The sequence below is a fragment of the Streptomyces sp. JHA26 genome (assembly GCF_002005565.1).
Lineage (GTDB): Bacteria > Actinomycetota > Actinomycetes > Streptomycetales > Streptomycetaceae > Streptomyces.
Map to the genome: position 1 here is coordinate 1 of NZ_BDJC01000027.1, position 53,490 is coordinate 53,490.

Sequence of the window (53,490 nt, forward strand, 5' to 3'; positions counted from 1 at the left end):
CCCGCTCGACGCCGCCGGCGCCCGGAGCCCGCTGCCCGTGGCGCCCCTGACCCCGCCCCCGGCGGCCCCGCACCTTCCGCTCGACCGCGCCGCGGCCCCGACGACGAACCCGGCGACGACCCCGGGCACCGCACCGGCGCGCACGGTGCAGCGCGCTCCCGGTCGCACGGTCGGCGCCCTCGCCGCGGCGGCGTCGGCCACCGTCGCCGCCACCATGGAGCAGTTCCGCACGCCCTCGTCCCGGCAGTCACAGGCGGGCTCCCCGCCACCGCCCTCCGAGCCGCCCCCGCCGTACGACGCGACCGCGGCCGCGGCACCGGGCGGCGGCCGCCCGCTCTCCGCGTCGGCGCATCCGCAGGCGGACCCGCCCCCCGCGTACACGGCGGTCCCCGAGGGCGGGTTCGACCCGCGCGAGCTCACCGACTTCCAGCTCGACGAGCTGGTGCACCGGATCATCGGCCGCGTCACCCGCCTGGTCCGCACCGAACTGCGCATGGACCGCGAGCGGATCGGCAGACTCCGCGATCCCCGCGCCTGACCGGCGCCCCCTCGCGCTCCCACGGCTCACCCGACAGAAAGGCCACCCCGATGCCCCGCCAGGACCCGGGCTCCACGATCTGGTTCACCCTCACCATCGACGGCGAGAGCCTCGGTTACTTCAACGGGTGCGAAGGCCTGTCGTCCCAGGTGGAGATCGAACAGCGCCAGGAGGGCGGCAACAACGGGTTCGTCTGGCAGCTGCCGACCCGCGTCACCTTCTCCACCATCCGGCTGACCCGCCCCCTCACCCCGGACACGGCCAAGGTCGCCAAGTGGATCTCCTCCGTCCAGACCGGGATCAAGCGGCCCACCGCGCAGATCTCGGCGCTGCGCGCGGACGGCTCGCTGGTCGCCCGCTGGGGGCTGATCGAGGTCCTGCCCGTCAGCTGGCAGGGCCCCAGCCTCGACCCCGCGAACCCGGCCGTGGCCACGGAGGTCCTGGAGATCGCCCACCACGGATTCACGGACTGACGGCGCCGCGGAAACAGAGAGGAAGACCCATGGCCCAGAGCAGGGGCGCCGGCAAGAGCCTCGTACGCGCCAGCCTCGCCATCCACGAACCGCCCACCGGCACGACCACCACGCCCGGCGCGCTGATGCGGACGTTCGGCTTCGAGTTCAACCCGGCCCAGCTGACCCTCACCCAGCGCGCCCAGTGGAAGGCGACGCCGACCATGGCCGTGCGGGACGGCTCCACACCGGAGTTCATGGGCGCCGACCCGCGGGAGATGACCCTGGAGATCTTCCTGGACTCCTCCACCAAGCCCAACGGCAACACCGTGATGAAGAAGGTCGAGTCCCTGCTGCTCTGCTGCGAGGTGACCGCCAAGAGCATCGGCGCCAAGCAGCCGTCGCCGCCCTGGGTGGTCTTCGAGTGGGGTTCGTTCTCCACGGCGCGGTTCACCGCGTACGTCTCGTCCGTCGAGGCGCGCTACACCCTCTTCGGCACCACCGGTGTCCCCATCCGCGCCACCTGCCAGGTGTCCCTGGTGGAGATCCCCGGCCCGACCCAGGGACAGAACCCGACCTCCGGCGCGCTCACCGCCCAGCGCGTGCACCGGGTCGTCGCGGGGGACTCGCTCCAGTCGCTGGCCTGGAGCGAGTACGGCAGTGCGCACGCGTGGCGGGCGATCGCCGAGGCCAACGGCATCGACGACCCGTCCCACCTGCCGCCCGGCACCGAACTCGTGCTGCCCGCCGCCGAGGAGGTGCCCCACTGATGGTCCGGCACGCGTTCTCCAGCATCGTCGAGGTCAGGATCGGCGGGGCGAAGCTGCCCGCCGACATCGCCCCGATGCTCGTGGAGGGTTGGGTCGACCAGGGCGTCGGCGTGCCCGCGGCGTTCCGCCTCACCTTCCGCGACCCCTACCGTCTGGTCCTCGGCAAGCTGAACGTGCAGTTCGGCACCGGGATCGTCATCACCCCGGTGGCCGACGGACAGGGCGTCGGCAACCCCCTGCTGACCGGCGAGGTCACCGGCCTGGAGGCCGACTACGACGGCACCGGCAGCTTCACCGTCATCCGCGGTTACGACTACGGGCACCGCATGATGCGCCAGCGCCGCGTGGCCGCGTACCGCAACCAGAAGGCCTCCGACATCGCCCGCAAGCTCGCCGCCATGGACGGCGTGCCCATCGGCCGCATCCAGCCGACGAAGGGCATGTACGGGTTCATCAGCCAGTCCAACGTCACCGACTGGGACTTCCTCTCCCGGCTCGCCGACGAGAACAACATGGTGATGTCCCTGGACGCCCGGGGGAAGTTCCGGTTCGTCACGCCGACCCCGTCGGCCGGCGCGCCCTCCCCGCAGACGGACGGCGACAAGAGCGCCTTCGTGCTCCAGGCCGGCCACGACATCCTGCGGCTGCGGGCCGCCGTCACCGCCGCCGACCAGGTCGGCAAGGTCGAGTCGCGCGGCTGGAACGTCACCACCAAGAAGAAGATCACCGAGATCGCGCCCGCCACCACCGACCCGGGCATCAGCATCGGCTCGACGCCCGGGGAGGCCGCCGGAAAGTTCAAGGCCGCCAAGCTCGTCGAGACCGCCACCCCCTACGACCGGCAGGACGAGGTCCAGCACGCCGCCAAGGCCCTCGCCGCCGACATCACCTCCTCCTTCGCCGAACTCGAGGTCGCCGTCTACGGCAACCCGGACCTGCGGCCCGGCGTCCCCGTGGCCCTCTCCGACGTCGGCAGGCCCTTCGAGGGCAAGTACACCGTCACCTCGGTGCGCCACGTCTTCGGCGACGGCAAGCACTACGAGTCCTGGATCACGGTCAGCGGCCGCCAGTGGCGCTCCCTGTACGGCCTCGCCTCGGGCGGCAGCGGCGGCGTGGACACCGCGAGCGCCGCCCGGCTGCCCAGTGTCGCCAACGCCATCGTCACCGACGTCCAGGACCCGCTCAAACAGGGCAGGGTCAAGCTCCAGTTCCCCTGGCTCGACGACACCTACGTCAGTGACTGGGCGCGCAGCGTGCAGCTCGGCGGCGTCGGGGGCGGCGGCGTCTTCCCCATGGACGTCGGCGACGAGGTGCTGGTCGCCTTCGACCGGGGGGCGCTGGACCACCCGTTCGTGATCGGCGGCCTCTACAACGGCCGGGACCTGCCGACGAAGGTCGCCGACGTGCCCCTGCACGACGGTCTGAAGAAGCAGGCCACCCGGCACACCCTGTCCGACCGCCAGGGCAACCGCGTCGACCTGCTCAGTCAGCGCACCGGCGGACGCAAGCAGGGCGTCCGGATCGCCAGCGGGAACGACAAGCTGACGATCAACCTGGACCGCACCCGGACCGAGATCACCGTCGACAGCAAGGGCTCGGTCAGCATCACCGGCAGCCGCTCGGTGTCGGTGGAGGCGGGCACCAGCCTCACGCTGCGCGGACGCCGGTCGGTGACGATCGACAGCGGCGGCCCGCTCACCCTCAAGGGCAAGGGCCTCGTCGGCCTCACGTCGCTGGCCGGGGCCGTCAACGTCAACGCGATGGGCGGCGCCATGAACCTGTCGTCGACCGGCATGACGTCGATCAACGCCGTCGGCATGGTCTCGGTCAACTCCGTGGCCAACGTGAACATCAAGGCCGTCAAGGTCGACCTCTTCGGCGCCGTGTTCGTCAACACCATCAAGTACCCCCTCCCGGCATGAGCGGACGCCCGCAGCGGCCCACCGGGCCCGCCGGACCCACCGGAACAGGAACAGGAACAGGAAGGCAGGTGGCTCCCTGATGGCCGAACAGTTCGTCGGCTCCGGCTGGGCGTTCCCCATGCGCATCGGACCCACCGGCGGCATCGCCCTGGTCAGCGGCGAGCGGGAGGTCGAGGAGGCCATCCGGCTCGTCCTCGCCACCGCGCCCGGCGAACGGCCGATGCGCCCCGAGTTCGGCTGCGCCATCCACGACCTCGTCTTCGCCCCGGTCAACGAGCAGACCGCCGGGCGCATCCAGCACGAGGTCCACGTCAGCCTGGACCGCTGGGAGCCCCGCATCGAGGTGCACGACGTCGACGTCACCACCGGCACCGAACAGGGCGTCCTCTACATCGACGTCCGCTACTCGATCCGCGGCACCAACAACCCGCGCAGCCTCGTCTTCCCGTTCTACGTCATCCCCTCCCACGACGAGCCGGACCTCCCCGACGGTCCGGCCGGCCCCGCCGGCCTCCCGGGCTCTCCCGAAAGCGACCACTGATGTCCCTGCCCTCCCCCAACCTCGACGACCGCCGCTTCCAGCAGTTCGTCGACGACGCCAAGCGCTACATCCAGCAGCGCGCCCCGGAGTGGACCGACCACAACGTCTCCGACCCCGGCGTCACCCTCGTCGAGACGGTCGCCCACATGGCCGACCAGATCGTCTACCGCCTCAACCGGGTCCCGGAGAAGAACCACCTCGCCTTCCTCGACCTGGTCGGCATCACCCTCTTCCCGCCCTCCGCCGCCCGCACGGACGTCACCTTCTGGCTGTCCGCGCCGCAGGAGGACGCGATCCTGGTCCCGGCCGGCACCGAGGTCGCCACCCTGCGGACCGAGCGCGACGACGCCGTCGTCTTCGCCACCGAACAGGACCTGACCGTCGTGTCGTGCGCGCTCGGCCGCCTCGTGGTGCAGCACCGCGGCGAGCCCGTCGCGGACCGCACCACGGACCTCGCCGAGGGCAAGGACCTCCTGTGCTTCGCCGAGGCCCCGAATCCCGGTGACTGCATGCTCATCGGCCTCACCGCCGCCGTCCCCGACTGCGCCCTCGCCCTCGAACTCGACAGCCGCGTCGACGGCGTCGGCGTCGACCCCCGTCAGCCGCCCCTCGCCTGGGAGGCCTGGACCGAGGACGGCTGGCAGCCCTGCGAGGTCGACCGCGACGGCACCGGCGGCCTCAACCGCCCCGGCGACGTCGTGCTCCACGTCCCCGGCGGCCACGTCCTCTCCCGCAACGGCGGCCACGAGGCGGGCTGGATCCGCTGCCGGGTCACCGACCCGCGGCCCGGCCAGCCCTTCTACACCACCTCCCCCACCATCCGCTCCGTCGAGGCGTACACCATCGGCGGCACCACCCGCGCCGTCCACGCCGAGACCGTCCACGACGAGGCGCTCGGCGAGTCCACCGGCCTGCCCGGCCAGCGACTGCGCCTCGCCCACGCCCCCGTCGTCGCCGACGACCCGCCGCTCCTCCTGCAGACCGCCGCCGACGCCGGCTGGCAGGACTGGCAGGTCGTCCCGCACTTCGCGGCCTCCCGCCCCGACGACCACCACATCACCCTCGACGCCGCCACCGGCGAGATCGCCTTCGGCCCCGCCGTCCGCCAACCCGACGGCACCCTGCGCCAGTACGGCACCGTCCCGCCCAAGGGCGCCGTCGTCCGCGCCCGCCGCTACCGCACCGGCGGGGGCAGGGCCGGCAACGTGGCGCGCGGCGCGGTACAGGTGCTGCGCACCTCCATCCCGTACGTCTCCGAGGTCGTCAACCGCGAGGCCGCCCGCGGCGGCGTGGACGGCGAGACCGTCGAGGAGGCCAAGCTCCGCGCGCCGATCACGCTGCGCGCCCAGGAACGCGCCGTCACCCTGCGCGACTACGAGGAACTCGCCCGCCGCGCCGCCCCCGAGACCGCCCGCATCACCTGTCTGGAGGGCGAGGAGGGCGACCACGGGGCCTACGCGGTCCGCGTCCTGGTCGTCCCGCAGGCCGTCCCCGACCCGGGCGGGCGGCTCCGCTTCGAGCAACTCGTGCCCGGCGACGCCCTCCTGGCCCGCATCACCCGCCACCTCGACGAACGCCGCCTGATCGGCACCCGCCTCGCCGTCGGCCCGCCCTACTACCAGGGCGTCACCGTCGTCGCCACCGTCCACGCCTTCCGCGGCGTCGACACCGACCGCGTGCGCCGCCAGGCCCACGACGCCCTCTACCGCCACCTCGACCCGCTCACCGGCGGCGCCGACGGCAGGGGATGGCCCTTCGGCCGCCCCGTGCAGACCGGGGAGCTCTTCGCCGTGCTGCAGCGCGTCCCCGGCGTCGAACTCGTCGACGAGGTCGTCCTGCACCCCGCCGACCCCCTCACCGGCAAGCGCGGCGACCCCACCGACCGCATCGACCTCCGGCCGTCCTCACTGGTCTTCTCCTTCGACCACCGCGTCCGCGTGATCGGAGACGGCTCGTGACCACCACGCCGTACCGGGGGTCCGTCGACGGGCTCGGCTCCTCGATGCCCATCGGCATGATGCTCCCGGCCGTCTTCGCCGACGACGACCTCGCCCAGCGCTTCGTCGGCGGCCTCGACGACGTCCTCGCCCCCATCCTCAACGTCCTCGACTGCCTGGACGCCTACTTCGACCCGGCGCTCACCCCGGTCGACTTCGCCCAGTGGCTCGGCACCTGGGTCGGCGCCGAGACCGACGGCACCGAACCGGAACCCCGGCTGCGGGCCGCCGTCGCCGCGGCGGCCCGCCTGCACCGCGTACGCGGCACCCGGCAGGGCCTGGCCGAGGCCGTACGGCTCGCGTTCGGCGTCGAGCCGGAGATCACCGAGAGCGGCGGCGCCGCGTGGAACGCCCGGCCCCTCGGCCCGTTCCCCGGCGCCCCGCGCCCCCACCTGCACGTCGCCCTGCGGCTGCCCGACCCGTCCCCGGCCGACACCCACCGCCTGGACACCCTCGTCGCGGCGGCCCGCCCCGCCCACATGCCCTACACCGTCGAAGTGACCGCCTCCGAAAGGACCCCGGAGAGATGACCACGCAGAACTGCGCCGAGTGCGGAACGCGCGCGGAACCGGGCCAGTCCTTCTGCGACGGGTGCGGCGCCGTGCTCCGCTGGGAACAGGGCACGGCCCGCCCCGCCCGGCCCGCCACCTCCCCGTCCGACCAGGCCCCCGGCTGGGACGCCTTCGACCGCTCCGGCCCCGGCGGCACGGGCGTGGCCCCCGCCCGACCGGGCCTCCCGGACCGGACGCCCACCGGATCCGGACCGGACACCGGTGACAGTGACGGGAACGGGAACGGCCGGGGGAACGCGGCCCCCGTCCCCGCGCAGCGGGACGCCCACGACCCCGTGCCGGACCCGGGACCCGCCGACACCGCGGAGGTCCACGGCACCGCCGCGGGGTCCGCGGAAGCCGCCGACACCATGCGTGCCGCACGGGTGGCGAGGGCCGCGAGGGCCGCCAGGAACGCGCGGACGGCGGCAGGAGCCGCAGGGGCCACCACGGCCACCGCGTCCGCCGGCACCGCCCACACCGGCGGACCCGCCGGCCCGGCCACGCCCTCCGGCACCACCGGACCGACCGACCCGGCCGCGCCCTTCGGAACCGACCGGCCCGACGCCGCCACCGACCCCGACGCCGACACCGCCCCCATGGCCCCCGTGGATCCCACGGCCCCCGCGGCCGCCCCCGACGCGGCGGACACCACCCCCGTGGCCCCCGGCCCCGGCCCCGGCGCCCCGAACGCGCTCAGCGACACCATGAACCACCGCGCGCGCTCCCTCCTCGTCCCCGTCGCCGACCCGGAGACCCCCGCTCCCGCCCCGCCGCCCTCCGTCGCCCCGGTGCTGCCCGGCCGCCCCGAAGCCGACCGGCCGCAGGTGCGCGCCCCCGGCCACCGGCCGGACGTCGCGGACGGCCCGCCCTGCCCGTGGTGCTCCACCCCCAACCGACCCGACCGCCACTACTGCGCGCGCTGCGCGATGCCCCTGGCCGCCACCGGCGAGAACACGGCGGGACCGGCCCCGTGGTGGCGCCGCCTCTTCGGCGGCCGACGCCGCGAGACCCCCTGGGCGGGCGAGCGGCCCCGCCTGCGCCGCGTGTTCGACCGCATCGGCACCTGGATCACCCTCGCCGTCGTCGTCACCCTGGCGGTCCTCGGCTTCGTCTACGTCCCCGACGGCATCCAGGCCGCCCGCGACCACTTCGCCAAGCGCGCCCCGGTCTCCCCGGACCGGATCACGGCCTCCCGCTCGTACGCCGGGCACGCGCCGCAGCTCCTCCTCGACAAGCGCAGCAACACCTGGTGGGGCCCGGGCGTCGCGCAGTCCGGCCAGGGCCAGTGGATCGAGGTCAGCTTCGCCGAGCCCACCCGGCTGCTGGACCTGATCATCACCCCCGGGGTCTCCACCCAGCCCGACAAGCTCACCGAGTCGGCTCTGCCGCACCGCATCAAGGCGACGGTCACCAGGAAGGACGGCAGCACCACGACCCGCGACCTCGTCCTGGACCAGGGCGCCGGCGGCCAGCGCCGTCCCTTCCGGGTCGGTGAGGTCACCAAGGTCCGCTTCACCCTCGAGTCGGCCCACGCGGCCTCCGACAACAAGCAGGTCGCCATCGCGGAGATCGAGTTCTTCGGCCCCTCCAGCGCGAACCGCACCTGACCCGCCCCCTGCCGCACCGAAGGCCCCGCCGTCCACTGGACGGCGGGGCCTTCGGTCTTCCCTCCGAGCCCCCTGTCGGATTCGAACCGACGACCTTCGCTTTACAAGAGCGGTGCTCTGACCAGCTGAGCTAAGGAGGCGTCGCGCGGCGGTGCGCGCGCGGGTTGCTCCACTGTACACAGAGCCGGTGAACGACGGGATTCGAAAATTTCGGCGAAGTTCACAGGCCCGCAGGTACTGACAGATCAGGTGAACTCCCGGTACCGTCCTGAGCCAGTTCACTCGCGTGGACCACACCAACCACCTTCCTACAACGGATCGTCCGGCACGTTCCTGCCGGTAGAAGGGGGCCCCTCACCATGGCCACAGTCCAGTTCGACAAGGCGACCCGCGTGTACCCGGGTTCCGACAAGCCCGCCGTCGACGGCCTCGACATCGACATCGCGGACGGCGAGTTCCTCGTCCTGGTCGGCCCCTCCGGCTGCGGCAAGTCCACCTCGCTGCGCATGCTCGCGGGACTCGAGGACGTCAACGGCGGCGCCATCCGCATCGGCGACCGCGACGTCACCCACCTGCCGCCGAAGGACCGGGACATCGCCATGGTGTTCCAGAACTACGCGCTCTACCCGCACATGACGGTCGCCGACAACATGGGCTTCGCCCTCAAGATCGCCGGCGTCAACAAGGCGGAGATCCGGCAGAAGGTCGAGGAGGCCGCGAAGATCCTCGACCTCACCGAGTACCTGGACCGCAAGCCGAAGGCGCTCTCCGGTGGTCAGCGCCAGCGTGTCGCGATGGGCCGCGCGATCGTGCGCGAGCCGCAGGTGTTCCTCATGGACGAGCCGCTGTCCAACCTGGACGCCAAGCTCCGCGTCTCCACCCGCACCCAGATCGCCTCGCTCCAGCGGCGCCTGGGCATCACCACCGTCTACGTCACCCACGACCAGGTCGAGGCCATGACGATGGGCGACCGCGTGGCGGTGCTGAAGGACGGTCTGCTCCAGCAGGTCGACTCGCCGCGCAACATGTACGACAAGCCCGCGAACCTCTTCGTCGCCGGCTTCATCGGCTCCCCGGCCATGAACCTGGTCGAGGTGCCGATCACCGACGGCGGCGTGAAGTTCGGCAACAGCGTGGTCCCGGTCAACCGCGAGGCCCTGAAGGCCGCCGCCGACAAGGGCGACCGCACGGTCACCGTCGGCGTCCGCCCCGAGCACTTCGACGTGGTCGAGCTGAACGGCGGCGTCTCCGCGTCCCTGACCAAGGACTCCGCCGACGCCCCGGCCGGCCTCGCCGTCACCGTCAACGTCGTCGAGGAGACCGGCGCCGACGGCTACATCTACGGCACGGTCGAGGTCGGCGGCGAGACGAAGGACCTCGTGGTCCGCGTCAGCAGCCGCGCGGTGCCGGAGAAGGGCGCGACCGTGCACGTCGTGCCGCGGCCGGGCGAGACCCACGTGTTCTCGTCCTCCTCGGGCCAGCGCCTCTCCGACTGACGACCGGTGCGTGCCGGGGACGCCCGTCCCCGGCACGGGTGAATTCCCCCCGCATCGACGAGAAGGGCCCCGCAACCTGCTGCGGGGCCCTTCTCGTTGTCGACAAATACACCGACACAACGGACATTTCGAGCGACGCGCGTCAACCCACTACCCATTTCCACGCCCTTCCATGTCACCCGAACCGGTGACTAAATGTCGCCAAATCATCACCTGGCGCTACTCTCGCTCGCGTGAAGCACTCCGTGAAGCACTCCGCCACCCAGCAGACGCGTAGCGGCCGGGGCCCCGCCCGCCGGATCGGCCGCTCCCTCGCCTTCGTCCTGCCCGTCGTCCTGGTGCTCTCCGGGACCCTCGCGGTCACCCGGGTCAACTGGTCGGGGGACCCCTCGAACTCGGTGCTCACCGCGTCGGACGCCTCCGCCGCCGGGGCCTCCACGCGCGCCGGGGCCCGCGCTCCGCACGAAGTGCTGCGCGACCGGCTCCTGATCGAGCTTCAGGAGGAGGACCCGGGCGTCGCCCTCACCCACCTCCAGCAGGCCGTCGACGAGCGCCCGTCGCTCGCCAGGCACTGCGCGTCCCTCGCCCGCGCCCTCGGCCGCGCCGCGGTCAAGGTCTACGGCCCGACGCGCGCCCAGTCGTACGCGCGCCCCGTCTGCGACACCGCCTTCGCCTCGGGCGTGCTGGCCGAGCACCGCTGAGCGCCCGCCGACCGGGCACCCCCGCCGGGGCGGCGGGACGCCACGTACAGTTCGGGGCATGAGCGATCCGAACGCCGCGTCCCGCCGCCCCGTTCAAGCCGTCGTCCTGGCCGGCGGGCAGGGTTCCCGCCTGCGTCCGTACACCGACGACCGGCCCAAGCCGATGGTCGAGATCCCGGGCACCGGAACCCCGATCATCGGCCACCAGCTCGCCTGGCTCGCCGAGGAGGGCGTGACCGACGTGGTGGTCTCCTGCGGCCACCTCGCCGAGGTGCTCCAGAAGTGGCTGGAGACCGCCGACCTGCCGCTGTCCGTCACCACCGTGGTGGAGACCGAGCCCCTCGGCCGCGGCGGCGGCCTGAGGTACGCCGCCGCGCACCTCCCCCACCCGGACCGGCCCTGGTACGCCACGAACGGCGACATCTGGACGCGTTTCTCGCTGCGCGACATGGCCGACTTCCACGCCGAGCGGGACGCCGTCGCGACCCTCGCCCTGGCCCGCCCGCGGCTGCCCTGGGGCGCCGTGCAGACGGACGGCTTCGGGCACATCACGGACTTCATCGAGGCACCCCCGTCGACCTTCGAGATCAACGCGGGCGTCTACGTCTTCTCGCCCGCCTTCGCGGCGATGCTCCCGGAGCGCGGCGACCACGAGCGGACGACGTTCCCGCGGCTGGCCCGTGAGCACCGGCTGGCCGGCTTCCCGATCCCGCAGGGCTCCTACTGGCGGGCGATCGACACCGCGAAGGACCTGACGGAGGCGGCCCGCGAACTGGCGGCGCTGAACCGCTGAGCCCCTGAGCCCCTACGACGACGGGTCCCGCACGTCCTTCGTGCGGGACCCGTCGTCGTGCGCCCTGTGCCGGTTGCGGCGGGGCTCCCCCTCAGCCCAGGAGGCCGCCCACCAGGCGGCCGCCCGGCTGCCCCGTGGAGGAGGAACCGCCGTCGTCGTCCCCGCTTCCGGTGGAGCCGGTGGAGCCGTCGCCGCTGCCCCCGGTGGCGGTGCCGCCGGAGGAGGGACCGGCGGTGGTGCTCGGGGCCTGTCCGGCCGGGGGGGTCCGCTGCGGCGGGGCCTGGCCCGTGGTGCCCTGGGTCTGGCTGGGGGTACCGCCGGGGGTGGTGCCGCTGCCGCCGGTCGCGCCCGGGGTGGTCGTCCCGCCGTCCTCGGAGGGAGTGGCCGCACCGGACGTGGTGCCGCCCTCGGCGGGTGCGGAGGAGGAGGCCTCCGGCGTCTCCCGCGTCCGCTCGCCGGGCTCCTGGGGGAGCGGGGAGCCGGGGAGTTCGTTGCGCGGCCCCTCGCCGGGGCCGGGGACGACCACGCGGTCGGCGTCCCGTACGGCACCGCCGAGCAGCGAGCCGACGAGGAGGGTGATGCCGGTGACGAGGAAGGTGACGAGGGCGCCGCGGCGCAGCACGTAGCGGCGCAGGTCCCAGATGTCGGCGCGGGGGCCGAGGCGGCGCCAGGCACCGCCGGCGAGGCGGCCGTCCACGGAGTAGACGGGGGCGCCGGCGATGATCAGCGGGGACCAGGCGGCGAGGTAGATGATGTCGGGCGCCTCGTAGACCGGGGTGCTCTTCCAGCTGACGGTGACCAGCAGCGCGGCGGACAGGACCGCCCCGATGGCGGCGGCGACGCGCTGCCAGCAGCCCAGGACGGTCAGGACGCCGACGATGACCTGGAGGAAGGCGATGACCAGGCCGGAGCCGACGGGGTGCGCGAGGGCGAACTGGCGCAGCGGTTCGGCGACGTCCCAGGGGTGCAGGGTGTTGAGCCACTTGACCATGGAGCCGCGCTCGCCGCCGTCGAAGTAGACGGGGTCGCAGAGCTTGCCCATGCCGGCGTAGGCGGAGATGGAGCCGAGGAGGACGCGCAGCGGCAGCAGCACGACGCCGAGGTTGATGCGGCGGCCGGGGTAGTAGGCGTGCCGTGCCGGGTCGTCGGTGTGGCGCCGGGTGCGCGACCGTGCGCCGGTGCCGTCGCCGGGGTCGTGACCGGCGGGGTACGGGCCGAAGCCGTCGTCGTAGGCGGACTCGTCGTAGGCGGACCCCTCATAAGCGGGGTCGTCGTAGGCGGGTTCGTCGTAGGCGCTGCCGACGGTGCGCATCGCGGGCAGCAGCCGGGTGCCCTCGTGGACGGTGCCGGGCCGGCCGCCGACGGGGGTCCCCAGGGGCTGGGTGTCGGGGCCGTCGCCGAAGTCGTCGTACGGGTCGCGGCCGGGGTGGCCGCCCCCGCCGACGCGCGGGATGACCTGGGTGGCGCCGACGTCGACGGAGGGGGCGGCGAGCGCGTCGTCGGTGTGACGGCCCGCCCCGGCGCGCACCGCCTGGAGCAGCCGGTGCGCGCCGGTGTCGTCCGGGGCGGACCGGCCGCTCCAGACGACGGGACGGCGCCGGGCGGGGGCGGGGACCGCGGCGCCGGCGACCGGCGTGCGGGCGGTGTCCTGGGTGGCGCTCAGGTGCCGCGCGATCCGCGGGGACCGGGTCCGCCGCGCGGAGGCACCGAGCTGCACGCGGAAGCTCGCGTGGTTGACGATGACCTGGGCCGGATCGCTCGGCACCTTCACCATGCTCAGCGCGGGAGCGTCGTCGTATCCCGACGAGCGGTCCCCCGTGGGTGTGCGGGGTGTTCTGGTGTCCACGCTCATCTAACCGAGTGACGTGTCGTTAGGACACTGCCTTGACCCGCCGGATCTGTCCGGACCGCGTCAAGCTTGCCCGAACCATCCGGAACACCCCGTTCGAGGGACCGGGCCGGACGCCCGTTCCCCCGTCGGCACCGCCCGGCTCAGCCCCGTCGACGCGCCGCCTCGTACAGCACGATCCCCGCCGCCACACCGGCGTTGAGCGACTCCGCGCCACCGGGCATCGGGATCCGCACCCGGAAGTCGCAGGTCTCGCCGACCAGGCGCGACAGGCCCTTGCCCTCGCTGCCGACCACGACGACCACGGGGCCGTCCAGAGCCTCCAGCTCGCCGAGTTCGACCTCGCCGTCGGCGGCGAGGCCCACGACCGTGATGCCGGCCTTCTGGTACTGCTCGAGCGCGCGGGTGAGGTTGGTGGCGCGGGCCACCGGCGTCCGGGCGGCCGTGCCCGCCGACGTCTTCCAGGCGCCCGCCGTCATGCCGGCCGCGCGCCGCTCGGGCACGACGACGCCGTGGCCGCCGAAGGCGGAGACGGAGCGGACGACCGCACCGAGGTTGCGCGGGTCGGTCACGCCGTCGAGGGCGACGATCAGCGGGTCCGCTCCCTCGTCGTGGGCGGCGGCGACCAGGTCCTCGGGGTGCGCGTACTCGTACGGCGGGACCTGCAGGACGAGACCCTGGTGGTTGAGCCCGTTGGTCATCCGGTCCAGTTCGGGCCGCGGCGCCTCCATGAGGTTGATGTTGCCGCGCTCGGCCGCGAGCTGGAGCGCCTCGCGGACCCGCTCGTCGTTGTCGATGAACTGCTGGACGTAGAGCGTCGAGGCGGGCACGCCCTCGCGCAGCGCCTCGTAGACGGGGTTGCGGCCGACGACGAGCTCGGACGTCGACCGGCCGCCCCCGCGACGCTGCTGCGGGCGTCCCGCGGCACGGCGGGCCTTCGCGTTCGCGGCGCGCTGCTTGGCGTGCCCCTTGCGCATCTCGGCGGGAGGCGTCGGCCCCTTGCCTTCCAGGCCCCGGCGTCGCTTGCCGCCGCTGCCGACCTGCGCGCCCTTCTTGCCGGACATGCGGCGGTTGTTCGCGGCCATGAGTTACCTGTCTCCGCTCTCTGCGTCTTCACGCGGGTGTGCGTGGTGCTTGCGTCTTATGCAGTGTGCCGCCCGGGAGGCCGGGCGGCACAGTCGATCTTCCGGGACCGGGGAGGTCAGCGGGAGCCGAGGCTCCAGCGGGGTCCCTGCGGGCTGTCCTCGATGACCAGCCCCGACTCCTTCAGCTGGTCGCGGATGGCGTCCGCGGTGGACCAGTCCTTCCGCGCCCGGGCCGCCTCCCGCTGGTCGAGGACGAGGCGTACGAGGCCGTCGACGACGTCGTGCAGGTCCTCGCCCCTCTCCCCCTCACCGGCCCAGTGCGGCGCCTGCGGGTCGAGACCGAGCACCCCGAGCATCGCACGGACCTCGGCGAGGCGGGCGACGGCGGCCTCCTTGTCGTCGGCGGCCAGCGCGCTGTTGCCCTGCCGGACGGTGGTGTGCACGACGGCGAGCGCCTGCGGGACGCCCAGGTCGTCGTCCATCGCCTCGGCGAAGGCGGGCGGCACCTCGGCGGCGGGCTCGACGGCCCCGCCGGTCAGCTCGGTGACGCGCTGCACGAAGCCCTCGATCCGCGCGTACGCCGACTCGGCCTCGCGCAGGGACTCCTCGCTGTACTCGATGGTGGAGCGGTAGTGCGGCGTGCCGAGGTAGTAGCGCAGCACGACCGGCCGCCACTTCTTCACCATCTCGCTGACGAGCACGCTGTTGCCGAGCGACTTGGACATCTTCTCGCCGCTCATGGTGACCCAGGCGTTGTGCACCCAGTACCGCGCGAAGGCGTCGCCGAAGCCCCTGGCCTGGGCGATCTCGTTCTCGTGGTGCGGGAAGATCAGGTCGATCCCGCCGCCGTGGACGTCGAACTCGGTGCCCAGGTACTTGTGCGCCATGGCGGAGCACTCTAGGTGCCAGCCGGGCCGCCCGCGTCCCCACGGCGTCTCCCAGCTCGGCTCCCCGGGCCTGGCCGCCTTCCACATGGCGAAGTCCCGCGGGTCGCGCTTGCCGGTCTCGCCCTCGCCCGCGGGCTGGCGCAGTTCGTCGATGTCCTGGTTGGACAGCGACAGGTAGCCGGGCAGGGACCGCACGTCGAAGTAGACGTTGCCCTCGGCCTCGTAGGCGTGGCCGCGCTCGATGAGGCCGCGCATCATCTCGACCATCTCGGTGATGTGGCCGGTGGCACGGGGCTCGTAGGTGGGCGGCAGGCAACCGAGGACGGTGTAGGCGTCGTTGAACGCCCGCTCGTTCTCGTACCCGATGGACCACCAGGGGCGGTTCTGTTCGGCCGCCTTCCGGATGATCTTGTCGTCGATGTCGGTGACGTTGCGGACGAACGTGACGTCGTAGCCGCGGTACGCGAACCAGCGGCGCATGATGTCGAAGTTCAGGCCCGAGCGGATGTGCCCGATGTGCGGGGCGGCCTGCACGGTGGCACCGCACAGGTAGATCGAGACACACCCGGGCGTGAGGGGGGCGAAGTCACGGATCTGCCGGGCGCTGGTGTCGTACAGGCGAATAGTCACGAGTCCAGGGTAGTGGTCCCCGGGCAGTGCCACGGGCGTACGGCCCGCCCGTCCACCGCGCCGGATCCTCGAACCCGGCCCCGGCCCCTCGTCCGGCCGAACGCGGGGGCCACCGCTCGGCCGGCCGGCCGGGTCGGGTGGCGGGCGGGCGCGGGCCGGGGCCCGAGGGCTCCGCTCCCGCGCCCCGGCCACCGGGCGAGGGCCGCGTCCGTCACCCCGTCCGCACCACCAGTGCCGTGGCCACCGCCATCAGCCCTTCCTCCCGCCCGGGGAACCCGAGCCCGTCCGTCGTGGCACCCGACACCGACACCGGCGCCCCCGCCGCCTCGGACAGCACCTTCTCCGCTTCCGCCCGCCGCTTGCCGATCTTCGGGCGCGCCCCCACCACCTGCACCGCGACGTTCCCGATCCGGAAACCGGCCGCCCGCACGATCCGCGCGGCCTCCGTCAGCAGCGTCACCCCCGACGCCCCGGACCACTCCGGCCGCCCGGTGCCGAAGTGCTGCCCCAGGTCACCGAGGCCCGCCGCGGAGAACAGCGCGTTGCACGCCGCGTGCGCGACGACGTCCGCGTCGGAGTGCCCGGCCAGCCCGGTTCCCTCGCCCTCCCACTTCAGCCCGGCGCACCACAGCTCGCGCCCCTCCTCGAAGGCGTGGATGTCGGTACCGATCCCGACCTGCGGCAGCACCGGGGGAACGTCCGTCTCAGAACCCATCGTTCAGCCTCCTGCGCGCCAGCACCGCCTCCGCGAGCACCAGGTCGAGGGGTCGCGTCACCTTGAACGCCTCCTCGTGCCCCGGCACGACCACCACCGTCGGCCCCAGCCGCTCGACCATGCTCGCGTCGTCGGTGACGTCGCCGGTCACCGTCTCGTGGGCCCGCACCAGCGTGGCCCGGTCGAAGCCCTGCGGCGTCTGCACCGCCCGCAGCCGCGCCCGCTCCGGCGTCGCCACCACGGGTTCGGGCCCACCCGGCACCGCGGCGGGTGCGACCTGCTTGACGGTGTCGGCGAGCGGCAGCGCCGGCACCACGGCGGGCGCGCCCTCCCGCACGGCCTCGATCACGGCGTCCACCGTGTCCACCGGCACCAGCGGCCGGGCCGCGTCGTGCACGAGGACGATGTCGTACTCGGGCGGCAGCGCGTCCAGGCCGAGCCGTACGGACTCCTGCCGCGACGCGCCGCCGGGGACGACGAGGAAGTCGGTCCTCTCGGGCAGGGCGTGCACGTCGAGGAGGTTCTTGACCTCGGCGGCGCCGTCGGGCGGGGCCACGACGACGACCAGGGAGACCGCGCGGGACGCGGCCATCGCGCGCACCGCGTGGATGAGCATGGGCGTGCCGCCCAGCGCACGGAGGGCCTTGGGGGCACCCGGGCCGAGGCGTACGCCGCGGCCGGCGGCCGGGATCACGGCCGCGGTCCGGGCGCCCGTACGGGCCTCGGCGGGCGGCTGCGCGGGCGAGGGGCGCGATTCGTCAGACATCGGTTCCTGTCAGGTTTGTGTGCTCGACCTAGTTGGGTATGGCCTCACCGTGCCGGGCGCGACGCCTTGACCGGACCCTTCCGTGACCCCGGTCGAGCCTGCTGCCCGGGCCCGGCACGCCAGGACCGGGGGAAGCCTCCCGGGATGAGCGTACGAAGGCGTACGGCGTCGGGGTACGAAGATGCCGCAGCGCCCGGCGACAGCAAAGATGTCATCGGGCACCGCGGCATATGTGCGCTGAACCGGGTGGGCCTGAGTCGAGCGGCCGGAGGGCCATCCTCTCGCGTCAGGTCCCGCACGGGTCTCGCCTCAGGAGGCGAGCACCTCGTCGAGCAGGGCCTCCGCCTTGTCCTCGTTGGTGTTCTCCGCGAGGGCCAGCTCGCTCACCAGGATCTGGCGGGCCTTGGCGAGCATGCGCTTCTCACCTGCGGAGAGTCCGCGCTCGCGCTCGCGGCGCCACAGGTCGCGCACGACTTCCGCGACCTTGATGACGTCGCCGGAGGCGAGCTTCTCCAGGTTTGCCTTGTAACGACGCGACCAGTTCGTGGGCTCCTCGGCGTACGGCGCGCGCAGCACCTCGAAGACCCGGTCCAGCCCGTCCTGACCGACCACATCACGCACGCCGACGAACTCCGCATTGTCCGCTGGCACACGTACCGTCAGGTCACCCTGGGCGACCTTCAGCACCAAGTAGGTCTTGTCCACGCCTTTGATCTGGCGAGTTTCGATAGCCTCGATCAGCGCGGCCCCGTGATGGGGATAGACCACGGTGTCGCCAACCTTGAACGTCATGTGACAGGTACCCCTTCCGTGGCTATCCAGGGTAACACGGATACGGCGTCTTCTGAATGGCGTTTTCGCAGGTCAGGGCATATCTCGGGGCTTGACAACAGCGACAGGAACGTGCTGCGCGGGGCGAGCGGAAGAAAGTATTCGCAGGTCGGAGCGGCTCTTCGGGCCGGGCGAAACATGCACGTCACACACACCGGGAGAGCCCCTCGAGCACCCGAAGAGACCCATATGTCCGGTTCCGTGTGTGCGCCTTCCGCTACTCCGTTCGGTGCCCGGCGCGTGCTTCCGGACGAATCCGGAATTGATCACCGGCGCTCCCGGCCCGCCCCGCCGGTGATCAATTTCCGAGGCCGTCCGCACATTCCTTCACACAGAATTCGCGTGCCGCAGGACACCGGTATGACGGCGCTTCTTATCCGAATGGCGGATGGGTGCGCGTTGACTCTGTGCACCAATGTGACTGCTGATGCCGGTGGGCTCGGCGCCCCTCCCGACGCGGTCCGGGGCCCCGGTTCCACCGCCTGGCGGGCGAAGCCTGATCCCTCCGGGGGAGGGTCGGGTGAGACGCCCCGGGAACGGCTCGGTAACCTAAGGCCGCTGACAGTCACTTAGGGCGGCTTTATCCGTTGCCGCCGCCTCGCTCGAGTCCAAGGAGTTGCCGCCGCCGTGAGCAGCAGCCTTCGACGCGGCGCCCTCGCCGCCGCCGCCATCGCGTTCTCGATCGCCTCGCTCGCCGCGTGCGGTGCCGGTCACAACGCCCAGACGCTGGAGATCAAGCCGGACAACGCAGCGATCTCGGTCGGTGACATCAAGATCCAGAACGCGACCGTCATCACCCAGCCCGACCTGGAGTCGACCGGCCCGGCCGTGATCTCCGCCACCCTGTTCAACGGCGGTTCCACCGACCAGACGCTGGACTCCATCACCGTGGCCGGCAAGTCCGCCGAACTGAAGCCCGCCAAGGGCGGCAAGGACCTGACCGTCCCGGCCGGCGGTTCCCTGGTCCTGGGCGGCAAGGACAACGCCTCCGCGGTGCTGCCCAGCAGCCGCGAGGCCATCCAGGACGGCGACGCGCAGAAGGTCACCTTCTCCCTCAGCAAGACCGGTGACGTGAGCCTGCGCGCCTTCGTCGTCCCGGCCGAGAGCTACTTCTCCTCGTGGGGCCCGACCGACGTCCCGGCGACGCCCAGCGCGTCGGCGACGCCGGGCGGGGAGGCCTCCGGGGAGCAGGCCGACGGCGAGACGCCGGGCGCCCCGGCCGAGGGTGCGTCCGCCGACGCCTCCGGGAGCGCCTCGGCGGACGTCTCCGGTGCGGCGGCCGGCTCCGAGGAGCACGAGGAGACGGACGGCCACTGAGGCCCGTACGCCTCGTAAGGCCTAGTACCGCCGGAACAGCACGCGGTACGGCGAAGGGCGGGACCCCTCAGCGGGGTCCCGCCCTTCGCCGTACCTCCTGCTCCGGTGGCCGGGGCCGGTCCGGTCAGGGCTCGAACTTGTAACCGAGCCCGCGCACCGTCACCAGGTACCGCGGCGCGCCCGGGTCGGGCTCGATCTTGGCGCGCAGCCGCTTGACGTGGACGTCGAGGGTCTTGGTGTCACCGACGTAGTCGGCGCCCCACACCCGGTCGATCAGCTGCATGCGGGTCAGGACGCGGCCGGCGTTGCGCAGCAGCATCTCCAGCAGGTCGAACTCCTTCAGCGGCAGGTCGACCTTGGTGCCGCCGACGGTCACCACGTGCCGGTCCACGTCCATGCGGACGGGCCCGGCCTCCAGGGCGGCCGGGGCGACCTCCTCCGGCTCGCCGCGCCGCCGCAGCACGGCGCGGATGCGGGCGACCAGCTCGCGGGAGGAGAAGGGCTTGGTGACGTAGTCGTCGGCGCCTATCTCCAGCCCGACGACCTTGTCGATCTCGCTGTCCTTGGCGGTCACCATGATCACGGGGACGTTCGAGCGGCCGCGCAGCTGACGGCACACCTCGGTGCCCGGCAGTCCGGGCAGCATCAGGTCGAGGAGGACGAGGTCGGCGCCGTTGCGCTCGAACTCGTCGAGTCCGTCGGGCCCGGTGGTCGCGACGGCGACCTCGAAGCCCTCCTTGCGGAGCATGTAGGACAGGGCGTCGGAGAAGGACTCCTCGTCCTCGACGACGAGCACACGGGTCACGGAAGGACCTCCGGGGCGGGAAACGTTTCGTACGGGGATGTAGGGGGGGTGGCGGGGGACCGTCCGTCGCCGGCGATCTCGCCGTGCTCCACGTGTCCCAGGTCCAGCTGCTCCACCTGGTCGGCGTGGTCGGCGTGGTCGGCGTCGTGGGCGGTCCGTCGTGCTGCGCGGTCACGGGCGGTGCCCGACTCCGGCAGTCGCAGGGTGAACGTGGAGCCCTGGCCTTCGGCGCTCCACACCGTGACCTCCCCGCCGTGCGAGGCGACCACGTGTTTGACGATCGCGAGACCCAGCCCGGTTCCCCCGGTGGCCCGGGAGCGGGCCGGGTCGACGCGGTAGAAGCGCTCGAAGACGCGCTCCTTGTCCTTCTCGGAGATGCCGATGCCCTGGTCGGTCACGGCGATCTCGATCAGGTCGCCGCCGGGAGCGCTGACGCGCCGGGCGGCTATGCCGACGCGGGTGCGGGCGGGCGAGTAGTTGACGGCGTTCTCGACGAGGTTGCCGAGGGCGGCGGCGAGCTGGCCGCGGTTGCCGCGGACGCGGAGGCCCTCGGTCCCGCCGGCGGCCATCGTGATCTGTTTCGTCCCGGCCGCCTGCCGGCAGCGGTCGATGGCCTCGGCGACCAGTTCGTCCACCCGGACGGGCTCGGCGTCGTCCAGCGGATCGTCGTTCTGGACCCGGGACAGGTCGATGAGCTCCTGCACGAGGTTGGTGAGCCGGGTCGCCTCGATCTGCATGCGTCCGGCGAAGCGCTCCACGGCCTCGGGGTCGTCGGAGGCGTCCATGACGGCCTCGGAGAGCAGGGAGAGGGCGCCGACCGGGGTCTTCAGCTCGTGACTCACGTTGGCGACGAAGTCGCGCCGTACGGCCTCGATGCGGCGGGCCTCGGTCAGGTCCTCGACCAGCAGCAGCACCAGCCGCGACCCGAGGGGCGCGACGCGCGCGGAGACGGCGAGCGCCTCGCCGCGCCCGGTGCCCCGCCTCGGCAGGTCGAGCTCGACCTGCCGTATCTCCCCGTCCCGCCGCGTGTCCCGGGCCATCTGCAGCATCGGGTCGACGGCGAGCTTGCCGCCCCGGACCAGGCCGAGGGCGTACGCCGCCGAACTGGCCTTGACGACGCCGTCGGCCTCGTCGAGGACGACGGCGGAGGAGCGCAGCACCGACAGGACGGTGTCCACGCCGGGCGGGAGCACCGGGTCGGTGTGCAGGGAGGTGCGGGTGGGCCGCTTCTGGTCGCGCTCGCTCCAGCGGAACGCCAGCATGGCGATGACACCGGTGAGCACTCCGGCGATCGCTGCCGATGCGGCGACCGCCGCGTTCACGTCCATGCACCCAGGTTAGGCATGGTGAACCGCCCCGCATCAGCCATCGAGGTGCGACCTCGAACACTCGTCGCCCAGAGTTCACCTTGGAGCCAGGGACGGTTCACTCGGGGTGCCGGAAACGGACGCGTACAGGCCGGAACGTGTAGGCGTGGGGGTGCGGCGAGGGGTTCGAGCCCCCTCCTAGGACGTACGAGAGGGAACCTGATGCGGGACGCGTACCACGAGGAACTGGACTCGATCGGCGACAGTCTGGTGGAGATGGCCCGGCTGGTCGGGTCGGCGATCGGGCGCGCCACGACCGCCATCCTCGACTCCGACCTGAAGCTGGCCGAGCACGTGATCGAGGGCGACCAGAAAGTCGACGAGCTCCAGCACGACCTGGAGGCGAAGGCGATAGCTCTGCTGGCCCGGCAGCAGCCGGTGGCGACGGACCTGCGCATCGTCGTCACCTCGCTGCGGATGTCGGCCGACCTGGAGCGCTCGGGCGACCTGGCCCAGCACGTGGCCAAGCTGGCCCGGCTGCGCTACCCGGCGCGTGCGGTCCCGCACGACCTGCACGCCACGATCCTGGAGATGGGCCAGCTCGCGCAGCGCCTGATGGCGAAGGCGGCCGAGGTGATCATCACCAAGGACGTGGACCTGGCGCTCCAGCTGGAGCAGGACGACGACGCGATGGACCTCCTGCACCGCACCCTCTTCCAGCACCTGATGGACGACCGCTGGAAGCACGGCATCGAGACGGCCGTGGACGTGACCCTGCTCGGCCGCTACTACGAGCGCTACGCCGACCACGCGGTCGCGGTCGCCAAGCGGGTGGTCTACCTGGTCACGGGCGAGCACGCGGACGAGCTCCAGACGGACGTCCAGCCGGTGACGGGGGTGGAGGGGGCCTGACGGGGGCCTGACGGGGGCCTGACGGGGGCCTGACGGGGGCGCGGCGGGGGCCCGGGCGGGGGGGGCGCGCGGGACCGCGCCAGTGCGCCGTTGATGCGACCGGGGTTCCGGGCTTCCAATGGGCTCAGGCACCAGCCTCGAGGAGGGACCCATGGCCGAATCCCCCAGCACGACTCCCGACCCCGCACAGGAACGGCAGACCGAGCAGCCCGCCGACCTCCGCAGCCTGCCCCTGATCGCCGCCTGCGGCTGCGGTTCGGGCTGCGGCTGCGGCTGCCAGTCGGGCAACCCGTGCCAGTGCGGCTGACGGGACGATGACGCGGTGACGCGTGCGGTGACCGGGCTCGCCCCGGCCACCGTACGGGCGCATCCTGGAGGGGAGAGACCCTGAAGGGGGTGCGAGGCCATGGCTCACTTCATGGACGTGCACCGAGGGATGCGCGGCATCACGCCGGACCAGTTCCACCAGGCGCACCAGGCCGACCTGGAGCGGGAGAAGGAAGAGGGCGTGCACTTCGAGCACGCGTGGGCGGACCCGGAGTCCGGCACCATCTACTGCCTCTCCGAGGGCCCGTCGGCCGAGGCGGTCCAACGCGTCCACGAACGCTCGGGCCACAAGGCGGACGAGATCCACGAGGTCTCGATGTTCGTCTGACGACGCCCGGCTCCCGGAGGACCATGGTCCTTCTGCAGGCCGTCGCGCATACGGAGGGCTGAATCCGTCCGGGATCTCATCGGTGCAAGTCGTAGGGGTACGGCTCATAAAACCGCACCCCTGTCATTTCGAGGCGCGGATGTCCGTCCCCTCGACCACCGCCCGGCGGCGGAGTTCTGGGGCATCGGAGATCCACGTCTCGCCCTGCAGGTCCACGCGATCGTCGGCTGGGCCGGGGACCGGTGAGCGCAGGGCGGGCGGGTGCCCGGAGGGCGAGCGCTGCCGGGGCACACCGCCGGACTCCCCCGGCGATGCGGATCGGACCGGAGCGGACCACGCGCCCCGGGAACGGGCCTCGGTTCACCGCCCGTCCCTTCGAGAGCGGGTGCGACGCCGGTAGTAGTGCACGGTGACCACGGCCAACAGCGGTCCCCACGCCACGATCGGCACGTAGCAGACGGTCATCACCCACTCCCCCCACTGCGTGATCGCCATGTCGGCGTGCAGCGTCGTCCACACGAAGAGCACCCCGTAGACCGTGCAGGCGAGGGCACCCGACGCCGCGGGGATCGTGGCCGCGAGCACGGGGACGCGCCGTCCGCGGAGCCACGGAACCCACCGCGGCCACACCTCACCCCACGGCTGCACAAGACCCAGCGTCAGTAACGCCAACGCCTCCTGCAGCACGGACAACAACGGCACGACGAGATACCCCCAGCCGGGGATGAGCATCGCGTCGTACTCGGAGTCGGCGAGCCCCAGCGGAACCCCGATCACGACGGCGAACCGCCACAGCGCCGAGGGCATGGAAGTCCACAGGACCGCCTCCGCCGCGCGCCGTGCCCACAGGGGGACGGATGCGGTGGTCAAGGGAGGTGCAGGGGTGGGCGGCAGCGCACTGGTGGCCATGAGAACGACTCCGTTTCCGAGGGCTGGTTGCGACCTCTCGGAGGCTGTCACGCACCCTCCCCCGGCCACATCGGACCGCAGGACGGCCGTGCGTGCCCCTGTCGGCGCATGCGCCTGCGGAAGAGCCCGCCACGAGGCCGAAGCCCCTCGTCCTCTGGTCGGAGCGGCACGACCACCTCGCGGTGGAACCGGCCTGCGGCACGGACCCGTCGGCGACCGCACCCGGCCGTCCGTGCGGGTACGGAGGACCTCGCCGCCGCCTTCCGGAGCCATGACGGACGACGTGTACGTGTACGTGGACGAGGGCGTCGATCGCGTACGTGGGCCCGTGCAGTCCCCCTTGCCTCCTGCAGCAGCCTCCCCTTACTTGCCCCACCGGAAACTGAAGTGTTTCCATGCAGGAAACAGACTGCTACAGTTTCCTGCATGGAAACCAACGGGGTATCACTGACGCCGGAGCAGGCCCGTGCCGCGCTGGCCGACACCGAGCACGTCCGGGTCTCGACGACGGCACTGTCCGCCACGCCATGGCCGACCTGGTTCTTCATCACGTTGACGCTCTATGTCGCCGCGCTTCCGCTCGTCCTCGGAGGCATCGTGGCCGACCGGGACTGGCTGCTGCCGCGGCCCGCCTGGACGGGCATCATGCTGACGATCACCGCGCTCCACGGGGCGCTGCTCGCCGTCGCGGCGAAGACCTGGCGCGAGAAGACCGGCGTGGCGCTGCGGGTCGACGTACTGCCGAAGCGGGCGACCGTACCGCTCGTGATCGGCCTGCCCCTGCTGATGGTGGGGGCGCCGTTCGCCTTCCGCGCCACGGGCCGGCCGGCGTGGCTGATCGCGGCCTCGCTGCTCGGCGCGGCGGCCTCCGTCGGCTTCCACCTCGCCTTCGTGCGCCTGCACCGGAGGTCCACGTGAGCGCCGAGCCCCGCGACCCGCTGGCGGGCTTCGACACCACCATCCACGCCCCGCAACGACTGCGCATCTGCGCCCTCCTCGACGCGGCGGCCGAGGCGGAGTTCAGCCTGGTCCAGCAGAAACTCGCCCTCTCCGCCTCCGCGTTGAGCAAGCACGTCACCGTCCTGATGGACGCCGGCTACGCCGAGCAGCGCAAGGCCGTCCGCGACACCCGGCAACGGGTCTGGCTCCGGCTGACCCCCCGGGGCCGGGCCGCGTACCAGGGCCACCTGGCAGCACTACGGGCGATCGTGGACCCGTCGGACCCGGCTTCCTGACCGGCCTCACGCGTCGAAGTCGTACTCGCCCCGCCGGGTCCCGCGCGAACGGCATGCACGCCCTCCGCCACTTCTCCGCCTCGGTGCTCCTGGACGCGGGGGGAAGAGAAAACATCAAGGCCCTCGCCCAGTACCCGGGCCGTTCCGGCCCCGGCCTGACTCCGCGGTGTACGCCCACCTCGTGCCGAGCAACCGCCGACGCACCCGAAAAGCCGTGGCTGTCGCCTTCGAGGGCGCATACGCTCCCGTTCGCTGAGGCAGGGGGGGCGAGATGTCCGACGAAGAGTCCACCGAGTACTACACGCTGCTCTGCGACGACCCGTCCCACGAGGTGGTGCTCGTCGACCCTGGGCCTCGTGAGAGGGACGTGATCCTGGCAGTGCGCAAGGTGACCGGGCAGAGCTTGTGGCACAGCCGGGTCCTGGCGCGCCGAGCGCCCGTCGCCCTCCTCGGGGGACTGTCCGCGTCCAGGGCCCAGTCCGCTGTCGCCGTGCTCCACAGCGCCGGGGCCAGAGCGGAGTGGAGACAGGAGCCGGAGCCCGGAGAGCGCACGGCCCCCTCGTCCTGACGGCCCGGAGACGGCCCGGCGGCAGCGAAAAGCCCCCTGCCGGCGGAGGACCCGCGGGCAGGGGGCTCACGCGTGGGCGCCTACTTCTTCTTGCCCTGGTTCTTCACGGCCTCGATCGCGGCCGCGGCCGCGTCCGGGTCCAGGTACGTGCCGCCCGGGTTGACCGGCTTGAAGTCGGCGTCCAGCTCGTAGGAGAGCGGGATGCCCGTCGGGATGTTCAGGCCCGCGATGTCGGCGTCGGAGATGCCGTCCAGGTGCTTGACCAGGGCGCGCAGCGAGTTGCCGTGGGCCGCGACCAGGACCGTGCGGCCGGTCAGGAGGTCGGGGACGATGCTGTCGAACCAGTACGGCAGCATGCGGGCGACGACGTCCTTCAGGCACTCCGTCTGCGGGCGCAGCTCCGGCGGGAGCATCGCGTAGCGCGGGTCGGAGAACTGGGAGTACTCGGCGTCGCGGTCCAGCGGCGGCGGCGGGGTGTCGTAGGAGCGGCGCCACAGCATGAACTGCTCCTCGCCGAACTCGGCGAGGGTCTGGGCCTTGTCCTTGCCCTGGAGGGCGCCGTAGTGGCGCTCGTTCAGGCGCCAGTGGCGGTGGACGGGGATCCAGTGGCGGTCGGCGGCCTCCAGCGCGAGCTGGGCCGTGCGGATCGCGCGCTTCTGGACGGACGTGTGGACCACGTCGGGCAGCAGGCCGGCGTCCTTGAGCAGCTCGCCGCCGCGCGTCGCCTCCTTCTCGCCCTTCGGGGTGAGGTTGACGTCCACCCAGCCGGTGAACAGGTTCTTCTCGTTCCACTCGCTCTCGCCGTGGCGGAGGAGGATCAGCTTGTACGGTGCGTCGGCCATGGTTCCGAGCGTAATCGACCCCCGTGACCGACCGCGCGCCGCGCCCGATGGGCGGACGGTTGACGGGAAGTGTTAATCGAGTGGCCTGCGGTGATCGACCGCTCGTAAGTTGTGATCGCTAAGTGAGCCGCTTACATGCCATTCGGGGGTTCCCAATGTCCGTCGCCGGGCTGAGACATGCCGTGCGCCAGTCCGTCTCCGGGCTGCCGCGTGAGTTCTGGTGGCTGTGGACCAGCACCCTGGTCAACCGGCTCGGCGCCTTCGTCGCCACCTTCATGGCGCTGTACCTGACCCTCGACCGCGGCTACTCCGCCTCGTACGCCGGTCTGGTCGCCGCCCTGCACGGGCTCGGCGGGGTCGTGTCCTCGCTGGGCGCCGGGGTGATGACGGACCGGCTCGGGCGGCGGCCCACGCTGCTCGTGGCGCAGACCTCCACCGCGCTGTCCGTCGCGCTGCTCGGCTTCGTGCGCGACCCGGTCGCCATCGCGGCCGTCGCCTTCCTGGTCGGCATGGCGAGCAACGCCTCGCGGCCGGCCGTGCAGGCGATGATGGCGGACATCGTGCGGCCCGAGGACCGCATCCGGGCCTTCTCGCTGAACTACTGGGCCATCAACCTCGGCTTCGCGATCTCCTCGATGGGCGCCGGGTTCGTCGCCGAGGTCAGCTACCTCGCCGGTTTCCTGATCGAGGCGGGCATGACCCTGGTCTGCGCGGTCCTCGTCTTCGTGAAGCTGCCCGAGTCGCGGCCCGAGAAGCCCGCGCGGGGCGCCGCCGCGGCGGACGAGCCGCCCGTCTCCCTGATGACCGTCCTGCGCGACGGGCGCTACATGAGCGTCGTCGGACTGTCCTTCCTCGTCGCCCTGGTCTTCCAGCAGGGCTACCTGGGTCTGCCGGTCGCCATGGGCGAGGCCGGGTTCACGCCGGCGGACTTCGGCGCGGCCATCGCCGTCAACGGCGTGCTGATCGTCGTCCTCCAGCTCCCGGTCACCCGGTTCATCGAGCACCGGGACCCCCGGCGGCTGCTCGTCGTCTCGTCGCTGCTCGCCGGGTACGGCTTCGGGCTCACCGCCTTCGCCGGGTCGGTGGGCGTGTTCGCCCTGACCGTGTGCGTGTGGACGCTGGCCGAGATCGTCAACGCGCCGACGCAGACGGGGCTGGTCGTGCGCCTCTCCCCCGTGCACGGGCGCGGGCGCTACCAGGGGATGTACACGATGTCCTGGGCCGTCGCCTCGCTCGTCGCCCCGCTGATGTCGGGCTTCGTCATCGACCACTGGGGCGCCGGGTGGCTGTGGGGCATGTGCGCGGTCGTCGGCACGGTGGCCGCCGTCGGGTACGGGGCGCTGATGCGCCGGCTGCCGGCCGAGGAGCCGGCGACCGCCGAGGCGACCGTCGCCGGGAAGCCCGCGAAGCCCGAGGAGATCACAGAGCCCGCGGAGCCCGAGGTCGGCGCCGCCTGACGCCGCGCCGGGCGCCGGGGGCTCGTCGGCCCTCGGCCCCCGCCCGTCACGGGTGCATCCGGGCCCCCTTCAGCACCTTGTCCACCGCGTTCCTCGGTCCGTACACGGCCAGTCCGACCAGGTCCAGGTCCGCGGTGGACACGGCACGGACCGCGGCCCGGTTGTCGCGGTCGTTGCCGGTGGTGAAGAGGTCCGAGGTGAACACCGCTCGGGGCAGGGCGCGGGACAGCGCCCGCCTGTGGGCGTCGGCCAGCGTCTCCTTCGTGCCCTCGAAGACCAGGACCGGCTGCCGGAACATCGGCAGGTACGCGGTCGCGTCGGCGTCCTCGTAGGGCTCGCCGATCACCTCGGGGACCTGGATGCCCAGGCCGCTGACCAGGAAGGCGGTGACGTTGAGGCGCTGCCAGGTCTCCAGGTCCTCGCGCAGCAGGACGGCGATCTTGGTGTCGAAGCGGACGGGGCTGTCGGTGTCGTGCGTGCTCATACCGTGAGACTGCCGGTCGCCGCCCGGTGCGGTCTTGTACGTTTTTTGCATGGCCGACCAGCGGAACGTCGCCGCCTGGCGGCCCCGGGTCCCGGGTGTCGTCGAGGTCTTCCACGCGCACTACACCGAGTACAGCTACCCGATGCACGTCCACGACGCCTGGACGCTGCTCATCGTGGACGACGGGGCCGTGCGCTACGACCTGGACCGGCACGAGCACGGCACGCCGCACGACACGGTGTCGCTGCTGCCGCCGCACGTGCCGCACAACGGCTCCCCCGCCACCCCGGACGGTTTCCGCAAACGCGTCCTGTACCTGGACACCTCCCTGCTCGGCGAGGAGCTGATCGGGCGCGCGGTCGACGCCCCCGACCTGCGGGACCCGGTGCTGCGGCGGCGGGTCGGGCAGGTGCACGCGGCGCTGGCCCGGCCCGGTGACGAGCTGGAGGCGGAGAGCAGGCTGACGCTGATCGGGGAGCGGCTCCACACCCACCTGCGGCCCGGGGGCGCGCCCCGTTCCCCGCGCCCCGACCCCGTCCTCGCCCGTCGGCTGCGCGAGTTGCTGGACGAACGGGTCGTCGAGGGCGTCGGCCTGGAGGAGGCGGGCGGCCTCGTGTCCGCCCATCCCGCCCATCTGGTGCGGGCGTTCGGCACGGCGTACGGGATCGCCCCGCACCAGTACCTGATGTCGCGTCGCGTGGACCTGGCCCGGCGGCTGCTGCTCGCGGGGCGCACCCCGGCCGACGTGGCGGGCGCGACCGGTTTCTACGACCAGGCCCATCTGACCCGGCACTTCAAGAGGCTGGTGGGGGTGACGCCGGGGCGCTACCGCACCGGCGTGCGGCGGGGCTGACCGGGCGTCAGTCGTCGGAGCGGCGCTCGATCAGGTGCTGGAACGCCTCCAGGTTCCGCGTCGACTCCCCGCGCGAGGTCCGCCACTCGTACTCCTTGCGGATGGCGGAGGCGAAGCCCAGTTCCAGCAGGGTGTTGAAGGCGCCGTCGGCGGCCTCCAGGACCTGCCCGAGGAGGCGGTCGATCTCGTCGGCGGTGACGGCGGCCAGCGGGAGCTTGGCGGTGACGTAGACGTCGCCGAGGCGGTCGACGGCGTAACTCACCCCGTACAGCTTGAGGTTGCGCTCCAGCAGCCAGCGGTGGACGGCTGGTTCGTTCTCGTCGGGGTGGCGGACGACGAAGGCGTTCAGGGACAGGGAGTGCCGGCCCACGAGGAGGGAGACCGTGGTCGACAGTTTGCGGGTGCCGGGGAGCTTCACGACGTAGGTGCCGGGCTCGGGGCTCTCCCACTCCAGCTCGGCGTCCTTCAGGGCGTCCTCGAGGACCCGTGCTGCCTTCTGTGCTGCCTCAGCCATGGTGGGAGCGTACGCGACGGCGGTGGGAGTGGGTCGCGGCCGTGTAGACGTCGGCGGTCGCCGCGGCGGCGCTGTCCCAGCCGAAGGACCGGGCGTGCCGGGCGGCGGCGTCGCCCATGCGGGAGACGAGTTCCGGCCGGTCGGCGAAGTCGCGCAGGACGCGCGCGTAGGCGGCGGGGTCGTGACCCTGGACCAGCCGGCCGGTCTCCCCGTCGCGCACCGCGACCGGGAGTCCGCCGACGGCCGCGGCGAGCACGGGCGTGCCGGCCGCCTGGGCCTCGATGGCGACCAGCCCGAAGGACTCGCTGTAGGACGGCATGACGAGCACGGACGCGGCCCGGAACCAGTCGGCGAGCTGTTCCTGGCCGACCGGCGGACGGAACCGTACGACGTCGGCGATGCCGAGCCGGGCGGCGAGTTTCTGCAGGCCCTCGGGCTTGGTGAGGCCGCTGCCGCTGGGGCCGCCGACGACGGGGACGACGATGCGGGAACGCAGCTCGGGGCGCTCGTCGAGGAGGACGGCGACGGCGCGCAGCAGGATGTCGGGGGCCTTCAGGGGCTGTATGCGGCCGGCGAAGAGCGGGATCAGGGCGTCCTGCGGCAGCCCGAGGCGGGCGCGGGCGGCGGCGCGGCCGTCGGCGGGGCGGAACCGGTCGAGGTTGACGCCGGGGTGGACGACGGCGACCTTGGCGCGGTCGGCGGCGTAGTGCCGGACGAGTTCGTCGGCCTCCTCGTCCGTGTTGGCGATCAGCCGGTCGGAGGCGGCGACGATCTGGGTCTCGCCGATGACGCGGGCGGCCGGTTCGGGGGTGTCGCCGTCGGCCAGGTTGGCGTTCTTGACCTTGGCCATGGTGTGCATGGCGTGCACCAGGGGGGCGCCCCAGCGCTGGGCGGCGAGCCAGCCGACGTGGCCGGAGAGCCAGTAGTGGGAGTGCACGAGGTCGTAGTAGCCGGGGCGGTGCCCGGCCCAGGCCTGCATGACGCCGTGGGTGAAGGCGCACAGCTGGGCCGGCAGCTCCTCCTTGGCGAGCCCCTCGTACGGGCCGGCGTCGACGTGCCGGACGAGGACGCCGGGGGCGAGTTCGACGGAGGGCGGGAGGGCGGCGGTCGTCGCCCGCGTGAAGATCTCGACCTCGATGTTGATCGCGGCGAGGCGCTGGGCGAGTTCCACGATGTAGACGTTCATGCCGCCGGCGTCGCCGGTGCCGGGCTGGTGGAGCGGTGAGGTGTGCACGGAGAGCATGGCGACGCGGCGGGGCCTGCGGTGCAGCCGCAGCCGCGGGGAGGCCGCCGGTGAACGGCGCCCGAGCCTGCTGACGTACTGGCTCACGAGCCGTTCCTCCTCGCTGCGGGCATGCCGGTCGGAGGACACGCTCGCCCTCCAAGGGGAGGGAACACCGCACGGCGGTGCTCCATTTCCGGATCCCCGCCCTTTACCGAATCATTACCGGTCATCGCTCAACCGTTCGACGACCCGGTGCGCGCGAGGTCCTCCGTCCCTCCCTCCGGGCCGGGCCGCATACCCTCGTACGCATGACAGCCCGCGCCACGACCGCCCGCCCGGTGGGCACGGTCACGCGCGGGACGACGAACCCGAACCGGCTGCGCCGCATGGACCGCTGGATCGCGGCCGTGCACGGCGCCGAACTGCGCCGCGCCGCCGACCCCGTCGCCGTCGACCTCGGCTACGGCGCGGCCCCCTGGACCGCCGTCGAGCTGCTGCACCGCCTGCGCACGGTCGCGCCGCGCACCCGCGTGGTGGGCGTCGAGATCGACCCGGCGCGGGTGGCGGCCGCCGAGCCGTACGCGCGCGAGGGGCTCGTCTTCCGGCACGGCGGCTTCGAGGTCCCGGTCTCCCGGCCCCCGCTGCTGATCCGGGCGGCGAACGTGCTGCGCCAGTACGACGAGGCCGAGGTCGCCGCCGTCTGGCGGCGGCTGTGCGCACGACTCGCGCCGGCGTCGGGGAACTCCCGCGGCGGCCTCCTGGTCGAGGGCACCTGTGACGAGGTCGGACGCCGGCACGTGTGGGTGGCGCTCGGACCGGAGGGGCCGCGCACGGTCACCTTCGCGACCCGGCTGGGCTCCCTCGACCGCCCCTCCGACCTGGCCGAACGACTGCCCAAGGCGCTCATCCACCGCAACGTCCCCGGCGAGCCGGTGCACGCCTTCCTGCGCGACTTCGACCGCGCCTGGGCCGCCGCCGCCCCCTACGCCTCCTACGGCGCCCGCCAGCGCTGGATGCGGACGGTGCGGGACCTGGGAGCCGACTGGCCGGTGACGGACGGACCGGCGCGGTGGCGGCAGGGCGAGGTGACGGTGCGCTGGCAGGCGCTGGCCCCGCGCGGCTGAGCGCCGAGCCGAGCTGAGCCACGCCGCGCCGCGCCGCGGGAACGATCTCCGTGCGACGTTCGTCACACACCGCGGGAAGCATCGCGCCGGGAGGTGGCGGGGGAAGAGAAGAGACGGGGGGAACGGCGGGGAAGGGGCGGCCACGCAGCCGCGGCGAACGGGAGGAAGCCCGCCACAGCCCCTGGAAGCGCCCCTCTGTCGGTTTCCGCGCCGACGTGGCACGATCCCTCGAGCGACCGAAGTTACTGACGGTAAATCAGGTATGGGGGCGAGGTATGCGTACGGGGAAGCGTGGCTTGACGACCGCCGCCGTGACCGTGGTCTGCGCGGTCACCGTGCTGGCCGCTCCGGGCACGGCGTTCGCGGCCCCGGACCCCACCCCGTCACCGACGGCCTCCGCCACGGCACCGCCCGCCGCACCTCCCGGCAAGGACCTGGAGGCCGTGCGCGAGAAGCTCGACGCGCTCTACCGCGCGGCGGCCTCCGCCACGGAGGACTACAACGCCGCCGAGGAGAAGGCGCGGCAGCAGTCCGCCGAGATCGTCGCCCTGGCCAAGAAGATCGTCGAGGGACGGCAGAAGCTGGACCGCCTCAAGGACCGCGCGGGTGCCGCGGCCCGCGCCCAGTACCGCACCGGCGGGCTGCCCGACGAGGCCAAGCTGGTGCTGAGCGAGGACCCCGAGGAGTTCCTCGACGGCACCGGCCGGGTGGTGCAGGGCCAGCGCGCCACCAAGGGCCTGCTCGGCGAGCTGACCCGCGCGCAGGAGGACCTGGAGGCCTACCAGGCGGACGCCTCCGCCCAGTGGAAGAAGCTGGAGACCAACCGCAGGGCCAAGGCCAAGGCCCAGAAGGAGATCGAGAAGCAGATCGCGGCGGCCGAGAAGCTCGAGTCCGAGCTGGAGCAGGAGGAGAAGGAGCGCCTCGCCCGGCTGGAACGGCAGGCCCAGGAGAAGGCCCAGGCCGCGTGGCTCGGCTCCGGCACCGTCGAGGACCTCGACGCCTCCACGACCGAACAGGGCAGGAAGGCCGTGGAGTACGCCACCGCCCAGATCGGCAAGCCGTACCAGTGGGGCGCCGAGGGCCCGGACGCGTACGACTGCTCCGGCCTGACCTCGCAGGCGTGGGGGGCGGCCGGGCGGGCGGTCCCGCGCACCTCGCAGCAGCAGTGGCAGCAGCTCAGGCACGTCGACGTCAAGGACATGCGCCCCGGCGACCTGATCATCTACTTCGACGACGCCAGCCACGTCGGGATGTACGTCGGCGACGGCAAGGTCGTCCACGCCCCGCGCCCCGGGCGCACGGTGACGATCACGGGGGCGGGCACGATGCCGATCCTCGGCGTGGTGCGGCCGGACACGACGGCCGCGCCCGCCCCGTGACACGGGCCCCGCGGGTCACACGGGCCACGGACGCCACACGGGTCACACGGCCCGCGCCCGGGGCGTGACGCCGCCCACGTGACCCGGCGCACGCCGCACACCCGCCCCGCGTGACGTTCGTCATCCCCGCACCGGGGCCGACGTGTCCAACTGCGGTACGGAAAGCGGCATATGACAGCGGCCGTCGGCGGCCCGACGTGTCGTGGACCATTCCGCAGCGCCGCCGCCACCCGCTATGGTCCCCGTCGGTGGGTCGAGGTCCCTCGCCCCACCGTGCCCTCGGGGGGAGGGAAGGAACCCAGACGATGCCCGTACCCGTACCGCGGCAGAGGGCGATCCCGGCCGCGGAGTGTGGTCAGGCGCCCGCCGCGCCCCCGCCGAGCGGCCGTTCCCAGGAACAGGTCCCGCGCGGGACGAACCCGGCCGAGAACCCCACCGGTCAGTGGCAGGACCCGACGGAGAAGCGCGAGAAGACCACGGACCAGCGAGAGAGCACCACCCCCACGAACCTGACGCTGCTGCTGATCGAGGACGATCCGGGCGGCTCGCCGATCGTGCCGGACCTGCTCGACCAGGCCGGCAAGCCGATCCGCGTCCGCACGGCCCGCAACCTCACCGAGGCCGAGCGGCTGCTGACCGACGACGTCCACTGCATCCTGCTGGACCTCGCGCTGTCGGCGCCGGGGCCGGTCCGCAGGGACGAGGACGAGCAGGCCGACGAGCTGGCGGTGCTCAAGCACGTGCTGGAGCTCGCGCCCCGGCACGCCGTGCTCGCGCTCACCTCCTCCAGCGACGCCGAGCGCGGCGCGGAGGCGGTGGCGGTCGGCGCCCAGGACTACCTGTTCCGCGACGAGCTGGACGGCCGGCTGCTGAGCCGCGCGATCCGCTACGCCGTCGAGCGCAAGCGCTCCGACTCGGCGGAGCGGCGCCTGGCCGAGGGCAGGCTGCGCGCCCAGGAGAACCGCCGTCTGGAGCGCGGCCTGCTGCCGACCCCCCTGCTGGCCGGCTCCCCGCTGCGGTTCGCCGCCCGCTACCGTCCGGGCCGTTCGCGCGCCCTGCTCGGCGGCGACTTCTACGACGTGGTCCGCACCCCGGACGGCACCGTGCACGCCATGATCGGCGACGTCTGCGGGCACGGCCCGGACGAGGCGGCGCTCGGCGTGGAGCTGCGGATCGCCTGGCGTGCGCTGACGCTGGCGGGACTGTGCGGGGACCAGCTGCTCGGCACGCTCCAGCAGGTGCTGGAGCACGAGCGCTCGGACGACGAGATCTTCGCGACCCTGTGCACCGTGGACATCGCGCCGGACGGCCGCCGCGCCGGCCTGTGCCTGGCCGGGCACCCGGCGCCGCTGATCGCCGGCCCCGGCGTGCCCGCCCGCCTGCTGCCGTACGACAACAACGGCCCGGCGCTCGGGCTGCTGCCGCACGCCCGCTGGCCGCGCATGCAGGTGGAGCTGGGCGCCGAGTGGAGCCTGATGCTCTACACCGACGGCCTGATCGAGGGCCACGTCGGCGAGGGCCGCGAACGGCTCGGCCAGGACGGCATGGTGGAGATGGTCCGCCGCCGCTTCGCCGACGGCCTGCGCGGCGAGGACCTGCTGGAGACGGCGGTGAACGAGGTCCGCGAGCTCAACGGCGGCGAGCTGGCGGACGACGTGGCGGTCCTGCTGCTGGACCGGATCCCCTGACCGTCCCGGAGGACGGCCGGGGGGTCAGCGTCCGCCGTTGTACGGTCCGTACGGGCCGTCGCTGCTGGAGCCGCGGCGGCTGTTGCGGCCGCCGCCCGGCAGACCGCGCAGCGCGGGCCGTACGTCGACCATGTACACGATCGTCGCGACGAGACCGATGATCGGCAGGAACGACAGCAGGGGAAAGATCAGGCTCACCACGAAGGCGAGCGCCAGGATGATCAGCCAGAACGGCTTGGTCTTCTTGTCCGCCGCGCGGTAGGCGTCCTCCCGGCGCACGGCGGCATCGATCAGCGCGAAGCCGCTGAAAACGGTCAGGGCGATGCTCAGAAGCCCCATGAAGTTCATGAACCCCTGCATCAGCACAACGTCCACCACCAGACTCGGGTCGTCCCTACGCGGTCACCGTACCCGGAGAACGGGCCGGGCACCCCGAGGGTGCCCGGCCCGCGTGTGCTCCCGCTCTCCCTCACTTGGCGGGCGGCGTCGTCTTCTTGGCGACGGTGGCGGGGGTGGCGGGGGTGGCGGTGGCGGGGGTGGCGGTGCTCTTCTTCGCCGCCGGGGCCTTGCGGGCGGCCGGGGCCTTCTTCGCCGCGGCCGGCTTGTCGTCCGCGACCGTGACGGGCTCGGGCTTCGGCTCCACGGCCACGGCCACCTCCTCCACGCCCTCGGCGATGTCCTCGATGCCCTCGGCGGCCTGGCCGCGCCAGGTGCGCACGGCCTGCTCGCCGTGCTCGGCGACCTTCTCGTAGGTCTCCCGGGCCTTGACGGCGTACTCGGCGGCGACGCCGACACCGCGCAGCGCGAGGTCCTGGGCGGTCTCGCCGAGCTTCTTGAGGTCGGCGTCGAGGAACCCGAGGAACTCGTTGACCTTGGTCTGCAGGGTGCCCTGCGTCTCCTTGACGCGGGCCGTCGCCTTCTCCTGGACGGCCTTCGGGTCGGTGTTGCGCACGGCCTCGATGCGCGCCGGCGCCTCGGTGCGCAGCTGCTCCACCAGCACCGGCACCTTCTTGGCCTGCTGGAAGGCGAGGTCGGCGGTGCCGGCGGCGAAGTAGAGCGGGGTGGGGTCGCTGAAGGTCTTGCGCAGGTCGTCGGTGATGGCCATGGTGCTGGTCCTCCCGGAATGCGTTCGGCTGAGGGTGGGCTGATGGTCCCGCGCCCGGCCGGCCGGCTGCTCGTTCCCGCTCATCCGGCCGTCTGCCGCGGGTCGGCGTCGCCGCCGCCACTCGTACGGAGGCGGCGGCCGGGTATGGAACCGCCGCCACCGGGGCCGCTCTCGGCGGCGTCGTCGACGGCTTCGCCCCGGGCGTCGTGCGTCCCGAACCCGTTCTCCTTGCGGAAGGATTCGTAGATCTGGAGCAGCACCTGCTTCTGCCGCTCGTTCAACGTGGGATCGGCGAGGAGGACCGCGCGCGTCGCGTCCTCCCGCCGGCGCTCCTCCCCGTCCCGTTCCGCGTCGAGGATCCCGGCGCGCACGTACAGCGTCTCGGCGGAGATCCGCAGCGCCTTGGCGACCTGCTGGAGCACCTCCGCGCTCGGCTTGCGCAGCCCGCGCTCGATCTGGCTCAGGTACGGGTTCGACACCCCCGCGGCGTCGGCGAGCTGCCGCAGCGACAGCTGCGCGTTGCGCCGCTGCTCGCGCAGGTACTCACCGAGATTGCCGACGTTGAGCGAAGCCATGACCCCACCATGCACCAGCGTGCTAACTATTGCAAGCAGCTGCTTGCAGAAGTACATCTGCCCCGGCGGTGCCGGGGCGGGCGGCTCACACCAGCTCGGGCTGGGGTCGTGCCGGTGGCGCCTCCACCGGCGCGGCCTCGGGGTCCCACAGCCTGACGGTCCGCGTGTACCCGTACACGACCGAGGCCATGACCAGCAGCAGGAGCGGGCCGGCCACCCACGGGTGCGCGGCCATCTCCACGGGCAGGAAGCGGTAGGCGACCAGGAGCGCGGCGAAGACCGTCGTGCCGTAGGCGACCAGGAGGACGCCCGTCCGGTCCGCACCGCGGTCGAAGGTGCGCAGCGCCGCCTCGACCGTGTACGCGAACACCACGCCGGCCACCAGGTCCGCGCCGTAGTGGTAGCCGAATCCCAGTGTCGCGGTGAGCGTGGCGACCAGCCAGGCCGCGCCCGCCCACCGCAGGACGCGCGGGGCGGTGCGGGAGTGGATGAAGATCGTGACGGCCCAGGCCGTGTGCAGGCTGGGCATGCAGTTGCGCGGGGTGAACTCGTCGTAGGGCATGTGCTGCGGGGCGTCGGCCGGCGGCAGCGTGTGCGGCCACAGGTGGGCCACCGCCCACTGCCCGCCGCCGGTGCCCCAGGCGCCGTCGCCGTAGGCGAAGACCGGCCCGACCACCGGGAAGATCATGTAGACGGCCGGTCCGAGCAGGCCGATGACCAGGAAGGTCCGCACCAGGTGGTGGCGCGGGAAGCGGCGCTCGGCCGCCACCTTGCGCAGCTGCCAGGCGGCGACGACGACCGCGGCCACGGGGAGCATGGTGTAGACGAAGTCGAGGACGTGGTGGCCGACCGGGCCGGTGGCCTCGATGATCCGGCCGGCCACCCAGGACGGGTTGCCCAGCGCGTGGTCGGCGCTCGCCAGGTACCGGTCGAGCACCGTCGGGCGGGTCTTCGACGTGATGAGCAGCCAGGCGTCACCGGTCTTGCGGCCGGCCACCAGCAGCAGCCCGAGCCCGACGCCCTTCAGCAGCAGGACGCGCTCGCGGCCGGTGCGGCGCGTGAGGGCGACGACCGCGCACCCCAGGATCACCCACAACGCGCCGTTGCCGAAGCCCGTTTCGGCTCCGGCCGCCCACCGCACCAGGTTGAGGACGAGGTCGGCGCCGACCGCGGCACCGAACGCGACGAACCGCTCCCGCCAGGTGAGCACCACCATCGTCAGGGCCAGGCTGGCGTAGAGCAGCGGGCCGGAGGCGGGGGCGAAGACCACCTCCCGCGCCTGGTTGGCGATCGGCCCCGGCGCGCCGTAGTGGCGCGCGGCGACCTCCAGCGCGACGAGGAACCCGAGGACCGTCACACCCGCCGCGGTCCACAGCAGCACCCGTGGCCGACGCCACGCGGCGAACGTTGTTCCGACGCTTATTCGCGACAACAGGCGCGACGCTGCAGATATCAATTTTTGGCCGATTTGTGAGGAATAGTCGGTTAACAGAACTCGAACGAGTGATGGGAGATCACCGCAAGTTCGGACATGCTAGCGAATCCCGCGCAGGGGGCGTCGGCAGGCCGGGCCCGCTCACGGCGCGGGCCCGCGCACCGCTCCCGTCCGGCGCGGACGGCGGCTCCAGGGCGTTCGCCGCGCCCCCCGGAGCGCCGGAGGACGCCCGCCCGCGAGCGACCACGTCACGCCCCCCGTCGGCACACCAGTTCCCATGAGCCCACCCATGGTGCCCCGTACCGGTGCCGGCGGGAAGAGGGCGGCGCGGGTCTACGCGGGCCGTCGGGGCGGGTGCGCGGAGGCGTCGTCCGGCCGGCCGTGCGCGGCGTGCCAGGACCGCAGCGCGTCCAGGACCTGTTCCCGGTCCGGCACGTCGACCAGCCGGAGCGGCTCACGGGCCCGCCGCACCGCACGTCCGACGCGGTCGGCGGCGAGTCCGAAGTGCTCCGGGGCCGCGTCGGCGGGCAGGTCGATCGCCGCGCGCATGACGTCGGGGAAGACGGACTGCGCGTGCTCGAACGCGAGGTAGATGGCGAGGTCGTCGTCCAGCCCGGCGGTCAGCTCGGTGAGCCCGGCCCCTTCCATCGCCTCGGCCCACAGCTCCGTCATGCGGACCTGGTCGTGCTTGTCGTACCCCATGCGGACGAGGTGCGTCGCGAGGTCGTGCAGGGGGTCACCGAGTATGGCCAGCTCCCAGTCGATCACCGTGATCCGCCTGCCCCGCAGCACCGCGTTGGCGCGGTGGACATCGGTGTGCAGCAGCCGGAACGGCCTGGCCGTCCGGCAGCGGTGGTGCGCCGCGAACCGTGCCGTCGCGTCCCGCGGGACACCGACCGCGTCGAGGAGCGCGCCGAAGCGGTCCCGGTGGGGGCGGTGCACCCGCTCCTCGGTGAAGCGGACGAGCCAGTCCAGGAAGCCCTGGCTGTCACCGTCCTCGGGCCAGTCGCCGGGGAGGGCCGGCAGTTCCGCGACGGGGACCCGCGCGGTCCTGACGAAGAACGCGGCGAACCCGCGCATGAGCGCCTCGTCCGCGCCCGCGGTCCCGCCGGGCCGGGCCTCGTCGAGCGCCCGGCCGGTCCGGTACCGGTGCACGGAACGGTCGCCGAGGTCGGCGAGGCACGGCGGCACGTCGCGCAGGTGCCGGCACACGACGCGGAGCACCTCCGACTCCCGCGGCCAGACGCGCGGCACGACCTCGACGGTCGTCAGCGGGACCCGGTACTTGAGCCGGGTGAACGGCACGGCGCCCAGCAGCAGCGCCAGCGCCGGTCCGGCGCGCAGCACGTAGTTGGTGTTGTGGTGCCCCCGCAGCACCTCTCCCCCGCCACGGAGCCTCCGGGACTCCACGAGACGGCGCACGAGCGCCTGGTGCGCTCGGTGGGGCGGACGGTGCATGGCCGGAGAGTAGCGTCCCGGCCACGCCACCGGCGGACGCGTCCGCAGGGTGTCCGCCGGACGCCGGAGTCAGCCGCCGGACGCCCCGCCGGCACGGAGCAGCGCCAGCAGCGGTTCGAGGGAGTCGACGACGGTGTCCGCGCCGGCGTCCCTCAGGGACTCCGCCTTGCGTCCGTCGCGGGCGTAGCCGAGGAAGGGGACCCGGGCCAGCCGGGCGGCCTCGCAGTCCGCGGGGGAGTCGCCGATGAACAGGGAGGCGGACGGAGCGGCCCCCATCGCGCCGAGGGCCCGGACGAGGGTGTGCGGATCGGGCTTGAGGAGCCTCAGCTCCCGGGTGCGGCCGTAGACGTGCGGGCCGAAGCAGGGCAACAGGCCGCGGCCGGCCAGGTAGGTGCGCGCGACCCGCGGGGAGTTGTTGGTGGCGACGGCCGGCCGGACGCCCACGGCCGTCCAGGTCCGGATCAGCGGGTCGGCGTACGCGGTCGGCAGGGCGGAGGCGGTGGCCCGCAGTTCCTCCCGGGTGAGGCGTTCCTCCAGTTCCGCCACCAGGTCGCCGTCGGGATGCCGGCGGTCGACGGCGCGCAGGACCGCGTGCGGGTCCGGCGACTCCCGTTCCGCCTCGGTCAGCAGGTCGCCCAGTCCCCGTCCCCCGAGCCATGCGACGAGGCCGGCCGCCACCCGCTCCGCCGTGTGCCCGGCGAACAGGCGGCAGATCGGCCCGTCGAAGTCCCAGAGCACGAAGCGGGCGCCTCGCACCAGCCGCCCGAGGTTCTCCGTGTCCACCGCCACCGGCTCGGTCCGCGTCGTGTCAGAAGTCACTAGGAGAGTGTCATGTCCGTGGTGATGGTTTCCCAGAGGGCGTCGAACCACTTCTGGGATTCCCTCACGAACACCTCGTCCCGCTGCCCCGAGCGCTTCAGGAAGGAGAACAGCAGCGACTGGGAGCCGAGGGCGTCATACATCTCCAGCGTGCGGCTCTCGTACTCCTCCTCGCGCCGGGTGAGCATGTAGTAGCCGAGGAGCGCCTCCTCGGCGTTGAGCAGGTACAGCTTCACCGGCGGGGTGAAGGGCAGCGCGCGGAAGGCGATGCGCACGTCGACGCCGTGGGTGGACCGCACGGCGTGCAGGTTGTGCTGGAGGACGCGGGCCTGGGCGTTGCGCATCTGCAGCCAGCGCTGGTGGACCGGGTCGTCCTCCTCGTCCTCGACCAGGACGGGGAAGGCCAGCGAGATGTCCCGCGACGGCATCAGGAGGCGGAACGCGATCGACTCCGGGCGGATGCGGCCCTCGTGGATCAGCCGGAGCGGCTCGCTGAGCGCCAGCATCAGCGTCTCCGAGGTGTGGCACACGACGTCCACCCGGACGTGGGGCACCGAGAACGCCTCCGCCAGCCGGGGGCCGAGCGCCACCATCGTCGGCTGCGGTTCGCCCCGGACCGGGGCGGGCTCGGCGATGCGGGGCGGGCTGCCCTTGCTGACGTTGGTGAGCAGGCCGTCCTCCTGGAGGGCCCGCAGGGCCTGGCGGACGGTGCCGCGCTCCACTTTGAACTCGTCGGCCAGCTCGGCCTGGGTGGGCAGGCGGTCGCCCGCCTTGAGGGCGCCCCCGCGGATCCGTTCCCGCAGGATGTCGGCGATCTCCTGGGACGAGAGCCTTCTGCTGCCGTTCACGGACACGTTCTCCTGAGTCACGACCAGACGCTACAACTCCGACCTACCTAACGGGAGTTGTTTGAAACTTGTTTACAACTACTAGCCAAGTGGGGACAACATAGGCAGAGTTGGTTGCCAACTCCCCTGAGTTTCCTCGAGTTTGTCCAAGTTGGTGGAAGTCTCACTTCCCGCAACCTCCGAAGGGGGAAAGACCATGCCCGTCCTCGCCCTCGTCTCCGCGGTCCTCGTGGTCGCCTTCGAGCAGGTCGTCCAGTGGAAGTACGGCGCCACCGGAGTCGTCGGCCTGCTCCTGCTCACCATCGGCCTCAAGGCCAAGAGCCCCTCCGTCAGCTCCGTCGGTGCGGTGGTGCTGGCCCTGCTGGTCGCGGGGCCCGCCCTGTGAGGGGCCGGTCCCCGGATCCGCCCGGGGGACACCGGACGCGGGAGGCGGTCAGTCCGTGAGCACCAGCTCCGAACTGATCGTCTCCCACAGCGCGTCGAACCACAGCTGCGACTGCCGCACGAACGCCGTGTCCCGCGGCCCCGCCCCCTGCGCGAAGGCGAACAGCGTCGAGCGGGTGCCCTCGGCGTCGTACACCTCCACCCGCTCCTCGCCGACCTGCTCCTCGCGCCGGGTGAGCGTGTAGTGGGCGAAGAGCGCCTCCGTGCCGTTGAGCAGGTACAGCTTCACCGGCGGGGTGAGGGGCAGCGCACGGAAGGAGACGCTCACGTCGATGCCGTGCGTGGCACGCAGCGACAGCAGGGTGTGCCGGAGCACCTGCCCCTGGGCGTTGCGCACGGCCAGCCACCGCTCGCGCACCGGGCCGGCGTGGTCGCGGCCCGCCACCGGCACCGGGAAGGCCGGGCCGACGTCCCGGTCCGGCAGCAGGACCCGGACGTCGATCTTGGCCGGTTTCCGGCGCCCGGTGTGGATCTGGCGCAGCGGTTCGCCGATGGCGAGGGTGAGGGAGGCCGCGGTCAGGCACAGCGCGTCGATCCTGACGTGCGGGACGGCGAAGGCGTCCGCGATCCGCGGGGCGAGGGCCACCGTGGTCGGCTGCGGCAGCACGTCGGACCCGGTCGGGGCCGTGCCGGGGTCGGGCGCGACGGTCGCCGGGCTCCCCTTGGACACGTTGGTGAGCAGACGCTCCGACTGCAGGATGCGCAGGGCCTGGCGCACCGTGCCGCGCTCCACGCCGAACTCGTCGGCCAACTGGGCCTGCGTGGGCATGCGCTGGCCCGATCGCAACGCCCCGGACCTGATCCGGGCGCGCAGTTGGTCGGCCACCTCGCGATGGGTTCTCGCACGCTCCTGCGGCTTCTTCCGTCCGTTGACGGAGACGTGTTCCCGCTCCACGACCGAACACTACAACTTCCCGCCATCTTTCGGCAGTTCACGGAAAGCTGGTTATGAGTCGCTCCCAAGCGGAGATAACTGAAGAGAAGTTGGCTGCCAACTCGGGCAACGTGGTCGGCTCCCCACAAGGGTTGGCCACCACGGTGACAGCAGAAGGGGGCGCGTCCCGTCCGGGACGGCCCGAAGGGGGACCGCCATGCCGCTCATCGCCATCGTCGTCGCCGCTCTGGCCATCGGGTTCGAGCAGCTGGTGCAGTGGAGGTACGGGCCGATGGGGATCATCGCGTTCGTCGCCCTGTCCATCGGCATCAAGGCGAAGAACACCGCGATCGGCGGTGTGGGTGCGGTGATCCTCGTGATGCTGCTCGCCCAGTCCGGCTGAACCGGCGCACCGCTGTCCGGGCTCCTCTCCGGAGGGGAGCCGGGAGTCCGGACAGCCGGTCGGCACCACCGCACGACCACCACGGCCGAGGAGCGCTGACTACGGACAGCGCGCCTTCGTCCCGTCACCGGCAGAAGGGAGCGTCCTCAGAACAGGTCCGGGCACCAAGGACGCCTGGACGTACGCAGCAGGGCGTCGGCCAGCCGGGCGGCGCCCGCTCGTTCCTCCTGGATCCGCCCGAGCGCCGCCAGCCGCACGGCCGACTCGTCACCCAGCCACAACGCCGCCAGCTCGCCGACGTCGAGCACCAGCGCGGCGCTCTCGGTGGTCGGCGTGCAGGACGCCCCCGCCTCCGACGCCTCCAGCCGCCACCGCCCGCCGGTCAGCCCTCCCCCGCTCCCGGCCGCGCTCGAGCGGGGGGACCCCCACCCGTCCACGACCTCCAGCACCAGCGCCCCCTCGGCACCGTACGTGCGCGCTTCCAACGCCCGCACGACGTCCAGGATCCGCACCCACAGCCAGTCCGCCTGCGTGACGATCCTGGCGGCGCGCGGGTCCGGCAGCAGGTGCGGGAGCAGGTCGTCGGGGGCCCGCCAGCCGCTCTTCACCGTGGTGATCCAGTCGATCGAGCACAGGTACCGCCACAGCGCCCGCTCGGCGGCCGGGGTCACGCCGATCAGCCAGTCGACGGTGGCCGTGTTCAGCGGCTGCTTGGCGTCCCCCCACCTCTCGTCCGCCCGGTAGCAGACCATGCCCTCGACCTCGCCGTCCGCCGAGCGGTACACGGCGTAGAAGGGCTCGGTCCACGGGGTTCCCCTCATGTTCACCACCCCCGTGCGCACCTGCCACCACAGGTCGGTCCGGCTCACCGCGCCGGGCTGCCTCCGGCGCAGCCGCTCGTGCAGCTCGGGGCCCAGCTTGCGGACGTCCTCGCCGTCCACGAGGTCGATCCGGCCGCCGTCGTCCGGAGCCGCCCAGCGCGGGTCGAGACCGGCGCGGGGCACGTCGACGGCCCACTCGGCCAGGGTGGTGGCGGGGCCGAAGCCGTAGCGGCCGTAGATCCGGTACTCCGCCGCGATCAGCGTCGCGACGACGTCCCCGCGTTCCTTCGCCGCCGCCAGGTCCTGCGCCATCATGCGGGTGAGCAGGCCGCGGCGGCGGTGGGTCGGGCTGACGGTGACGTTGGAGACGGCGTCGGCCGCCACCGGCGCCCCGCCGACGGCGGTGACCTCCTGGTCGAAGGAACGGAAGGTCGCCACGCAGCGGCCGCCGTCGAAGGCGCCGAGGAGCCGGCCGGGGACGAACTCGCGGCGGCGGGCCTCCAGCTGCTCCGCACCGACGGCGGGCGACTGCAGGAAACCGGTTTTCAGGGCGCGGGTCCAGTCGGGGAACTCGGCCTCGGTGATGGGACGTACGTCGATGTCGGTGTGGCGGGTCATGCGCTCACCGTAGGTCGGCGACCGCACCGGCGTCGTGGGGATTTGCCGGCCCCGCGACACCGCGCCCCGCGACACAGCGCCCCGCGACACAGCGACGCCGCGACACCGCGCCCCCCGCGCCCCGGCGTCAGAAGGCCGCCCGGATCTCCCCCACCTCGTGTCCGCCGCCCAGCAGCGGGGCGCGGCCGATGCGCTCGACCACCGGCGCGTCCACGCCCAGCAGCGTCAGCGCGCGGGCCAGCACCGGACCCAGCGCCCGGCTCGCCCCGTCCTCCACCTTGAAGGCCAGCGCGCGGCCGTCCGGCAGGGCCACCGCCTGCACGGCCTCCGCGCCCATCTTGGAGAGCGTGCCGGGCACCTCGCGCATCAGCCAGGTGTCGGCGCGGCGGGTGCCGGCGACGTACTCGGGGTGGGCGCGCATCGCGTCGGCGACCCGGCGCTCGGCGGTGCCGGGCTCGGCGGCCACGAAGCAGCGGAAGGCGCGGGCCAGCCCGACCAGGCTGATCGCCATCAGCGGCGCCCCGCACCCGTCCGTGCCGACGGCGGCGACCGGCTCGCCCGCCGCGTCCTCCACGACCCGGTGGATGAGCCGCTGGAGCGGGTGGTCCGCGTCGAGGTAGGTCTCCAGCGGCCAGCCCCGCTCGGCGCAGACGGCCAGCATCGCCGTGTGCTTGCCGGAGCAGTTCATGGTGATCCGGTCGGGCCCCGCGCCCGACGCCAGGTAGGTGTCCCGCTCCTCCGGGTCCAGCGGCAGGTCGGGCGGGCACTGGAGCAGCGCCGGGTCGAGGCCGTACTCGTCGAGCATCTTGCGGACCAGGTCGCGGTGGAAGGGCTCCCCGGAGTGGCTCGCCGCGGCCAGCGCCAGCCGCTCCTCGGCGAGGTCCAGGCCGGCCCGCAGCACGCCGGCCGCCTGCATCGGCTTGTTGGAGGAGCGCGGGAAGACCGGGGCCGTCACGTCCCCGAGCGCCAGCTCCACCGCTCCGTCGGCGGCCAGGACGACCAGGCTGCCCCGGTGCCGCCCCTCGACGAAACCGGACCGGACGACCTCGGCGAGGACGGGCGGTACGGCGGGCGAGAGGGCGGACGTGGGCGCGGACGGGGACGCGGGCATCGGCGGTGGCCTTCCGGACGGGTGACCCGCCGCCGTGACGTCCCGGGTTCACCGGGCCCTGCGGAGAGCGGCTGGAGGAGGCCGCTCCCGGCGTCACACGAGCAGGTCGTCGACTTGTGCTTCCCCTTCACGGTACCGGCGTGCGATCTCGGCGCTGCAGCCGTCGGCCGTCCGCTGCAGCCGCTGCCGCCGCCGGGAGACCTGCTGCTCGTAGTGCACGAGGCGGCCCATCGCGGCGTTCAGCTCCGGGTCGGTGCGGGCCGTCAGGTCGGACAGCTCCACCTCGCCGAGCATCTCCGCGGCCAGTCTCCGCCCCTCCGCGCTGCGCGGTGTGCCCAGCGTCACATGGCGTGCGGAGGACCGCTGCCGGGCCGGCGCGTCGGTCAGGATCTCCGACAGCCGCTCCACGACGGACGCCTCGGACGCCTCGGACACCGCCGTGTCCGGGTCCACCGCGGACGTCGGCCCCCGCCGCGCCAGCTCCGCCCGCAGGATGTCGATCCGCCCCTGCAGCAGCCGCCGGACGTAACTGAGGTCGGCCTCCTCGCGCTGGGCGTCCCGGCGCAGGGTGCGCAGCTCGGGCAGGCTCAGCACGAACAGGTCGTCCTCCGGCGGGTCCACGGGCAGCCCCGGGCTGTCCGTGCGCTGCACGGGCGGCCGGAGCGGCTCGAGGCCCCCCGGGTGGGCCGACGTGACAGTCCCAGACGGCTGCCCCGTGCTCGGTGTGCTCATCTCACTCAACCGTCCCCTCGACCGGCGTCTGGGAAGCATCGTGCCACCCCACGTGGCCGCTATGTGACCGAGTGCCCCCGATCGGCCCCAGATGGGGGGTTACGGAGCGAAAAGAAGCCCCGTACGGCCCGCCCGCCGGGCTCCTCGGGCGGCACGGCATCATGGCGGCATGCGTGCGGTGGTGCAGAGAGTGGACGGTGCGAGCGTCGTCGTGGACGGCGAGACGGTGGGGGCGATCGACGGCGAGGGACTGTGCGTCCTGGTCGGCGTGACCCACGAGGACACCAAGGAGAAGGCGGCGCAGCTGGCCCGCAAGCTCTGGTCGGTGCGGATGCTGCACGACGAGAAGTCGTGCAGCGACGTCGACGCCCCGCTCCTGGTGATCAGCCAGTTCACCCTGTACGGCGACGCCCGCAAGGGCCGCCGCCCCACCTGGAACGCCGCCGCGCCCGGCGATGTCGCCGAGCCGCTCGTCGACGAGGTCGTCGCGCAGTTGCGCGCGCTGGGCGCGACCGTGGCGACGGGCCGCTTCGGCGCGGCGATGCGGGTGTCGCTGACGAACGACGGCCCGTTCACGGTCCTCGTGGAGGTCTGAGCCCCGCCTTCAGGGCATCAGGGCTCGACGACGGTCTCCTGTGCGGCCGCGGTCTCCTCGGCCATCAGCCGGGCGTCGACCGGCACGTTCCGCTTCACCAGGGCGAGGGCGACCGGGCCCAGCTCGTGGTGGCGCACGGACGTGGTGACGAAACCGATCTTCCGGCCGTCGGGCCCGTCGTCCGCGAGGCGGATCTCGGCCCCGTTCGGCGGCAGGTGGACCTCGCTGCCGTCCAGGTGCAGGAGGACCAGCCGGCGCGGCGGCTTGCCCAGGTTCTGCACGCGGGCGACGGTCTCCTGCCCCCGGTAGCAGCCCTTCTGCAGGTGCACGGCCGTACCGATCCAGCCCAGTTCGTGCGGGATGGTCCGGTGGTCGGTCTCGAAGCCGAGACGCGGGCGGTGCTGCTCGACCCGCAGCGCCTCGTGGGCGAGGATCCCGGCGGGCGGACCCGCCTCGGCGGCGAAGGCTTCCAGCTCCTCCCTCGGCAGGAAGAGATCACGGCCGTACGGCGTCTCGCGCACGACGGCGCTCTCGGGGGCCGCGGCGATGGAGCCGGCCGGCAGGTGGACGACCGCGGTGTCGGCGGTGCGGTCGGCGACCTCGACCCGGTAGAAGAACTTCATCGACTCCAGGTAGGCGATCAGCGCCTCCTGGCTGCCGGGCTCCACGTGGGCCCAGACGCTCTCGCCGTCGTCCACGAGGTACAGGGCGTGCTCGATGTGGCCGTTGGCGGAGAGGATCAGCGCCTCGGTGGCCTCGCCGGCCGGCAGCTCGCTGACGTGCTGGGTGAGCAGCAGGTGCAGCCAGGCCAGCCGGTCGTCGCCGGTGACGGTGACGACACCGCGGTGGGAGAGGTCGACGAATCCGGTGCCGTCGGCGAGGGCGCGCTGCTCGCGGAACAGGTCGCCGTAGTGGGCGGCGACGCCTTCGTCCACGCCCTCGGCGGGGACGGCGCCGGGCAGGGACAGCAGGGGGCTCTTCATACGCCTAGCCTACGACTCGGTGCTCGAGCCCTCCCGGGAGCATTCCTTGCACCGGCCGAAGATCGCGAAGTGCTTCATGTCGGTGTCGAAGCCGAACTGTTCGCGCAGCTTGGCGGTGAACTCGGCGGCCACCGACAGGTCGGCCTCGATCACGCTGGTGCAGTCCCGGCAGACCAGGTGGATGTGGTGGTGCCGGTCGGCGAGGTGGTAGGTGGGCGCCCCGTGCCCGAGGTGGGCGTGGCTGACCAGCCCGAGCTCCTCCAGGAGCTCCAGCGTGCGGTACACGGTGGAAATGTTGACCCCCGACGCCGTCTTCCTCACTTCGCCGAGGATGTCGTCGGGGGTCGCGTGTTCCAGGGTGTCCACTGCTTCGAGCACCAGCTGCCGCTGCGGGGTCAGCCGGTAGCCGCGCTGCCTGAGGTCGCTCTTCCAGTCGGTGCTCACCACACCCCTGAGTGTAGGACCTCTTGGGCAGGGGCCTACTTGAAGAAGGCGATCCCGTCGTCGGGCATGTCATCGGGCAGGGCCTTGGCCCAGCGCTCGACCTCCTCCGGGGTGACGACCTTCTTCAGGTGCGCCGACATGTAGGGGCGCAGCTCGACCTCGGGGGTCTGCTTCTCGCCGACCCACATCAGGTCGCTCTTGACGTAGCCGTACAGCCGCTTGCCGCCGGTGTAGGGCCGCGAGGCGGCCGTGCGGGCCACCGCGTCGGTCACCAGGTCGATCTGGGGCTTCTGGTCGGCCATCTCGCCGTACCAGATCTCGATGACGCCGTCGTCGCGGGTCATCGTGACCTCGACCTTGCGGTTCGCGTCGATGCGCCAGAAGCCGTGCTCGGACTCCAGCGGACGGACCTTGTTGCCGTCGTTGTCCAGCACCCAGGTGTGGGACTCGTACTCGAGGAAGTCACGGCCGTCGTGGGTGAAGGAGACCTCCTGGCCGAAGTTGCACTTCTCGGCACCGGGGAAGTCGTGCACGCCCGCGCCCGCCCAGTTTCCGAGGAGGAAGGCGAGCGGGACGAGGTCCTTGTGAAGGTCGGACGGGATCTCGATCATGAGCGGACTTACTTCCTGGCGTCGGTGATCAGCGCTGGCCCTGGTACAGCTTCTTCACGGTCAGACCGGCGAAGGCGAGGACGCCGACGCAGACCAGGACCAGCAGGGTTTCGAAGAAGATCTCCACGGGGTGCTCCTTGAGCGGGGGCATACGACAGGGCCGCCCCCAGCTTACGCGGCCCCTCCCGCCGCTTCCCGTCGGACTCCGCCCAGGAAGGCGGTCCAGGCGGGCGCGGTGAACAGGAGCGCTCCGCGGGAGGGGTCCTTGCTGTCCCGGACGGGGACGAGGGGGAGGCCGGCGGCGACCTCGACGCACTCGCCGCCGCTCGTGTTGCTGTAGCTGCTCTTGCGCCACGAGACGGCGCTCAGATCGATGGCTCGCACGGCGCTTCCTCCAACGTCCGCAGGATGAAATCGCGCGACTCGGCCGGTGACAGCGCCAAGTCCCGCATCGCATCGTCCCTACGTTGCAGCAGCTCAACTGAGGCATTTTCTTCCACGAGTTCACCGCGTAGGTCGTTCTCGGTGTAGGCGACCGTTCCACCCGGCCCGCCCGCCGGGGCCCGCGCCGCGGCACAAGGCCCGGCACCGGCGGCGCACCCGGCTGGACGGCGCCACCGTCAGCGGCCTGCTCACCGTCCTGTGCGTCGCGACGTTGCTGGTGACGATCACCTTCGCGGTGTGACGCCGCCCGCGAGGGCTACGCTTCCGCCATGGCGAAGAAGCTCGTGATCAAGGTGACGGCCGGGGCCGATGCGCCCGAGCGGTGTTCTCAGGCGTTCACGGTGGCGGCGGTGGCCGTGGCCAGTGGGGTCGACGTCTCGCTGTGGCTGACCGGCGAGTCCGCCTGGTTCGCCCTGCCGGGCCGCGCGGCGGAGTTCGAGCTGCCGCACGCCGCGCCGCTGCCCGACCTGCTGGACTCGCTCCTGGCGGGGGGCCGGGTGACCCTGTGCACCCAGTGCGCGGCCCGCCGCGACATCACCGAGAAGGACGTCCTCGAGGGCGTGCGGATCGCCGGCGCCCAGGTCTTCGTGCAGGAGTCGCTGGCCGACGACACGCAGGCGCTCGTCTACTGAGCGCGCCCGCCGGGCGGTCCCTTCAGGGCCCGCGGCGCTTGCCGTCCAGCTCGTCCCACCACTCGTCGGACTTCGCGTCGCCCGAGGGGTCGTCCCACCAGCGGTCGTCGGGGCCGCGGCGGTTGGCGACCATCGCGGCCAGCGGAGGGATGACCATGGCCACCACGCACATGCCCACGGCCGCCGGAACCGACCAGAGACGGACGACTCCCCAGGCCAGGACGAACAGCGCGATGCAGGTGCCCATCATCACGAAGTAGACGCGCCGCCGCCGTGCGTACATATGTCCAGCGTAGGTCCGCGCACACCGAAGGGGCCGCACCCCAGGCGTCCAACCCGGTGGGTGCGGCCCCTCGGCCGTCGTGTGGCGCGTCCGTCGTCAGACGGCGATCGCGACCTCCGCCAGCCCGCCCTGCTGGGCGACGACCGTGCGGTCGGCGGTGCCGCCCGGGACGAGCGCCCGTACGGTCCAGGTGCCCTCGGCCGCGTAGAAGCGGAACTGGCCCGTCGCTGAGGTCGGGACCTCCGCCGTGAACTCGCCGGTGGAGTCCAGCAGACGGACGTAGCCCGTCACCGGCTCGCCGTCGCGGGTCACCTGACCCTGGATGGTGGTCTCACCGGGCTTGATCGTCGAGGCGTCGGGGCCGCCGGCCTTCGCTCCGCACATGTCGTCACTCCTGAGGGGTTGGGAAAGGTCGCGGTGGGGTGCTGTACCCGGGTGGTTACTTCGCGGCGCCGAGCTCGATCGGCACGCCGACGAGGGAGCCGTACTCGGTCCAGGAGCCGTCGTAGTTCTTGACGTTCTCCACGCCCAGCAGCTCGTGCAGCACGAACCAGGTCAGGGCCGAGCGCTCACCGATGCGGCAGTAGGCGATGGTGTCCTTCGCCAGGTCGACCTGCTCGGCCTCGTAGAGCGCCTTCAGCTCCTCGTCCGACTTGAAGGTGCCGTCGTCGTTGGCGTTCTTCGACCACGGGATGTTGCGGGCGGACGGGACGTGACCCGGACGCTGCGACTGCTCCTGCGGGAGGTGGGCCGGGGCGAGCAGCTTGCCGGAGAACTCGTCGGGCGAGCGGACGTCGACCAGGTTCTGCGCGCCGATCGCCTTGACGACGTCGTCGCGGAAGGCGCGGATCGAGGTGTCCTGCGGCTTGGCCTTGTAGTCGGTCGCCGGGCGCTCGGGCACGTCGGTGCCGTCGACCAGCTCGCGGGCGTCCAGCTCCCACTTCTTGCGGCCGCCGTCGAGGAGCTTGACGTTCTCGTGGCCGTACAGCTTGAAGTACCAGTAGGCGTAGGACGCGAACCAGTTGTTGTTGCCGCCGTAGAGGACCACGGTGTGGTCGTTGGCGATGCCCTTCTTCGACAGGAGCTTCTCGAAGCCCTCCTGGTCGACGAAGTCACGACGGACGGGGTCCTGGAGGTCCTGCGTCCAGTCGATCCGGATCGCGTTCTTGATGTGGTTCTTGTCGTACGCGGACGTGTCCTCGTCCACCTCGACGATCGCGATGGTCGGGTCGTCCAGGTGGTCCTGCAGCCAGTCGGCGTCGACCAGGACGTCGCTGCGGCTCATGCTTTCTCCTCCGGGGCAGTTGCGGCGGGGCGTGCGGGTGAGAGGGGGTGCGCGCTCATGCCGGAGCGGCGCGCGGGTGCCCCGAACGGGGCGGTGAGGGGAACCGGACGGCGGCGTCGCCGTCCGTTCAGAAGGTGCGACAGAGCATGGCGGCAACGCGGCACAGGTCCACTGCCCGCCGCTTCGTGAGATCCGCCTGTCGCTTCATGGGCTCGATCGTAGGGACGGATGCCGGGCCGTGTCACCGGCGTGTCGCATGATGAGACGGGATCGTCCGGTATCTGGGATTCGCGAGCCGCCCCGGGCGCCGCCGAGCGGTCCGCGGTCCGTCGCGAGGGTCCTCGCATCTGTGGTGCGGACGTCGGCGTCTCGCCTGTCGGACGCCGACGCGTCGGGCGGGCGTCGGGCGGGCGGCCCGCGGACGCCCTCGGCTCCCGGGCACCGTCCCTCGGCTCCCGGGCACCGCCCGTCGTCCTACCCGGCCAGCCTGACGCCCGAACCCTTCACCGTGATCTCGACGCCGTTCTCCGCCGCCTCGACCTTGTCCAGCTCGATCCCGCCCGGCAGCTCGTCGATGGTCTGCTGGAAGTCGGTGATGGCCCGGATCCGGGACTCGGCGAACTGCTTGCCGCCCACCGTCGGCAGGCCGTCCGCGACCACCTCGACGTTGTTGTCCTTGACCTTCACCGAGCTGAGGACGTCGACCGGCTCGGGCAGTTCGGTGCCCAGGACCGTGGCCCGGAGCGACACCTTGATCTTGCCGTTGCCGCCGTCGGAGAGGCCGACGACCCTGGCGGTGATGCCGGGCCCGACCTCCGTGGGCTCGGGCTTGGCGGCCTTCAGCAGCTCGTCGTAGGAGATCGTCGCGGTGCCGGTGGCCGTGGCCGCCGTGGCGGAGCCGAAGTCGCTGGAGAACTCGACGCCCTTCATGTCGGCCCGGAGGTCGTCGATGCGGATCTTCCTGTTGCCGTCGCCGGTGGTCGCCTCGTAGTCGTCGATGCCGACCTCGACGTCGTCCAGCGTGCCGCCGAGGACCTGCGTGAGGAAGGGGAAGCCCTTGATGGACACGTCCGGCGTCGAGGCGAGGTTCTCGGTGCTGCGCAGCTTGTCCGCCGCCTCGCCCTCGGCGAAGTTGACCGCGAGCCGGTCCGCGATCACGAAGAGTCCGCCCAGGATCACGACGACGATCAACAATATTCGCAGTGCGCGCATGCGAGTGCTTCCCCACCGGTAGGCGTCAACGACAGCGGTCCCCCGACGACCGTCGGCCGTCCAGCGCGAGCGTAACGCGGTGGACGGCCGCAACCGGATTTTGTCGATCACCTGTGACAGGCGGGGCGTGTACGCCCCGGGGGACCCTCAGCCGAACACCCGCCCGAGCGCGTACACGGCCGGTGCCGAGGCCGCCAGCGGCAGCGCCACGCCGGCCGTGAAGTGCACGAACCGGGACGGGTAGTCGTAGGCCGCGACCCGGTGCCCGATCAGCGCGCACACCGCGGCGCCCGCGCCGATCAGCGCGCCCGGCGTGCCGATGCCCGTCATCGCGCCGACCGCGGTCCCGG

At 72.7% G+C, this 53,490-nt stretch carries 60 protein-coding genes, 1 tRNA gene and 3 pseudogenes (1 of these 64 only partly in view); 28 read left to right on the plus strand and 36 right to left on the minus strand.

Features of this window, described 5'->3' with window-relative positions:
• From JHAT_RS17890 to JHAT_RS17925, 8 genes and pseudogenes are all read left to right on the plus strand, one after another.
• Positions 1-538: pseudogene (locus JHAT_RS17890) on the plus strand (hypothetical protein); the annotation flags it as partial.
• Positions 539-588: 50 nt separating this feature from the next.
• Positions 589-1,011, plus strand: a complete 423-nt coding sequence (locus JHAT_RS17895) for a phage tail protein (protein WP_077799203.1) — start codon at positions 589-591, stop codon at positions 1,009-1,011.
• Between the two features lie 29 nt (positions 1,012-1,040).
• On the plus strand, positions 1,041-1,760 hold the full coding sequence (locus tag JHAT_RS17900; protein WP_077799204.1) for a LysM peptidoglycan-binding domain-containing protein: 720 nt from the start codon (positions 1,041-1,043) through the stop codon (positions 1,758-1,760).
• Entirely contained in the window at positions 1,760-3,682 is a 1,923-nt protein-coding gene (locus tag JHAT_RS17905) for a VgrG-related protein (protein ID WP_077799205.1), read from the plus strand. The genes JHAT_RS17900 and JHAT_RS17905 overlap by 1 nt, the downstream gene beginning before the upstream one ends.
• Before the next feature lie 79 nt (positions 3,683-3,761).
• Positions 3,762-4,223, plus strand: coding sequence for a GPW/gp25 family protein (locus JHAT_RS17910; RefSeq protein WP_077799206.1), 462 nt, complete (start codon positions 3,762-3,764; stop codon positions 4,221-4,223).
• The gene (locus tag JHAT_RS17915) at positions 4,223-6,181 is read left to right on the plus strand and encodes a putative baseplate assembly protein (protein ID WP_077799207.1); all 1,959 of its coding nucleotides are present in this window, start codon (positions 4,223-4,225) and stop codon (positions 6,179-6,181) included. Before JHAT_RS17910 ends, JHAT_RS17915 begins: the two co-directional genes overlap by 1 nt.
• A 44-nt stretch (positions 6,182-6,225) precedes the next feature.
• Positions 6,226-6,750, plus strand: a complete 525-nt coding sequence (locus JHAT_RS17920; protein ID WP_077799285.1) for a phage tail protein — start codon at positions 6,226-6,228, stop codon at positions 6,748-6,750.
• A complete protein-coding gene (locus JHAT_RS17925) occupies positions 6,747-8,381 on the plus strand; it encodes a hypothetical protein (RefSeq protein WP_077799208.1) in 1,635 nt (544 codons plus the stop codon). Before JHAT_RS17920 ends, JHAT_RS17925 begins: the two co-directional genes overlap by 4 nt.
• Before the next feature lie 66 nt (positions 8,382-8,447).
• On the opposite strand, the gene JHAT_RS17930 is transcribed toward JHAT_RS17925, so the two are convergent.
• Positions 8,448-8,521 (minus strand) — tRNA-Thr (locus JHAT_RS17930).
• 219 nt (positions 8,522-8,740) lie between these two features.
• On the opposite strand from JHAT_RS17930, the gene msiK reads away from it, so the two are divergent.
• The 3 genes from msiK to JHAT_RS17945 all read left to right on the plus strand — a co-directional run bounded on the left by msiK (position 8,741) and on the right by JHAT_RS17945 (position 11,371).
• A complete protein-coding gene (gene msiK, locus JHAT_RS17935; protein WP_077799209.1) occupies positions 8,741-9,877 on the plus strand; it encodes a diacetylchitobiose ABC transporter ATP-binding protein MsiK in 1,137 nt (378 codons plus the stop codon).
• Positions 9,878-10,122: 245 nt separating this feature from the next.
• On the plus strand, positions 10,123-10,578 hold the full coding sequence (locus JHAT_RS17940) for a hypothetical protein (RefSeq protein WP_077799286.1): 456 nt from the start codon (positions 10,123-10,125) through the stop codon (positions 10,576-10,578).
• A gap of 58 nt (positions 10,579-10,636) precedes the next feature.
• Positions 10,637-11,371 carry a nucleotidyltransferase family protein gene (locus JHAT_RS17945; RefSeq protein WP_077799210.1) on the plus strand — a complete coding sequence of 245 codons (735 nt, stop codon included), beginning with the start codon at positions 10,637-10,639 and terminating at the stop codon, positions 11,369-11,371.
• 91 nt (positions 11,372-11,462) lie between these two features.
• Here JHAT_RS17945 and JHAT_RS17950 read toward each other — a convergent pair whose 3' ends face one another.
• From JHAT_RS17950 to JHAT_RS17980, 6 genes are all read right to left on the minus strand, one after another.
• Complete coding sequence (locus tag JHAT_RS17950; protein ID WP_171990950.1) at positions 11,463-13,223, minus strand: DoxX family protein; 1,761 nt, start codon at positions 13,221-13,223, stop codon at positions 11,463-11,465.
• Positions 13,224-13,363: 140 nt separating this feature from the next.
• A complete protein-coding gene (gene rlmB / locus JHAT_RS17955) occupies positions 13,364-14,305 on the minus strand; it encodes a 23S rRNA (guanosine(2251)-2'-O)-methyltransferase RlmB (RefSeq protein WP_077799211.1) in 942 nt (313 codons plus the stop codon).
• A gap of 116 nt (positions 14,306-14,421) precedes the next feature.
• Positions 14,422-15,822, minus strand: a complete 1,401-nt coding sequence (gene cysS, locus JHAT_RS17960; RefSeq protein ID WP_077799288.1) for a cysteine--tRNA ligase — start codon at positions 15,820-15,822, stop codon at positions 14,422-14,424.
• A 211-nt stretch (positions 15,823-16,033) separates the two neighbouring features.
• On the minus strand, positions 16,034-16,537 hold the full coding sequence (gene ispF / locus JHAT_RS17965; RefSeq protein ID WP_077799212.1) for a 2-C-methyl-D-erythritol 2,4-cyclodiphosphate synthase: 504 nt from the start codon (positions 16,535-16,537) through the stop codon (positions 16,034-16,036).
• A complete protein-coding gene (ispD, locus tag JHAT_RS17970; RefSeq protein ID WP_077799213.1) occupies positions 16,527-17,303 on the minus strand; it encodes a 2-C-methyl-D-erythritol 4-phosphate cytidylyltransferase in 777 nt (258 codons plus the stop codon). Before ispD ends, ispF begins: the two co-directional genes overlap by 11 nt.
• A gap of 309 nt (positions 17,304-17,612) precedes the next feature.
• Positions 17,613-18,095 (minus strand): CarD family transcriptional regulator, encoded by a 483-nt coding sequence (locus JHAT_RS17980; RefSeq protein WP_003953493.1) that lies wholly within the window; start codon positions 18,093-18,095, stop codon positions 17,613-17,615.
• 666 nt (positions 18,096-18,761) lie between these two features.
• Here JHAT_RS17980 and JHAT_RS17990 point away from each other — a divergent pair.
• Entirely contained in the window at positions 18,762-19,451 is a 690-nt protein-coding gene (locus JHAT_RS17990; RefSeq protein ID WP_077799214.1) for a DUF461 domain-containing protein, read from the plus strand.
• Positions 19,452-19,575: 124 nt separating this feature from the next.
• Here JHAT_RS17990 and JHAT_RS17995 read toward each other — a convergent pair whose 3' ends face one another.
• Together JHAT_RS17995 and JHAT_RS18000 are read right to left on the minus strand one after the other, a co-directional pair.
• Positions 19,576-20,256 carry a response regulator transcription factor gene (locus JHAT_RS17995; RefSeq protein ID WP_030829297.1) on the minus strand — a complete coding sequence of 227 codons (681 nt, stop codon included), beginning with the start codon at positions 20,254-20,256 and terminating at the stop codon, positions 19,576-19,578.
• Positions 20,253-21,584, minus strand: coding sequence for a cell wall metabolism sensor histidine kinase WalK (locus JHAT_RS18000; RefSeq protein ID WP_077799215.1), 1,332 nt, complete (start codon positions 21,582-21,584; stop codon positions 20,253-20,255). The genes JHAT_RS17995 and JHAT_RS18000 overlap by 4 nt, the downstream gene beginning before the upstream one ends.
• A 201-nt stretch (positions 21,585-21,785) precedes the next feature.
• On the opposite strand from JHAT_RS18000, the gene phoU reads away from it, so the two are divergent.
• The 3 genes from phoU (at position 21,786) to JHAT_RS18015 (ending at position 23,130) form a co-directional block, all read left to right on the plus strand.
• A complete protein-coding gene (gene phoU, locus JHAT_RS18005) occupies positions 21,786-22,475 on the plus strand; it encodes a phosphate signaling complex protein PhoU (RefSeq protein ID WP_077799216.1) in 690 nt (229 codons plus the stop codon).
• Between the two features lie 151 nt (positions 22,476-22,626).
• Positions 22,627-22,782: a hypothetical protein gene (locus tag JHAT_RS34670; protein ID WP_171990951.1), complete on the plus strand. Its 156-nt coding sequence runs from the start codon at positions 22,627-22,629 to the stop codon at positions 22,780-22,782.
• A 99-nt stretch (positions 22,783-22,881) separates the two neighbouring features.
• Positions 22,882-23,130 (plus strand): SCO4226 family nickel-binding protein, encoded by a 249-nt coding sequence (locus JHAT_RS18015; RefSeq protein ID WP_077799218.1) that lies wholly within the window; start codon positions 22,882-22,884, stop codon positions 23,128-23,130.
• Positions 23,131-23,490: 360 nt separating this feature from the next.
• On the opposite strand, the gene JHAT_RS18020 is transcribed toward JHAT_RS18015, so the two are convergent.
• A complete protein-coding gene (locus JHAT_RS18020) occupies positions 23,491-24,039 on the minus strand; it encodes a hypothetical protein (RefSeq protein ID WP_077799219.1) in 549 nt (182 codons plus the stop codon).
• 426 nt (positions 24,040-24,465) lie between these two features.
• On the opposite strand from JHAT_RS18020, the gene JHAT_RS18025 reads away from it, so the two are divergent.
• From JHAT_RS18025 to JHAT_RS18040, 4 genes and pseudogenes are all read left to right on the plus strand, one after another.
• Positions 24,466-24,957, plus strand: a complete 492-nt coding sequence (locus JHAT_RS18025; RefSeq protein ID WP_077799220.1) for a hypothetical protein — start codon at positions 24,466-24,468, stop codon at positions 24,955-24,957.
• Complete coding sequence (locus JHAT_RS18030; protein ID WP_077799221.1) at positions 24,954-25,274, plus strand: transcriptional regulator; 321 nt, start codon at positions 24,954-24,956, stop codon at positions 25,272-25,274. Before JHAT_RS18025 ends, JHAT_RS18030 begins: the two co-directional genes overlap by 4 nt.
• Positions 25,275-25,306: 32 nt before the next feature.
• A pseudogene (locus JHAT_RS35315) lies at positions 25,307-25,530 on the plus strand (site-specific integrase); the annotation flags it as partial.
• Between the two features lie 15 nt (positions 25,531-25,545).
• Positions 25,546-25,842 (plus strand): ribosomal protein L7/L12, encoded by a 297-nt coding sequence (locus tag JHAT_RS18040; RefSeq protein WP_077799222.1) that lies wholly within the window; start codon positions 25,546-25,548, stop codon positions 25,840-25,842.
• 80 nt (positions 25,843-25,922) lie between these two features.
• On the opposite strand, the gene JHAT_RS18045 is transcribed toward JHAT_RS18040, so the two are convergent.
• On the minus strand, positions 25,923-26,684 hold the full coding sequence (locus JHAT_RS18045; RefSeq protein WP_077799223.1) for a phosphoglyceromutase: 762 nt from the start codon (positions 26,682-26,684) through the stop codon (positions 25,923-25,925).
• 155 nt (positions 26,685-26,839) lie between these two features.
• Between JHAT_RS18045 and JHAT_RS18050 the strand changes: the two genes are divergently transcribed.
• Entirely contained in the window at positions 26,840-28,141 is a 1,302-nt protein-coding gene (locus JHAT_RS18050; protein WP_077799224.1) for an MFS transporter, read from the plus strand.
• Positions 28,142-28,187: 46 nt separating this feature from the next.
• Here the strand turns inward: JHAT_RS18050 and JHAT_RS18055 are convergent, their stop codons facing one another.
• On the minus strand, positions 28,188-28,625 hold the full coding sequence (locus JHAT_RS18055) for a DUF2000 domain-containing protein (RefSeq protein ID WP_077799225.1): 438 nt from the start codon (positions 28,623-28,625) through the stop codon (positions 28,188-28,190).
• A 49-nt stretch (positions 28,626-28,674) separates the two neighbouring features.
• On the opposite strand from JHAT_RS18055, the gene JHAT_RS18060 reads away from it, so the two are divergent.
• Positions 28,675-29,478 carry an AraC family transcriptional regulator gene (locus JHAT_RS18060; protein ID WP_077799226.1) on the plus strand — a complete coding sequence of 268 codons (804 nt, stop codon included), beginning with the start codon at positions 28,675-28,677 and terminating at the stop codon, positions 29,476-29,478.
• A gap of 7 nt (positions 29,479-29,485) precedes the next feature.
• Here JHAT_RS18060 and JHAT_RS18065 read toward each other — a convergent pair whose 3' ends face one another.
• Positions 29,486-29,992, minus strand: a complete 507-nt coding sequence (locus tag JHAT_RS18065; protein WP_077799227.1) for a YbjN domain-containing protein — start codon at positions 29,990-29,992, stop codon at positions 29,486-29,488.
• Positions 29,985-31,322, minus strand: coding sequence for a D-inositol-3-phosphate glycosyltransferase (mshA, locus tag JHAT_RS18070; protein ID WP_077799289.1), 1,338 nt, complete (start codon positions 31,320-31,322; stop codon positions 29,985-29,987). Before mshA ends, JHAT_RS18065 begins: the two co-directional genes overlap by 8 nt.
• 203 nt (positions 31,323-31,525) lie before the next feature.
• Between mshA and JHAT_RS18075 the strand changes: the two genes are divergently transcribed.
• The 3 genes from JHAT_RS18075 (at position 31,526) to JHAT_RS18085 (ending at position 35,408) form a co-directional block, all read left to right on the plus strand.
• A complete protein-coding gene (locus JHAT_RS18075) occupies positions 31,526-32,341 on the plus strand; it encodes an SAM-dependent methyltransferase (RefSeq protein ID WP_077799228.1) in 816 nt (271 codons plus the stop codon).
• Positions 32,342-32,616: 275 nt separating this feature from the next.
• On the plus strand, positions 32,617-33,720 hold the full coding sequence (locus tag JHAT_RS18080; protein WP_077799229.1) for a C40 family peptidase: 1,104 nt from the start codon (positions 32,617-32,619) through the stop codon (positions 33,718-33,720).
• Between the two features lie 305 nt (positions 33,721-34,025).
• Positions 34,026-35,408 (plus strand): PP2C family protein-serine/threonine phosphatase, encoded by a 1,383-nt coding sequence (locus JHAT_RS18085; protein WP_077799230.1) that lies wholly within the window; start codon positions 34,026-34,028, stop codon positions 35,406-35,408.
• Between the two features lie 24 nt (positions 35,409-35,432).
• On the opposite strand, the gene JHAT_RS18090 is transcribed toward JHAT_RS18085, so the two are convergent.
• From JHAT_RS18090 to JHAT_RS18120, 7 genes are all read right to left on the minus strand, one after another.
• Entirely contained in the window at positions 35,433-35,768 is a 336-nt protein-coding gene (locus JHAT_RS18090; RefSeq protein ID WP_171990959.1) for a DUF2516 family protein, read from the minus strand.
• A gap of 109 nt (positions 35,769-35,877) precedes the next feature.
• Positions 35,878-36,513: a hypothetical protein gene (locus JHAT_RS18095; protein WP_077799231.1), complete on the minus strand. Its 636-nt coding sequence runs from the start codon at positions 36,511-36,513 to the stop codon at positions 35,878-35,880.
• A gap of 80 nt (positions 36,514-36,593) precedes the next feature.
• Positions 36,594-37,088: a helix-turn-helix transcriptional regulator gene (locus JHAT_RS18100; protein ID WP_077799232.1), complete on the minus strand. Its 495-nt coding sequence runs from the start codon at positions 37,086-37,088 to the stop codon at positions 36,594-36,596.
• Positions 37,089-37,173: 85 nt separating this feature from the next.
• Positions 37,174-38,469, minus strand: coding sequence for a phosphatase PAP2 family protein (locus JHAT_RS18105; RefSeq protein ID WP_375603571.1), 1,296 nt, complete (start codon positions 38,467-38,469; stop codon positions 37,174-37,176).
• 387 nt (positions 38,470-38,856) lie between these two features.
• Positions 38,857-39,981, minus strand: a complete 1,125-nt coding sequence (locus tag JHAT_RS18110) for a phosphotransferase family protein (RefSeq protein ID WP_077799233.1) — start codon at positions 39,979-39,981, stop codon at positions 38,857-38,859.
• A 69-nt stretch (positions 39,982-40,050) separates the two neighbouring features.
• Complete coding sequence (locus JHAT_RS18115) at positions 40,051-40,800, minus strand: HAD family hydrolase (protein ID WP_253195534.1); 750 nt, start codon at positions 40,798-40,800, stop codon at positions 40,051-40,053.
• Positions 40,800-41,675, minus strand: coding sequence for a winged helix-turn-helix domain-containing protein (locus tag JHAT_RS18120; RefSeq protein WP_077799235.1), 876 nt, complete (start codon positions 41,673-41,675; stop codon positions 40,800-40,802). The genes JHAT_RS18115 and JHAT_RS18120 overlap by 1 nt, the downstream gene beginning before the upstream one ends.
• A gap of 169 nt (positions 41,676-41,844) precedes the next feature.
• On the opposite strand from JHAT_RS18120, the gene JHAT_RS18125 reads away from it, so the two are divergent.
• The gene (locus JHAT_RS18125) at positions 41,845-42,033 is read left to right on the plus strand and encodes a hypothetical protein (RefSeq protein WP_077799236.1); all 189 of its coding nucleotides are present in this window, start codon (positions 41,845-41,847) and stop codon (positions 42,031-42,033) included.
• 48 nt (positions 42,034-42,081) lie between these two features.
• On the opposite strand, the gene JHAT_RS18130 is transcribed toward JHAT_RS18125, so the two are convergent.
• Positions 42,082-42,987 carry a GntR family transcriptional regulator gene (locus JHAT_RS18130; RefSeq protein ID WP_077799237.1) on the minus strand — a complete coding sequence of 302 codons (906 nt, stop codon included), beginning with the start codon at positions 42,985-42,987 and terminating at the stop codon, positions 42,082-42,084.
• A gap of 196 nt (positions 42,988-43,183) precedes the next feature.
• On the opposite strand from JHAT_RS18130, the gene JHAT_RS18135 reads away from it, so the two are divergent.
• Positions 43,184-43,369 carry a hypothetical protein gene (locus tag JHAT_RS18135; protein ID WP_077799238.1) on the plus strand — a complete coding sequence of 62 codons (186 nt, stop codon included), beginning with the start codon at positions 43,184-43,186 and terminating at the stop codon, positions 43,367-43,369.
• 146 nt (positions 43,370-43,515) lie between these two features.
• Here JHAT_RS18135 and JHAT_RS18140 read toward each other — a convergent pair whose 3' ends face one another.
• The 3 genes from JHAT_RS18140 to JHAT_RS18150 all read right to left on the minus strand — a co-directional run bounded on the left by JHAT_RS18140 (position 43,516) and on the right by JHAT_RS18150 (position 46,651).
• Entirely contained in the window at positions 43,516-44,808 is a 1,293-nt protein-coding gene (locus JHAT_RS18140) for a GNAT family N-acetyltransferase (RefSeq protein ID WP_077799292.1), read from the minus strand.
• Positions 44,809-44,935: 127 nt separating this feature from the next.
• Positions 44,936-45,919, minus strand: coding sequence for an asparaginase (locus JHAT_RS18145; RefSeq protein WP_077799239.1), 984 nt, complete (start codon positions 45,917-45,919; stop codon positions 44,936-44,938).
• Positions 45,920-46,012: 93 nt separating this feature from the next.
• Complete coding sequence (locus JHAT_RS18150; protein WP_077799240.1) at positions 46,013-46,651, minus strand: aerial mycelium formation protein; 639 nt, start codon at positions 46,649-46,651, stop codon at positions 46,013-46,015.
• A gap of 169 nt (positions 46,652-46,820) precedes the next feature.
• On the opposite strand from JHAT_RS18150, the gene dtd reads away from it, so the two are divergent.
• A complete protein-coding gene (gene dtd, locus JHAT_RS18155) occupies positions 46,821-47,246 on the plus strand; it encodes a D-aminoacyl-tRNA deacylase (RefSeq protein WP_077799241.1) in 426 nt (141 codons plus the stop codon).
• A gap of 17 nt (positions 47,247-47,263) precedes the next feature.
• Here dtd and JHAT_RS18160 read toward each other — a convergent pair whose 3' ends face one another.
• The 5 genes and pseudogenes from JHAT_RS18160 to JHAT_RS35320 form a co-directional block, all read right to left on the minus strand.
• Positions 47,264-48,229: a folate-binding protein YgfZ gene (locus tag JHAT_RS18160; protein WP_077799242.1), complete on the minus strand. Its 966-nt coding sequence runs from the start codon at positions 48,227-48,229 to the stop codon at positions 47,264-47,266.
• Between the two features lie 9 nt (positions 48,230-48,238).
• Entirely contained in the window at positions 48,239-48,676 is a 438-nt protein-coding gene (locus tag JHAT_RS18165; RefSeq protein WP_077799243.1) for a Fur family transcriptional regulator, read from the minus strand.
• A gap of 32 nt (positions 48,677-48,708) precedes the next feature.
• Positions 48,709-49,284 (minus strand): FABP family protein, encoded by a 576-nt coding sequence (locus tag JHAT_RS18170; protein WP_077799244.1) that lies wholly within the window; start codon positions 49,282-49,284, stop codon positions 48,709-48,711.
• Positions 49,285-49,455: 171 nt separating this feature from the next.
• Complete coding sequence (locus JHAT_RS18180; protein ID WP_077799245.1) at positions 49,456-49,668, minus strand: DUF397 domain-containing protein; 213 nt, start codon at positions 49,666-49,668, stop codon at positions 49,456-49,458.
• Positions 49,650-49,829 (minus strand): annotated as a pseudogene (locus JHAT_RS35320) (Scr1 family TA system antitoxin-like transcriptional regulator); the annotation flags it as partial. The pseudogene JHAT_RS35320 and the gene JHAT_RS18180, both read right to left, overlap by 19 nt.
• 168 nt (positions 49,830-49,997) lie before the next feature.
• On the opposite strand from JHAT_RS35320, the gene JHAT_RS18195 reads away from it, so the two are divergent.
• Entirely contained in the window at positions 49,998-50,360 is a 363-nt protein-coding gene (locus tag JHAT_RS18195; RefSeq protein ID WP_077799246.1) for a DsrE family protein, read from the plus strand.
• Between the two features lie 22 nt (positions 50,361-50,382).
• Here JHAT_RS18195 and JHAT_RS18200 read toward each other — a convergent pair whose 3' ends face one another.
• The 6 genes from JHAT_RS18200 to JHAT_RS18225 all read right to left on the minus strand — a co-directional run.
• Positions 50,383-50,643, minus strand: coding sequence for a DUF3099 domain-containing protein (locus tag JHAT_RS18200; protein WP_077799247.1), 261 nt, complete (start codon positions 50,641-50,643; stop codon positions 50,383-50,385).
• 96 nt (positions 50,644-50,739) lie between these two features.
• The gene (locus JHAT_RS18205) at positions 50,740-51,027 is read right to left on the minus strand and encodes a DUF1416 domain-containing protein (RefSeq protein ID WP_004986406.1); all 288 of its coding nucleotides are present in this window, start codon (positions 51,025-51,027) and stop codon (positions 50,740-50,742) included.
• A 55-nt stretch (positions 51,028-51,082) separates the two neighbouring features.
• Complete coding sequence (locus JHAT_RS18210) at positions 51,083-51,928, minus strand: sulfurtransferase (protein WP_077799248.1); 846 nt, start codon at positions 51,926-51,928, stop codon at positions 51,083-51,085.
• A 127-nt stretch (positions 51,929-52,055) separates the two neighbouring features.
• Positions 52,056-52,136: a putative leader peptide gene (locus JHAT_RS35960; RefSeq protein WP_350310325.1), complete on the minus strand. Its 81-nt coding sequence runs from the start codon at positions 52,134-52,136 to the stop codon at positions 52,056-52,058.
• A gap of 266 nt (positions 52,137-52,402) precedes the next feature.
• Complete coding sequence (locus tag JHAT_RS18220; RefSeq protein WP_077799249.1) at positions 52,403-53,140, minus strand: DUF2993 domain-containing protein; 738 nt, start codon at positions 53,138-53,140, stop codon at positions 52,403-52,405.
• A gap of 147 nt (positions 53,141-53,287) precedes the next feature.
• Positions 53,288-53,490: the final stretch of a hypothetical protein gene (locus tag JHAT_RS18225; RefSeq protein ID WP_077799250.1), read on the minus strand. It continues 1,078 nt past the right edge of the window; 203 of the gene's 1,281 nt are visible here — the last part of the coding sequence; its start codon lies beyond the right edge, outside the window — the gene reads right to left on this strand; the stop codon is at positions 53,288-53,290.

Coding starts and splice junctions, on each gene's coding strand:
- JHAT_RS18045 (WP_077799223.1), bottom strand. CDS start 26,684: ATGGCCGACGCACCGTACAAGCTGATCCTCCTCCGCCACGGCGAGAGC.
- JHAT_RS18195 (WP_077799246.1), top strand. CDS start 49,998: ATGGCGAAGAAGCTCGTGATCAAGGTGACGGCCGGGGCCGATGCGCCC.
- JHAT_RS18160 (WP_077799242.1), bottom strand. CDS start 48,229: ATGAAGAGCCCCCTGCTGTCCCTGCCCGGCGCCGTCCCCGCCGAGGGC.
- ispF (WP_077799212.1), bottom strand. CDS start 16,537: ATGGGTTCTGAGACGGACGTTCCCCCGGTGCTGCCGCAGGTCGGGATC.
- JHAT_RS18015 (WP_077799218.1), top strand. CDS start 22,882: ATGGCTCACTTCATGGACGTGCACCGAGGGATGCGCGGCATCACGCCG.
- JHAT_RS35960 (WP_350310325.1), bottom strand. CDS start 52,136: ATGAAGCGACAGGCGGATCTCACGAAGCGGCGGGCAGTGGACCTGTGC.
- JHAT_RS18065 (WP_077799227.1), bottom strand. CDS start 29,992: ATGGCTGAGGCAGCACAGAAGGCAGCACGGGTCCTCGAGGACGCCCTG.
- JHAT_RS18205 (WP_004986406.1), bottom strand. CDS start 51,027: ATGTGCGGAGCGAAGGCCGGCGGCCCCGACGCCTCGACGATCAAGCCC.
- JHAT_RS17945 (WP_077799210.1), top strand. CDS start 10,637: ATGAGCGATCCGAACGCCGCGTCCCGCCGCCCCGTTCAAGCCGTCGTC.
- JHAT_RS18100 (WP_077799232.1), bottom strand. CDS start 37,088: ATGGCTTCGCTCAACGTCGGCAATCTCGGTGAGTACCTGCGCGAGCAG.
- msiK (WP_077799209.1), top strand. CDS start 8,741: ATGGCCACAGTCCAGTTCGACAAGGCGACCCGCGTGTACCCGGGTTCC.
- JHAT_RS18055 (WP_077799225.1), bottom strand. CDS start 28,625: ATGAGCACGCACGACACCGACAGCCCCGTCCGCTTCGACACCAAGATC.
- JHAT_RS17905 (WP_077799205.1), top strand. CDS start 1,760: ATGGTCCGGCACGCGTTCTCCAGCATCGTCGAGGTCAGGATCGGCGGG.
- JHAT_RS18095 (WP_077799231.1), bottom strand. CDS start 36,513: ATGGCCATCACCGACGACCTGCGCAAGACCTTCAGCGACCCCACCCCG.
- JHAT_RS18050 (WP_077799224.1), top strand. CDS start 26,840: ATGTCCGTCGCCGGGCTGAGACATGCCGTGCGCCAGTCCGTCTCCGGG.
- JHAT_RS18110 (WP_077799233.1), bottom strand. CDS start 39,981: ATGCACCGTCCGCCCCACCGAGCGCACCAGGCGCTCGTGCGCCGTCTC.
- JHAT_RS18150 (WP_077799240.1), bottom strand. CDS start 46,651: ATGAGCACACCGAGCACGGGGCAGCCGTCTGGGACTGTCACGTCGGCC.
- JHAT_RS18135 (WP_077799238.1), top strand. CDS start 43,184: ATGCCGCTCATCGCCATCGTCGTCGCCGCTCTGGCCATCGGGTTCGAG.
- JHAT_RS34670 (WP_171990951.1), top strand. CDS start 22,627: ATGGCCGAATCCCCCAGCACGACTCCCGACCCCGCACAGGAACGGCAG.
- phoU (WP_077799216.1), top strand. CDS start 21,786: ATGCGGGACGCGTACCACGAGGAACTGGACTCGATCGGCGACAGTCTG.
- JHAT_RS18140 (WP_077799292.1), bottom strand. CDS start 44,808: ATGACCCGCCACACCGACATCGACGTACGTCCCATCACCGAGGCCGAG.
- JHAT_RS17950 (WP_171990950.1), bottom strand. CDS start 13,223: ATGAGCGTGGACACCAGAACACCCCGCACACCCACGGGGGACCGCTCG.
- JHAT_RS18145 (WP_077799239.1), bottom strand. CDS start 45,919: ATGCCCGCGTCCCCGTCCGCGCCCACGTCCGCCCTCTCGCCCGCCGTA.
- dtd (WP_077799241.1), top strand. CDS start 46,821: ATGCGTGCGGTGGTGCAGAGAGTGGACGGTGCGAGCGTCGTCGTGGAC.
- JHAT_RS17920 (WP_077799285.1), top strand. CDS start 6,226: ATGCCCATCGGCATGATGCTCCCGGCCGTCTTCGCCGACGACGACCTC.
- JHAT_RS17980 (WP_003953493.1), bottom strand. CDS start 18,095: ATGACGTTCAAGGTTGGCGACACCGTGGTCTATCCCCATCACGGGGCC.
- JHAT_RS18000 (WP_077799215.1), bottom strand. CDS start 21,584: ATGGACGTGAACGCGGCGGTCGCCGCATCGGCAGCGATCGCCGGAGTG.
- JHAT_RS17915 (WP_077799207.1), top strand. CDS start 4,223: ATGTCCCTGCCCTCCCCCAACCTCGACGACCGCCGCTTCCAGCAGTTC.
- JHAT_RS18085 (WP_077799230.1), top strand. CDS start 34,026: ATGCCCGTACCCGTACCGCGGCAGAGGGCGATCCCGGCCGCGGAGTGT.
- JHAT_RS17925 (WP_077799208.1), top strand. CDS start 6,747: ATGACCACGCAGAACTGCGCCGAGTGCGGAACGCGCGCGGAACCGGGC.
- JHAT_RS18170 (WP_077799244.1), bottom strand. CDS start 49,284: ATGATCGAGATCCCGTCCGACCTTCACAAGGACCTCGTCCCGCTCGCC.
- JHAT_RS18020 (WP_077799219.1), bottom strand. CDS start 24,039: ATGGCCACCAGTGCGCTGCCGCCCACCCCTGCACCTCCCTTGACCACC.
- JHAT_RS18210 (WP_077799248.1), bottom strand. CDS start 51,928: ATGAGCCGCAGCGACGTCCTGGTCGACGCCGACTGGCTGCAGGACCAC.
- JHAT_RS18075 (WP_077799228.1), top strand. CDS start 31,526: ATGACAGCCCGCGCCACGACCGCCCGCCCGGTGGGCACGGTCACGCGC.
- JHAT_RS18025 (WP_077799220.1), top strand. CDS start 24,466: ATGGAAACCAACGGGGTATCACTGACGCCGGAGCAGGCCCGTGCCGCG.
- JHAT_RS18220 (WP_077799249.1), bottom strand. CDS start 53,140: ATGCGCGCACTGCGAATATTGTTGATCGTCGTCGTGATCCTGGGCGGA.
- JHAT_RS18090 (WP_171990959.1), bottom strand. CDS start 35,768: ATGCAGGGGTTCATGAACTTCATGGGGCTTCTGAGCATCGCCCTGACC.
- JHAT_RS18125 (WP_077799236.1), top strand. CDS start 41,845: ATGCCCGTCCTCGCCCTCGTCTCCGCGGTCCTCGTGGTCGCCTTCGAG.
- JHAT_RS18060 (WP_077799226.1), top strand. CDS start 28,675: ATGGCCGACCAGCGGAACGTCGCCGCCTGGCGGCCCCGGGTCCCGGGT.
- JHAT_RS17900 (WP_077799204.1), top strand. CDS start 1,041: ATGGCCCAGAGCAGGGGCGCCGGCAAGAGCCTCGTACGCGCCAGCCTC.
- ispD (WP_077799213.1), bottom strand. CDS start 17,303: ATGTCTGACGAATCGCGCCCCTCGCCCGCGCAGCCGCCCGCCGAGGCC.
- JHAT_RS17910 (WP_077799206.1), top strand. CDS start 3,762: ATGGCCGAACAGTTCGTCGGCTCCGGCTGGGCGTTCCCCATGCGCATC.
- JHAT_RS18080 (WP_077799229.1), top strand. CDS start 32,617: ATGCGTACGGGGAAGCGTGGCTTGACGACCGCCGCCGTGACCGTGGTC.
- rlmB (WP_077799211.1), bottom strand. CDS start 14,305: ATGGCCGCGAACAACCGCCGCATGTCCGGCAAGAAGGGCGCGCAGGTC.
- JHAT_RS18200 (WP_077799247.1), bottom strand. CDS start 50,643: ATGTACGCACGGCGGCGGCGCGTCTACTTCGTGATGATGGGCACCTGC.
- JHAT_RS18040 (WP_077799222.1), top strand. CDS start 25,546: ATGTCCGACGAAGAGTCCACCGAGTACTACACGCTGCTCTGCGACGAC.
- JHAT_RS17895 (WP_077799203.1), top strand. CDS start 589: ATGCCCCGCCAGGACCCGGGCTCCACGATCTGGTTCACCCTCACCATC.